Source organism: Gordonia sp. GN26 (assembly GCF_054823965.1).
The window spans coordinates 1-43,170 of sequence record NZ_JSYC01000082.1 but is presented as its reverse complement, the minus strand read 5'-3'; the positions used below and the strand labels follow the sequence as shown (position 1 = coordinate 43,170).

The 43,170-nt window shown below is 68.0% G+C and carries 30 protein-coding genes; 15 read left to right on the top strand and 15 right to left on the bottom strand.

What is annotated here, in order from left to right; translation table 11 throughout:
- Positions 1 to 150 precede the first annotated feature (150 nt).
- The 3 genes from OK17_RS16370 to OK17_RS16360 form a co-directional block, all read right to left on the bottom strand.
- The gene (locus OK17_RS16370; RefSeq protein WP_006866205.1) at positions 151 to 456 is read right to left on the bottom strand and encodes a DUF1416 domain-containing protein; all 306 of its coding nucleotides are present in this window, start codon (positions 454 to 456) and stop codon (positions 151 to 153) included.
- Positions 457 to 461: 5 nt separating this feature from the next.
- The gene (locus tag OK17_RS16365; RefSeq protein ID WP_461418082.1) at positions 462 to 1,301 is read right to left on the bottom strand and encodes a sulfurtransferase; all 840 of its coding nucleotides are present in this window, start codon (positions 1,299 to 1,301) and stop codon (positions 462 to 464) included.
- 412 nt (positions 1,302 to 1,713) lie between these two features.
- A complete protein-coding gene (locus tag OK17_RS16360) occupies positions 1,714 to 2,571 on the bottom strand; it encodes an LmeA family phospholipid-binding protein (RefSeq protein WP_461418081.1) in 858 nt (285 codons plus the stop codon).
- Between the two features lie 206 nt (positions 2,572 to 2,777).
- Between OK17_RS16360 and OK17_RS16355 the strand changes: the two genes are divergently transcribed.
- The 6 genes from OK17_RS16355 to pstB all read left to right on the top strand — a co-directional run bounded on the left by OK17_RS16355 (position 2,778) and on the right by pstB (position 8,593).
- Positions 2,778 to 3,581, top strand: a complete 804-nt coding sequence (locus OK17_RS16355) for a winged helix-turn-helix domain-containing protein (protein WP_232715898.1) — start codon at positions 2,778 to 2,780, stop codon at positions 3,579 to 3,581.
- On the top strand, positions 3,562 to 4,467 hold the full coding sequence (gene mshD / locus OK17_RS16350; protein WP_232715899.1) for a mycothiol synthase: 906 nt from the start codon (positions 3,562 to 3,564) through the stop codon (positions 4,465 to 4,467). The genes OK17_RS16355 and mshD overlap by 20 nt, the downstream gene beginning before the upstream one ends.
- Positions 4,468 to 4,626: 159 nt before the next feature.
- A complete protein-coding gene (gene pstS / locus OK17_RS16345; RefSeq protein ID WP_232715900.1) occupies positions 4,627 to 5,700 on the top strand; it encodes a phosphate ABC transporter substrate-binding protein PstS in 1,074 nt (357 codons plus the stop codon).
- Positions 5,701 to 5,856: 156 nt separating this feature from the next.
- The gene (gene pstC, locus OK17_RS16340) at positions 5,857 to 6,888 is read left to right on the top strand and encodes a phosphate ABC transporter permease subunit PstC (RefSeq protein ID WP_461418080.1); all 1,032 of its coding nucleotides are present in this window, start codon (positions 5,857 to 5,859) and stop codon (positions 6,886 to 6,888) included.
- A gap of 2 nt (positions 6,889 to 6,890) precedes the next feature.
- Positions 6,891 to 7,790: a phosphate ABC transporter permease PstA gene (gene pstA / locus OK17_RS16335; protein WP_232715902.1), complete on the top strand. Its 900-nt coding sequence runs from the start codon at positions 6,891 to 6,893 to the stop codon at positions 7,788 to 7,790.
- Positions 7,791 to 7,816: 26 nt separating this feature from the next.
- Entirely contained in the window at positions 7,817 to 8,593 is a 777-nt protein-coding gene (gene pstB, locus OK17_RS16330) for a phosphate ABC transporter ATP-binding protein PstB (protein WP_040535707.1), read from the top strand.
- A gap of 58 nt (positions 8,594 to 8,651) precedes the next feature.
- Here pstB and OK17_RS16325 read toward each other — a convergent pair whose 3' ends face one another.
- The 6 genes from OK17_RS16325 to OK17_RS16300 all read right to left on the bottom strand — a co-directional run bounded on the left by OK17_RS16325 (position 8,652) and on the right by OK17_RS16300 (position 15,321).
- The gene (locus OK17_RS16325; protein ID WP_164905310.1) at positions 8,652 to 8,801 is read right to left on the bottom strand and encodes a hypothetical protein; all 150 of its coding nucleotides are present in this window, start codon (positions 8,799 to 8,801) and stop codon (positions 8,652 to 8,654) included.
- A 167-nt stretch (positions 8,802 to 8,968) separates the two neighbouring features.
- Positions 8,969 to 9,631, bottom strand: coding sequence for a phosphate signaling complex protein PhoU (gene phoU, locus OK17_RS16320; RefSeq protein ID WP_042377541.1), 663 nt, complete (start codon positions 9,629 to 9,631; stop codon positions 8,969 to 8,971).
- A 106-nt stretch (positions 9,632 to 9,737) separates the two neighbouring features.
- A complete protein-coding gene (locus tag OK17_RS16315) occupies positions 9,738 to 11,990 on the bottom strand; it encodes an LCP family protein (protein WP_461418079.1) in 2,253 nt (750 codons plus the stop codon).
- Positions 11,991 to 12,165: 175 nt separating this feature from the next.
- Complete coding sequence (gene dusB, locus OK17_RS16310; RefSeq protein ID WP_269784647.1) at positions 12,166 to 13,299, bottom strand: tRNA dihydrouridine synthase DusB; 1,134 nt, start codon at positions 13,297 to 13,299, stop codon at positions 12,166 to 12,168.
- A gap of 140 nt (positions 13,300 to 13,439) precedes the next feature.
- Positions 13,440 to 14,432, bottom strand: a complete 993-nt coding sequence (locus OK17_RS16305) for an acyl-ACP desaturase (RefSeq protein WP_232715904.1) — start codon at positions 14,430 to 14,432, stop codon at positions 13,440 to 13,442.
- Positions 14,433 to 14,769: 337 nt separating this feature from the next.
- A complete protein-coding gene (locus OK17_RS16300; protein WP_232715905.1) occupies positions 14,770 to 15,321 on the bottom strand; it encodes a nuclear transport factor 2 family protein in 552 nt (183 codons plus the stop codon).
- Between the two features lie 119 nt (positions 15,322 to 15,440).
- Here OK17_RS16300 and OK17_RS16295 point away from each other — a divergent pair, with 119 nt between their 5' ends.
- The 3 genes from OK17_RS16295 (at position 15,441) to OK17_RS16285 (ending at position 19,686) form a co-directional block, all read left to right on the top strand.
- Complete coding sequence (locus tag OK17_RS16295) at positions 15,441 to 17,327, top strand: serine/threonine-protein kinase (RefSeq protein WP_232715906.1); 1,887 nt, start codon at positions 15,441 to 15,443, stop codon at positions 17,325 to 17,327.
- On the top strand, positions 17,327 to 18,163 hold the full coding sequence (locus OK17_RS16290; RefSeq protein ID WP_232715907.1) for a fibronectin type III domain-containing protein: 837 nt from the start codon (positions 17,327 to 17,329) through the stop codon (positions 18,161 to 18,163). Before OK17_RS16295 ends, OK17_RS16290 begins: the two co-directional genes overlap by 1 nt.
- Before the next feature lie 122 nt (positions 18,164 to 18,285).
- On the top strand, positions 18,286 to 19,686 hold the full coding sequence (locus tag OK17_RS16285; RefSeq protein WP_232715908.1) for a WS/DGAT/MGAT family O-acyltransferase: 1,401 nt from the start codon (positions 18,286 to 18,288) through the stop codon (positions 19,684 to 19,686).
- Between the two features lie 3 nt (positions 19,687 to 19,689).
- Here the strand turns inward: OK17_RS16285 and OK17_RS16280 are convergent, their stop codons facing one another.
- Genes OK17_RS16280 through OK17_RS16265 form a run of 4 tightly spaced genes read right to left on the bottom strand, consistent with a single transcriptional unit; the run spans position 19,690 to position 23,416 of the window.
- Positions 19,690 to 21,720: an NAD(+) synthase gene (locus OK17_RS16280; RefSeq protein ID WP_461418078.1), complete on the bottom strand. Its 2,031-nt coding sequence runs from the start codon at positions 21,718 to 21,720 to the stop codon at positions 19,690 to 19,692.
- 48 nt (positions 21,721 to 21,768) lie between these two features.
- Positions 21,769 to 22,593 (bottom strand): ammonia-dependent NAD(+) synthetase, encoded by an 825-nt coding sequence (gene nadE / locus OK17_RS16275; RefSeq protein ID WP_461418077.1) that lies wholly within the window; start codon positions 22,591 to 22,593, stop codon positions 21,769 to 21,771.
- 44 nt (positions 22,594 to 22,637) lie between these two features.
- Positions 22,638 to 23,132, bottom strand: coding sequence for a SixA phosphatase family protein (locus OK17_RS16270; RefSeq protein WP_461418076.1), 495 nt, complete (start codon positions 23,130 to 23,132; stop codon positions 22,638 to 22,640).
- Entirely contained in the window at positions 23,129 to 23,416 is a 288-nt protein-coding gene (locus tag OK17_RS16265) for a hypothetical protein (RefSeq protein ID WP_461418075.1), read from the bottom strand. The genes OK17_RS16270 and OK17_RS16265 overlap by 4 nt, the downstream gene beginning before the upstream one ends.
- A gap of 115 nt (positions 23,417 to 23,531) precedes the next feature.
- On the opposite strand from OK17_RS16265, the gene OK17_RS16260 reads away from it, so the two are divergent.
- Positions 23,532 to 24,404, top strand: a complete 873-nt coding sequence (locus OK17_RS16260) for a DMT family transporter (RefSeq protein WP_461418074.1) — start codon at positions 23,532 to 23,534, stop codon at positions 24,402 to 24,404.
- A 40-nt stretch (positions 24,405 to 24,444) separates the two neighbouring features.
- Here the strand turns inward: OK17_RS16260 and OK17_RS16255 are convergent, their stop codons facing one another.
- Entirely contained in the window at positions 24,445 to 24,888 is a 444-nt protein-coding gene (locus OK17_RS16255) for a flavodoxin domain-containing protein (RefSeq protein ID WP_232715914.1), read from the bottom strand.
- A gap of 261 nt (positions 24,889 to 25,149) precedes the next feature.
- On the opposite strand from OK17_RS16255, the gene OK17_RS16250 reads away from it, so the two are divergent.
- The 4 genes from OK17_RS16250 to OK17_RS16235 all read left to right on the top strand — a co-directional run bounded on the left by OK17_RS16250 (position 25,150) and on the right by OK17_RS16235 (position 29,803).
- Positions 25,150 to 26,682 carry a CoA-acylating methylmalonate-semialdehyde dehydrogenase gene (locus tag OK17_RS16250; protein WP_232715915.1) on the top strand — a complete coding sequence of 511 codons (1,533 nt, stop codon included), beginning with the start codon at positions 25,150 to 25,152 and terminating at the stop codon, positions 26,680 to 26,682.
- 14 nt (positions 26,683 to 26,696) lie between these two features.
- Positions 26,697 to 27,872, top strand: coding sequence for an acyl-CoA dehydrogenase family protein (locus OK17_RS16245; RefSeq protein WP_232715916.1), 1,176 nt, complete (start codon positions 26,697 to 26,699; stop codon positions 27,870 to 27,872).
- 58 nt (positions 27,873 to 27,930) lie between these two features.
- Positions 27,931 to 28,800 carry a 3-hydroxyisobutyrate dehydrogenase gene (mmsB, locus tag OK17_RS16240; protein ID WP_461418073.1) on the top strand — a complete coding sequence of 290 codons (870 nt, stop codon included), beginning with the start codon at positions 27,931 to 27,933 and terminating at the stop codon, positions 28,798 to 28,800.
- A gap of 130 nt (positions 28,801 to 28,930) precedes the next feature.
- On the top strand, positions 28,931 to 29,803 hold the full coding sequence (locus OK17_RS16235) for a DUF559 domain-containing protein (protein ID WP_461418072.1): 873 nt from the start codon (positions 28,931 to 28,933) through the stop codon (positions 29,801 to 29,803).
- A gap of 50 nt (positions 29,804 to 29,853) precedes the next feature.
- On the opposite strand, the gene OK17_RS16230 is transcribed toward OK17_RS16235, so the two are convergent.
- Positions 29,854 to 30,357, bottom strand: a complete 504-nt coding sequence (locus OK17_RS16230; RefSeq protein WP_005201490.1) for a MarR family transcriptional regulator — start codon at positions 30,355 to 30,357, stop codon at positions 29,854 to 29,856.
- An 882-nt stretch (positions 30,358 to 31,239) separates the two neighbouring features.
- Between OK17_RS16230 and OK17_RS16225 the strand changes: the two genes are divergently transcribed.
- Positions 31,240 to 43,170, top strand: an 11,931-nt coding sequence (locus tag OK17_RS16225; protein WP_461418071.1) for an amino acid adenylation domain-containing protein, incomplete at its 3' end; no start/stop codon positions are given.

Here is a 43,170-nt window from a genome sequence, read left to right as displayed (position 1 = left end):
GGAACGGGACGGTGCTCCAGCAGGCGCTCCTCAGGGACCGGATGGCTGGGCATTGACCCTTTCTCGGCCCCGGAACGACGAAACCCGGTCACCGCAGCGCGGTGACCGGGTCGCGTCGTGGGGTCTGAGACGCCCACGACCGGGACTACATCACTTGGAGACGACGATGTCCTGCTCGTGGATGCCGGGACCCTCGGGGCTGATCGACGCATCGCCGTTGCCCACCGAAGAGAGGGCGCGAACCGTCCAGGTTCCGGGAGCGGCGAAGAACCGGAAGTCGCCGGTGGGCGAGGCGACGACCTCGGCGGTGAATTCACCGGTCGAGTCGAGGAGACGCACGAAGGCGCCGGCGACGGGGTTACCCGAGCCGTCGGTGACCTGCCCGGTGAGGACGGTCTCCTTCTCCACGTCGACGCCCGCAGGCAGCTTCTGTCCCTGCTTGGGTGCAGCACACATAGTTATTACTTTCCTTCTCCGAGTTCGATCGGCGCACCGACCAGCGAGCCGTACTCGACCCAGCTTCCGTCGTAGTTCTTGACGTTCTTCTTGCCGAGCAGCTCGGTCAGCACGAACCAGGTGTGGCTCGAGCGCTCGCCGATGCGGCAGTACGCGATGGTCTCGCGGCTGTCGTCGAATCCCTTGTCCGCGTACAGAGCGGTGAGCTCCTCGTCGGACTTGAAGGTGCCGTCCTCGTTCGCGGTGGTCGACCACGGGATGTTGATGGCGCCGGGGACGTGGCCGCGCTGCTGCGCCTGCTCCTGCGGGAGGTGAGCCGGCGCGAGGATCTTGCCGGAGAACTCGTCAGGGCTGCGCACGTCGACCAGGTTCTTGGTGCCGATGGCGTCGATGACCTCGTCGCGGAAGGCGCGGATGCTGAGGTCGGGCGAGGAGGCCTTGTACTCGGTGGCCGGACGGGTGACCGCATCCGAGGACAGCGGACGACCGTCGAGCTCCCACTTCTTACGGCCGCCGTCGATCAGCTTGACGTCGTTGTGGCCGTACAGCTTGAAGTACCAGTAGGCGTAGGCGGCGAACCAGTTGTTGTTGCCGCCGTAGAGGATGACGGTGTCGTCGTTGGAGACGCCGCGCTCGGACAGCAGCTTGGAGAAGCGGTCGGCGTCGACGAAGTCGCGACGGATGCCGTCCTGCAGGTCCTGCTTCCAGTCGAGCTTGATCGCGCCCGGGATGTGGCCGCCATCGTAAGCCGAGGTGTCTTCGTCGACCTCGACGAAGACGGTGTTGTCGGCGTTGAGGTTCTGCTCAGCCCACTCGGTGCTGACCAGGACGTCGGAACGTGCCATGTCTGGTTCCTTTCGGATGGATAACTGGTGGTGGATGGATCTGGTGATGCGAAACAGCGGCGAGGCGCGGACAAGCGCCCGCGGCTCAGATCTGTGATGAACGAGGAGGCGCATGGAGAAGACACTCAGGCCTCGGGAGAATCGCACCCCGTCGTCATCGGCGGTGCGCATGGCGCGGCTGCGGGGCAGCGCTTGTCATGGCACACCGTCAGCGGTGCGTGCGACAGCAACAATCGGCGACGCGACAGAAGTCGATCGCCCGGCGACGTGTGAGCATGTACTCACGGCGCTGTTGCATGCCAACGAGGGTACAACAGTGCCGAACGGAGTCCGAAACCCCGGGTGGATTGCACTCTGACCTGCGCAAAAAGGTCACGAAAGGGAGGCGCGCGCTTCCGGTCGTGGCGTCGGGTCAGAACCGGTCCGGGCGCACGTCGGTGACGCCCGTTTCGGAGACCAGCTGGACGTCACCGCCGAAGCTCTCCGCGCGCTGGGCGACGAGCCCCCAGGCCATCGGGAGCCGGGGGAGGACCATGCTGAACCGGTCGAGTACGGCCGCGCGCATGTCCTGGGGGACCTCGGCGTCCACGTGACGTTCGGGTCCGGTGTAGAAGTCGGTGGCCCGGATCTCCAGCGCGCCGTCGGTCACCGAGAGGTCGACAGCGACGCTGACCCGAACCTTGGGGCCGGTGTAGGCCGACGCGGACGGCGGATCGTCGGCGTCGAGGCCGTCGTCGGGTGGCAGTGCCACCGTCCCGGTGAAGACGACTCCCTCCGACCGTGAGACGACCCCGTCCTGCGGGCCACCGCTGCCGGCCTTCCCATCGGGACCGGGCGTGCTGACGGTCAGGTCGGTGATGCGCAGATACCTCGCAAGGGTGACCGCATCGAGGCGGGTGTAGGCCGAGATCGCGTCGGTGTGCAGAACATCACTCGCGGAGAAATCGCCTCGTTCGGGACCCCGGAATCGGCCGAGTACGGCGCCGAGTTCGCCGCGACAGATGCCGCGTACGGGTTCACAACCCGGGAGTTCGACGCCGCGGGCGGCGATCGTCACGCCCGCGTAGTCGCCCGAACCGGCCTGGGTGAGGAATGGAAACCCGGCGAGGGTCACCTCGGGATCGGATGGGACGCGCGGTGATTCGGCGAGGGCCTCCGACAACCGGTGTTCGCCGCGGATGGCCGCGCCGACGTCGACGAGCAGTGTTGCCGCCGCCGCGACCACGACGACCACCGCCGCGATGACGAGGACTTTCCGGATGCCCGGCATGCTCGGAAGACCACCCTCTCCATCGTGTCCACCGACGGTTTCGACTCGCCTTGTTAACAGCGGGGGGCGTCGGTGGCGCTATTCTGTCACCTATCTCGCACACGTTGGTAAGGCAGCGTAAACAATCCTCGACGATGTGCGCGGAGGCGTTCACAGCGTGGTGAGCGGATTGGTTGGTCCGGAACCGAACGAGATCGGAGTGCTAGGTGGATCTCTTGTTGTTGACGGCCGATCCCAATCCGGAATCGGTCTTGCCGTCGCTGTCGCTGCTCGCCCACAACGTGCGAGTCGCCCCGACGGAGGTCTCCTCACTCATGGAGGCGGGCAATGCGGATGTGGCCCTCGTCGACGCCCGCGCGGATCTGGCGGCGGCACGAGGACTGTGCCGCCTGCTGGGTAGCACCGGATCGTCGGTGCCGGTGGCGGCTGTGCTGACCGAGGGTGGCTTGGTCGCGGTCAATGCCGACTGGGGCATCGACGAATTCCTGCTCCCGGGGACGGGTCCGGCAGAGCTCGACGCGCGGTTGCGATTGCTGGTGGTGCGCACTCGGGGGGTGGCCGCCGAGGAGACCTCGGGCAAGGTCACCCTGGGGGAACTGGTCATCGACGAGGGGACGTACACCGCGCGACTGCGTGGGCGTCCCCTCGATCTGACTTACAAGGAATTCGAACTGCTGAAGTACTTGGCGCAGAACGCAGGTCGCGTGTTCACGCGCGCCCAGCTGCTGCAGGAGGTGTGGGGTTACGACTTCTTCGGCGGCACGCGCACGGTCGACGTGCATGTCCGTCGACTCCGCGCCAAACTCGGCAGCGAACACGAATCGCTGATCGGCACGGTCCGCAACGTCGGATACAAGGCGGTGCGACCCACCCGTGGCCGGGCAGCTCAGGCCGAAGCCGAGGACGTGGCGGAAGATGGTGTGCCGGATATCGATCCGGCCGGTTTCGACGACACGGTCGACGGTCCGGATACCTTCGACGAGGAGTTCAGTGCCAGCGCCGGAAGCTGACGATTTCCAGGTACGACGCGGTGCCGCTCCGGCGGAGGTCGTCGCCGAGGCGCATCGTCTCGTACGTGCCGCGACGGCCGCCGACGGCGTCGCGCCGCTCTCCGACGATGCGGTGAAAGCAGTTGACGCCGAAGCGGATTCGCCGATCATCCACGTGTGGTCGACGGGCGCGTACGCCAACATCGTCCCCGGTCGCGACGGCGAACCGTCGATGATCGAAGCGGTTGTCGACCCGGAGCAGCGTCGCCAGGGCAAGGGGCGCCGACTGCTCGAGGCCGCGTTTGCCGCGGCCCGAGAGGACGGTCTCGAGGCTCGGGTGTGGGCGCATGGCGACCTCCCCGGTGCGGTGGCCCTCGCGTCGGCGATGGGACTGCAGAAGCGCCGCGAGCTGCTGCAGCTGCGACGCCCGGTCGGGGAGGGCCACGAACTCCCCGAACTCGCAGTCGATCCGGGACTCACGCTCCGGACCTACGCGGGGTCGGCGGACGATGCGGAGATCCTGCGCGTCAACAACGCCGCCTTCGACTGGCATCCCGAACAGGGCGGCTGGGAGCTCGATCAGATCACCGAGCGGGTCGCCGCCGACTGGTTTGACCCCGAAGGCCTCTTCCTGGCCTTCGACACCGAGGACCCCACGAGGCTTCTCGGGTTCCACTGGACCAAACTGCACGACGCCGAACTCGGCGAGGTGTACATCGTCGGGGTCGATCCGCAGGCTCAGGGCCGCGGGCTCGGCAAGCTGCTGACGCTCGCCGGACTCCATCACCTCGCACGGCGCGGCGTCGCCGAGATCAACCTCTACGTCGAGGGTGACAACACGGCCGCGCTGCGGACGTACGAACGCCTCGGGTTCACCAGGTTCGCCGTCGACGTCGCCTACGGCTGAGTCCACTCAGCCGGTCGTCGCGAGCCCGACGTGCCGGGTTCACCTTCCGTTCACCTTCTGTCGGGGATCAGGCCATCCGACGCGCTTACCTTTCTGTATCGAACACTCCGGACACCCGGGCCTCGGGACGGGGAACGACACGGAAAGGCAACACCTGCGGTGAGAATCAAGCGGAACGGCGCTCTGGCGGCGGTGTCGGCGATCGCGGCATTGACCCTGGTGACGGCGTGCGGTGGGGGAAACACTCCGACGGTGAGTGGCGAGGGTTCGACGGCCCAGCAGAAGGCCATGGAGCATTTCGGTCAGATCCTTTCCGACGATGACGACATCGTCCTCGACTACACCGGCAGCGGCTCCGGTGACGGCATCAAGAAGTTCATCGCCGGCGACGTCGACTTCGCGGGTTCCGACTCGGCGCTCAAGGCCGACGAGGTCACCGCGGCCAAGGAACGCTGCAACGGCAACGACCCCTGGCATCTGCCGCTGGTCGTCGGACCGGTTGCGATCGCCTACAACCTCGAGGGCGTCGACAACCTCAAGCTCGACTCCGCCGTGATCGCCAAGATCTTCAACGGCAAGATCACCAAGTGGAACGATCCGGCGATCGCCGCACTCAACCCGGGTGTGCAGCTGCCCGGTGGCGACATCGTCCCGGTCTACCGCTCCGACAGCTCGGGCACGACCGACAACTTCCAGCGGTTCCTTCAGAACTCGGCGCCGAACGACTGGCCGTATGAGCACAGCAAGGAGTTCGCTCCCAAGAACGTCGGTTCGGGTGCGTCCAAGTCGACCGGAGTCGGTGACACCGTCAAGAAGACCCCCGGCTCGATCACCTACGTCGAGTGGGGCTTCGCCACCGAGAACGACCTCGGCGTCGCCGACATCGACTTCGGAGCAGGTCCGGTGGAGCTGAACGCCGCCAGCGCCGGCAAAGCCCTCGACGAGCTGGCCTTCAAGAACCCGGACAGCAAGGACCTGGTCGTCGACACCGACGCGCTGTTCGCTTCGAAGGCCCCGGGTGCCTACCCGCTGCTGCTGACGCCGTACTCCATCGTCTGCTCGGCGGGCTACTCCGACGATGCGACCAGCACCACCCTCAAGGACGCGTTCACGAAGATCCTCGGCGACGGCCAGACCGGCCTCGAGGAGATCGGCTACGTGCCGGTGCCGCAGAATTTCAAGGCCAAGCTGCAGGGCAGCATCGACGCGCTCGCCGGCAGCGGCAACGCCTGACGTGACACAACAGGACAGCGCGCGCGGGGCCGCCACGGTTTGCGGCCCCGCACGCGCGGTTGACACACTGACACGACTCTTCGCGTGTCGCACGGACTGTGAGCGGTGGACCGGGAAGTGGCCCCAATGACCAGAGCGGAAGCACAAGAAGGACGCATGACGTCGCTGAGCAACGAGGGTGGCGCGGTCCCGCCGGATTCCGACGTAACGAGCCTCCCCGAGGCATCGCCAGACGGTTCGTCATCGGGCAGCCTGCACTCCGCGGCCCGCCACCGCGTGGCGGACCAGATCTTCCGCACGCTGGCCGTCGGCTCGGGATTCGTCGTCTCGCTCGTCATCGGGCTGATCGCGCTGTTCCTCGTCGCGCAGGCCGTCCCGTCGCTGCTGAAGAACGAGGAGAACTTCTTCACCTACACCGGTGACTGGGTCACCAGCGGCAACCAGCTCGCCTTCGGTATCCCGCAGCTGTTCTATGCGACGGTCGTCGTCTCGGTCATCGCACTCCTCATCGCGATGCCGGTGGCGCTCGGGATCTCGATCTTCCTCACCGAGTACGCGCCCAAGCGTCTCGTCGGGCCCATCACCTACACCGTCGACCTGCTCGCCGCGGTGCCCTCGATCGTCTACGGCCTCTGGGGCATCCTGGTGCTGGGTCCGGCGCTGGTGCCGGTCAACGAGTGGGTCGTCGGACACCTCGGTTTCCTGCCGTTCTTCCAGCAGCCCACCCAGGTCGCGAACATGTCCACCGGCGGCACGCTACTCACCGCGGGCATCGTGCTCGCCGTCATGATCCTGCCGATCATCACCGCGGTCACCCGCGAGGTCTTCATGCAGACCCCGAGGGGGCACCGCGAGGCGGCGCTCGCCCTGGGTGCCACGAAGTTCGAGGTCGTCAAACTCGCGGTCCTGCCGTTCGGCTTCTCCGGCTACATCTCCGGTTCGATGCTCGGCCTCGGCCGCGCGCTCGGCGAGACGATGGCGCTGCTGCTGATCATCTCCACCGCCGGGCCGATGAACTTCAACCTCATGGAGAGCGGTGAGACCTTCGCGACCAAGATCGCGAACAACGCCGCCGAGTTCGACTCGCCGGCCAAGACCGGCGCCTACATCTCCGCAGGCCTGACCCTCTTCGTCCTGACCTTCATCGTCAACGCCGCCGCTCGTGCGGTCGTCGCCGGAAAGAAGTGAGCATGACCCTCACCACCCCGTCGCCCACGGCCGACCCGGTCAAGAAGCCCTCGGGCTTCACCCCGCTGGCGAAGCGCCGACGCGTTACCGATCACGTGGTCCGCATCGCGGTCATCGCCGCACTCCTCGTCGCGCTGGTTCCGCTCGTGTGGCTGGTCGCCACCCTGGTCATCCGCGGCATCGAACCGCTGCTCGACATCGACTGGTGGACGTTGCCGGAACGCAAGGGCGGCGCCGCCAACGCCATCGTCGGCACGTTGATCCAGACCGCGCTGGCCGCCGTCATCTCGATCCCGCTCGGTATCTTCGTCGCGATCTACCTCGTCGAATACGCCGCCAAGAAGTCGGTGCTCGCCCGGGTCACCACCTTCATGGTCGACATTCTCTCCGGCGTCCCGTCGATCGTCGCGGCACTGTTCGTCTACGCGGTCTGGCGCACCACGCTCGGGTTCCCCCGGTCGGGTTTCGTCGTGGCGATCGCGCTGGTGTTGCTCATGGTCCCGCTGGTTGTCCGCGCGACCGAGGAGATGCTCAAGATCGTCCCGCAGGACCTGCGTGAGGCGTCCTATGCGCTGGGCATCCCGAAGTGGAAGACCATCGTGAAGATCGTGCTGCCGACGGCACTCTCCGGCATCGTGACAGGCGTGATGCTGGCCATCGCGCGTGTGATGGGTGAGTCGGCGCCCGTGCTCATCCTGGTCGGTTCGACCCGGGCGATGAACTGGAATCCCTTCGACGGCAATCAGCAGTCGCTGCCGCTGATGATGGTGCAGCAGTACAACAACGGGCCCGGCGCCTTCGACGACGTCTGGGGTGCGGCCCTCTGCCTGGTCATCCTGGTGGCCATCGTCTACTTCGGGGCCAAGGTGGTGTCGAAGATCTTCGCGCCCAAGACCTCCTGAAACATCTCTGTAGAAACGGAACAGTCATGGCAAAGCGCCTCGACATCAAAGACCTGAACATCTACTACGGCGACTTCCACGCGGTGAAGGACGTGACCCTCGAGGTGCCGCCGCGCTGCATCACCGCCTTCATCGGGCCGTCGGGCTGTGGCAAGTCGACGGTGCTGCGCACTCTGAACCGCATGCACGAGGTCACCCCGGGTGCCTACGCCGAGGGCAGCGTCCTGCTCGACGGTGAGGACATCTACGGGCGCAACGTCGATCCGGTCAGCGTGCGCGCCACGATCGGCATGGTGTTCCAGCGGCCCAACCCGTTCCCGACGATGTCGATCAAGGACAACGTCGTCGCCGGCCTGCGGCTGCAGGGCGTGCGCAACCGGGCCGAACTCGACGAGGTCGCCGAACGCAGCCTGCGCGGCGCGAACCTGTGGGACGAGGTCAAGGATCGCCTCGACAAGCCGGGCGGCGGCCTCTCCGGTGGTCAGCAGCAGCGGCTGTGCATCGCGCGGGCGATCGCGGTCTCGCCGGACGTGCTGCTGATGGACGAGCCGTGTTCGGCGCTCGATCCGATCTCGACGCTGGCGATCGAGGACCTGATGGGTGAGCTCAAGAAGGAGTACACGATCGTCATCGTGACCCACAACATGCAGCAGGCCGCCCGCGTGAGCGACCAGACCGCCTTCTTCAACCTGGAGGGCGTCGGTCAGCCCGGGCAGCTCGTAGAGATCAGCGACACCGAGACGATGTTCTCGAATCCCACGAAGAAGGAGACCGAGGACTACATCTCGGGCCGGTTCGGGTAGATCCGCGACAATCGCTCTGACAGGGTCCTTTCCACGACGGGAGGGGCCCTGTCTACGTTCACATGTTGATGAGAAGGATGACGAGCAGAGCGGCGAGCGAGGCGATGACACCGAGGTAGGTGATGATCTGCCGGCGGTGAGCGGCGGCTGCGGCGTCCTCGTCGGTCATCGCATTGAAGTCGGGTTCGATCGGCTGATGCTGGCCCATGCCCGCCACCATAACGGGGACCTGTGTGGCTGCGAAATCGTTTCCGGGCACAAACGGCCCCAGATGTTCACTGACATGAAGAGAGGCCGAGTTCAGTTCGTCGAACTGAATTCTCGGCCTCTCGAGATGTGTGCCCTCGCTCGCCCCGGGGAGGTGAGCGAGGAAGATCACCCGACGTTCTGGAACTGCTCGGGCGTCTTGCCGGTCGCGGTGAACACCACCCGGCGACCGATCAGCACGGCGTGATCGGCGAAGCGTTCGTAGTAACGGCCGAGCAGGGTCACATCGACGGCGGCGGCGACGCCGTGCTGCCATTCGCGGTCCATCAGGACGGTGAACAGGTGGCGGTGGAGGTCGTCCATCGCGTCGTCGTCCTCCTGCAGGCGCAGCGCGGCCTGGGGATCGCGGGTCTCGAGGACCTCGTGAGCGCTCTTCGCGAGGGTCACCGCGAGCCGGCCCATCTCCGCGAAGTAGCCGTTGACCTCCTCGGGGAGGGCTTTCGCGGGATGGCGTCGACGGGCGACCTTGGCGACGTGGAGGGCCAGCGCGCCCATCCGGTCGGCGTCGGCGACGATCTGGAAACCGCTGACGACGCCGCGGAGGTCCCCGGCGACGGGCGCCTGGAGTGCGAGAAGGGCGAAGGACTGCTCCTCGGCGCGGGCCGACAACTGCGTCATCCGCTCGGCGTCGCCGATGACCTCTTCGGCAACGGCGAGGTCGGCTTGCAGCAGTGCCTGGGTGGCTCGCGACATCGCGGTGCCCGCGAGTTCACACATCTCACCCAGGACGTGGGTCAGCGCCTCGAGTTGCTCTTGGTAGGCGGTACGCATGTCCCCAGGATACGTCGGGAATCGGTCCACTCCGCCCACAGCCGATGAACGCAGCGTGAACGCCCGGTGCAGAACCTTCGACGTCGGTTCGTCCGGACCGGCCGGACTAGGTGCAGGTGGTGTCGCCCGCGTTGGTGACGGCGAGGTCGTTGGGCAGGTCACCGGAGTTCTCGGCCGGCGCGAGCTGCTCGACGTTCACCGTGGCGCCGGCGTCGGGCACCGACCCCAGCTCGCCGGTGAAGTCGGACCCGAGGATGAGTTCGACACCCGACTTGACCGTCCGGTCGAGCTGGATCTCGGCGCCGGGGAACATCGCGGCCAGGGTGGCGGCCGCGTTCTGCTGTCCCGGGCCGTACCGCACGACGGTGTCGTCCCGGTTCTCCGAGGCATCGGCAACGCCGCGGACGTCGAAACCGTACGGGGTCAGCTGCTCGGAGACCTCCGCGGCCAGGCCGGTGGTGGAGGTGCCGTTGAGCACGCGGACACCGACGTTGCCGGGGTTCTGGGCGGTGGCATTGACCCGTCCCGGGGTCTCGGTCGAGTTCCGCGAACTCGGGGCCCGGGAGGGTGCCTTCGACGTCGGCTCCTTCTTCTCGGCCTTCTTCTCACCGGGCAGCGGGAGGTCGTCGATGATCGCATTGAAGATCGCGTCGATGTCGTCGGTGCGCGGGATCTCGTTGTTCTGACCGTCCTCGGAGGTACCCGAGGTGGGGATGGTCAGGAAGGAGACGCGGCCGGCCTCGATGCCCTGCATCGACTCGGCGAGCTGGATCAGCGACTGGGTGTCCACACCGTCGACGTAGCTGTACTCGATGAAGGTGTTGACGATGCTGTTGAGCTTGTTCGGGTTGGACAGCACGTTGCCCGACAGCGTCGACCGCAGCAGCGACGACATGAACAGCTGCTGGCGCTTGATGCGGCCGTAGTCACCGTTGCCCTCCGACGCGATGTTGCGGGCACGGACGTAGTTGAGCGCGCGGCGGCCGGTCAGCTTCTGCTTGCCGGGCTTACGGAGGATGTGGCCGATCTCGTAGTCGTAGAGCGGCGCTGTGGAACAGACCTCGACGCCGCCGATCGCGCGGACGACCTTCTCGAAACCGTAGAAGTCCATGCCGATGAAGTGGTTGATGTTGAGACCGCTCATCTGGGTGATCACACGGACAAGGCACTGCGGGCCGCCGTAGAAGTAGACGCTGTTGAGCTTGACCCCGTCCTCGGCGGGTAGCTCGGCGCCGTATTCGCCGGTCTCGTTGTCCCAGGAGTTGCACGCGGGACGATCGACTTGGAGGTCGCGGGGGAAGGACACCGCGACGACGCGCTCGCGGTTGGCCGGCACGTTGACCAGGATGACGGTGTCCGAGCGCGCACCCTCGGCGTCGGCGACGGTACCCGCGCCGACCTTGGAGTTGTTGCCGCCGCGAGTGTCGGTGCCGACGATCAGGTAGGTCTCGTCACCGTGCTGGGCGTCCTTGTTGCGGATGTTCTTGTCTTGGGCGTCGACGGCGGTGACGTTGCGCCAGTTGCCGTTCCACGACTGCAGGTAGTTCCAGACGAAACCGGTTCCGACCAGGGCGGTCACACAGGCGATGGCCACCAGGATGCGTCCGGTGGCGGTGGTCTTGCGGACGAGTGATCCGCGTCGGTCGCCGCCGCGGCCCGGGTGACGCCGGGGACCCTGACGGAGTTGCAGCGGACCGGTCAGATCGGGAGTGCGCTCGAGCGGTGCGCGCGGCGGGCTCGAGGCGACCGGCGGCACCATGGCGTCCTGGGCGCGCGACTCCTCGATGGCCCGCTTCGCGGTGGCCTGATCCGACAGGTCGGGTGCGGGAGCGTCGGGTTTGTCGCCGATCGTGGGGATCTTCTGGGTGACGTCGTTGCCGAAGTGATGGATCTCGGTGGGACGATCGTCTGCCGCCGGTTGGCCCTGATCGCTGCGGCCGAGCGGAGGACGCGGGGGCCGGGCCTGGTCGGGTTGCGCCGGGTCGAAGCGGCGCGACCGGCTGCGGGTCGTCGGCGGGATGTTCGTGGGGCGACCGGCCGGGGGTGCCTGGTCGGGGGAATCGGCGCGGAAGCGGCCGCGGCGCGGGGACTCGGTCGGAGGTGTCCGCGGTTCCTCCGCGTTCATCTGCTCCATGAGCTCGCGGACGGTCAGGCGCGTCCGCCCCCGCACGAAGCGATCGTTCGCCCGCGGTTCACGCAGACTGGGGTGTGCACCCGAGTCAGGGTTCTGGGCGCGGGGATCCGCCGGAGGACGGCGATCGTTCGCATCGTCCGGGCGCCCGGCACGACGGCCACGACGAGACCTGTTGGCCTCGTCGCCCGTCTCCGGTTCGTCCGGTCCCGATGTCCAACGACTCAATGCACGTTCCTCATGCCCCGAGGTCTACAAAGCGCCAACCGCGCGTCGGGGCTGGTCGACGCGGTGCGCAAGCACGTAGGGACCCGGCGGGCCGGGACCTTCGCGCCATACTACTGATCGCACCTGAGAAGCGGCCTCAGCCGGAGGTGCGTTGTGACGGTTTTCGCAGAATGTGTCAGCCGCCGGAGTGCATGATCTCCGCGCCGGCGGGCACGACGTCCTCGTCGGGATCGTCGAGCCAGCCGTCGGGCAGTGCGACCTTCGCCGGCGAACCCTGGCGACCGCGCGGACCGTGGCCGTCGCTGGGGAACGGCGCGTCGGCGGGCAGTTCGGACAGCAGTTCGCGGAGCTCGTCGACGCTTCCGACGAGTGCCATCCGCCGCCGGATCTCCGAGCCGGCCGGGAATCCCCGCAGGTACCACGCCACATGCTTGCGGATCTCGCGGCAGCCCTTCATCTCGCCGTGGTGGTCGACGAGGAGCTGACAGTGCCGGACCATGATCTCGGCGACCTCGCCCAGGTTGGGTGGAGTGGGGGCGTCGAAACCGTTGAGCTCGGCGGCGAGTTCGGCGAACAGCCACGGACGTCCGAGGCAGCCGCGGCCGACGACGACGCCGTCGCAGCCGGTCCGATTCATCATCGCCACGGCGTCGGCCGGTTCGAAGATGTCGCCGTTGCCCAGGACCGGTACCGAGGTGACGTGCTCCTTCAGGCGGGCGATCTCATCCCAGTCGGCCTCGCCGGAGTACCGCTGCGACGCGGTCCGGGCGTGCAGGGCGACCGCGGCGGCGCCTTCCTCGGCGGCGATGCGGCCGGCGTCGAGGTGCGTGCGGTGGTCGTCGTCGATGCCGATACGGAACTTGACGGTGACCGGGATGTCGGTGCCCTCCGTCGCCCGGACGGCGGCCGCGACGATCTTACGGAACAGGGTCCGCTTGTAGGGGATGGCCGAGCCACCGCCCTTACGCGTCACCTTGGGTACCGGGCAGCCGAAGTTCATGTCGATGTGGTCGGCGAGGTTCTCGTCGACGATCATCTTCGCGGCCTGGTACGTGTACTCCGGATCGACGGTGTAGAGCTGCATCGACCGCGGGTTCTCGTCGGGCCCGAAAGTGGTCATGTGCATCGTGACCGGGTGGCGTTCGACGAGTGCGCGGGCGGTCACCATCTCGCAGACGTACAGGCCCGAGACGGTGCCGGTGCGGGCGAGCTCGAGCTCGCGGCAGAGGGTCCGGAACGCGACATTGGTGACGCCGGCCATCGGGGCGAGCACGACGGGGCTCGCCAGCTCGATGGAACCGATGCGCAACTGGGCAGACGCCCCGGAACGGAGTTCCGCAGGCGACCCGGAACGGAGTTCCGCAGGCGACCCGGAACGGAGTTCCGCAGACGACGCAGAACCGGCGCCTTCGGAGGTCGAAGGCGCCGGGCTGGTGGAGAGGGTGGTGCTCAGGATGCCTGCTGCTCCCGCTTCTTGGCCTCGCGGGCGAGCGAACGATCGCGCATCTCCTCGAAGCGGATGGTGTCCTTCTCGAGCTGCTCGAGGAAGGCGGCCAGCTCCTCGCGGACCTTCTCGCCCTCGGCGGAGAAGTCGTCGCGCTCGAAGACGTTCCACTTGCGCAGAACCGGCATGACGACCTCTTCGAGGTGCTGGCGGAGGTCGTAGATGCCGTGCTTGGCCATCAGCACGCCGTGGCGACGGAAGTTGGGCATACCGGCGCCGGGCATCTGGAAGTTGGTCACGATGTCGGTGACCGCGCGCAGCGTCTGGTCGGGGGCGATGTCGAAGCCCGCGCCGCAGATGTTGCGGTAGAAGATCATGTGCAGGTTCTCGTCGGCCGCGATGCGCTGCAGCATCTTGTCGGCGATCGGGTCGTTGCAGGCCTTGCCGGTGTTGCGGTGGCTGACGCGGGTCGCGAGCTCCTGGAAGGTCACGTACGCGACCGAGTGCAGGAGGCCCAGCTCGTCGGCGTGCTCCTCGAGTTCGTTGACGCGACCGGCGGCCGCGAGCATCGGGTCGTAGCCGTTGGTCATGTGGATCATCCGGGCCTCTTCGAGGGCGACCGGATCGACACCGCGGGTGACGACGAGGTAGTCGCGCATGACGATGCCGTGGCGGTTCTCCTCGGCGGTCCAGCGACCGACCCAGTGGCCCCAGGCGGAGTCCATCGAGAAGTTGTCGGCGATGACCCGGTGGTACGAGGGCAGGTTGTCCTCGGTCAGCAGGTTGGTGATCATCGCGGCCTTGGCGACCTCGTCGAGCTGCGACTGCTCGGGGTCGTAGTCGACGCCGCCGAGGGCGGCGAAGTTGCGGCCCTCGTCCCACGGGACGTAGTCGTGCGGGTTCCAGTCCTTGGCGATCTTCAGGTGACGGTTGACGTTGTCCTCGGCAACCGGGGCGAGCTCCTTGAGAAGCTCGAGTTGCGTCAGCTCGCGTGCCATATAGATGTCCTCCGAAACGGTGTCCGCGTATGTCGTCGTACGTGTGTCGTCTTTGTCAGCCTCGCGGCGGTGCCACGAGTGTGATCGCGACGTCGTCGTGGGCGGGTCGCGCCCACCCGGGCGGACCTTGGGTGGTCTCGGACACGCGGCGCGCAGCCCTACCCCCACTGGTCAAAGCTCTAGCCTACGGCACTCGGGACCGCGTCCCAAGTCCGTCGGGAATGCTGTCGTGTCCTGACGGTGCCGACGTTACGGCCCTGCCCGGTGGTGTCGGTCACGGTCGTGCTGATGGGCGGCCCGGCCGCCCTTTCCCAGGTGAACCGGGCCTTCGCCGTGGTCAGTCCTTGCCGCGGGGCCGGGCGAAGAAGGCGCCGGTGGTCGTCATCCACTTCTCGGCCGCCTCGTCGAGGTTGCCGAATTCGCGGGCCTTCTCACACCACGTCATCGCCGCCCGGCCGAACTCCATCGGGTTGTAGACGTCCTCTTCCTTGCTCCACAGACCGTCGCCGGCGTAGGTCAGGATGGTGATGTTCGTGGCGGTGATCAGGCTCTGGTCGCCGGGGTCGCGCATCGGGTTGTCGACCTCGCAGATCACCCGGCTCGTCGGGGCGTCGACGACGTGCCACAGCGAGGGGAACGACGTCATGTGGCTGCCGGGGAAGGCCGTCATGGTGCGCCAGGCCCAGGCCCGGATCTCCTCGCGGCCGCGCATCGTCCCCAGCGCGTGCTCGACGAAGTCGGCGTCCTCGGTGAACAGGTCGGCGTAGCGGTCCCAGTCGCCACTGACCGCGACCTCGGCGACCGTGCGCTGGAAGCCGGCGAACGCCTCGTTCAGTTCGTCGACGCTGAACGTCCCGGTGGTGTCGGTGACTTTCTCGGTGGATTTCATCGACGCCGATCCTAGGGTTGCGACGGTGTCCTCCGGCCCCGTTTCGCGACACTCGGTAGCATTCGGTGCCAACGCATCCGCCCGAAGGCTCGGGTGCAAGGGGTATCGGTGAGGACGTCATGTACCAGGTAGGGGACCTGATCGCGGGGTACCGCGTCCTTGACGTGCTCGGACGGGGCGGTATGGGCGACGTCTACAAGGCGGCCCACCCCCGGCTCCCGCGGTCGGACGCGCTCAAGGTCCTGCGGTCGGGGCACGCCACCGACCCGGTGTTCCGTGCCCGGTTCGAGCGCGAGGCCGACATCGTTGCGCCACTGCACCATCCCAACGTCGTCACCGTCTACGACCGCGGCGTCTTCGACGGGCAGCTCTGGATCGCGATGGAGTATGTGCCCGGCATCGACGTCGCGCGAATGCTCGCGGCGGACTCGCCCCTCGACCCTCGGCTGGCGTGCACGATCGTCACCGGCGTGGCGGCCGGGCTCGACGCCGCCCACCGTCGCGGGATCATGCACCGCGACATCAAACCGGCCAACATCCTCGTCACCCCCGGGGCCGGAGGCGGTGCCGGCAACACCGGGTCCCTGCCGCCGGAGGCGGTGAAGGTCACCGACTTCGGTATCGCGCAGGTGCTCGACGAGGTCACGAACCTGACCGGCACCGGCATCACGATCGGGACGATGCACTACGCGTCACCCGAGCAGATCGAGGGCCGTCGCGTCGACGCCCGCAGCGACATCTACTCCCTCGGCGCGACCGCCTACGAACTGCTGACCGGCGCACCGCCTTTCGACTCCCCGTCGTTGCACGGCCTGATGACCGCGCACATGTACCACGAGCCGCCCGCGGCGAGCAGTCGAAACGGTGCGCTGCCGACTGCGGTCGACGCGGTGCTCGCACGGGCGATGGCCAAGAATCCCGACAATCGGTACCCGACCGCCGGCGAGTTCGCCGATGCCCTACGCGATTCCTTCGACACCCGCCAGACCCTCGTCGGGCCGGGGCCGCAACCGAATCCCGCCGGCCGGCAGCCTCCTTCGGGGCCCGCTTCCGCGATGCAGGCCACGGGACACCCGACATCGTATGCGGCGCATGATCAACCGACCGATCCGACGACCCGGGCGCGCCTGGGACTCCCGCCGATGGTCTCGGCGGAAACGCTGCACGGGTGGTCGCCCGCGCCGGCCGCGGAACCCGCCCGGCCCGCACGCCGGGGTCTCGCCACGATGGTCGCGATCGGGGTGGCGCTGGTGCTGATCGCCGGAATCCTCGGTGCCGGAGCCGCATTCGTGACCACGTCGGCCGGCAATCTGGAAACCCCCAATCCGCCCGATGCCGAGGTGACGACCACGACCGTCGAACTGTCCTGGGGTCATGTCGACGATGCGACGAGCTACGTCGTCACCCAGAACGACGAGGTGATCTACTCCGGGCCCGACACGAACTTCACCGCACCCCGCCCCATACCGGGGACCTACACCTATCAGGTCGCCGCGCAGGACGAGGACGGGAGGACCTCCGAGTTCTCCCGCAACTCCGAGGCCGTCGACGTGTTCATGACGTGGGGCGAACTGCAACCCATCGCCGACCTCTACCACGACCTGGTGCCGGCATCGCCGTTGAGCACCAACGGTTTCGACGGTATGCGGTGCTGGGGCGAGGACGGCGACCTCGCGTTCAAGTCCTCCAAGCACACGGTTTGGTGCACCCGCTACCTCGACGACGAGGCCAACGACGCCGACTACCAGGTGATCGTCGACGTGTACGACACCCCCGAGGAGGCGCGGGCCGCGGCGGACGTGACCGCGTACAACCTGCGCGGCACCGGTTACACGACGGCCCAGGGCCACACCGGGACGCTCTATCTCTCGGACAAGCAGCGCGATCAAGGGCAGGCCATCCTCGCCCACGACACCGGCGACCGTGCGAGAACCGTTGTCTGGGTTGTGGTTCCCGGCAAACCGGCCGCCGCCGCGGCCGATCTGCTGAAGAGGCTGCCGATCTGATGGCGCAACCGGTCACCACCCAACCCGCGGGCCCACCCACGACCCCGCCGCGCACGTCCACCCTCCGGCCGTGGACCATCGCGGTGATCGTGATGGCCGTGCTGCTGTTAACGGTCGGCTCGTTCTTCGCCGTTCGCGCGTTCACCAGCGTCGACGTGCCGGACACTCCCAACGGTCTGACACTCGACGCCGGGACGGGACGCCTCGTCGCGACGTGGGAACCGGTCCCGGGCGCGACGGGTTATCAGCTCGTCCGCGACGACGGATTCGTCGTGTACCGCGGTACCGACACCGAGGTCGTCGACGCCGCGGTGCCCGCAGGCGAGCACACCTACCGGGTGGCCGCACTGGACGGCGATGCCGTCTCGCCGCCGAGCCCGCCGCAGTCCGTGCGCACCGGCGCGAGCTGGGGTGTCTACGCGCCGCTCGTCGCGCAGTTCCCCGAACTGCTCCCGCAGACGCCGGACACCGCCGCGAAGTGGAACAACGCCGAGTGCGTCCGCCGATACGCCGGCGGCCGCGACGAGGTCGGACCGTCGGAGACCGGAAACGACAAGGTACGCACCGTGTTCGTGGTGCGTTGTGCCGCCGGGGCCGTCGACCGCCCGTTCGGCGTGTTCTGGTTCGCCTCCAAGGACGCGCTCAACGCCGAGTACTCGCGCTCGTCGGCGACGTCGCGTCCGGTGCGGTGGAAGCACGGCACCGGCCTGATCGACGAGAACGGCCGCGGCGTCTTCAAGATCACCGACGACCCGGCGCGAGAACTCGCGATGATCGTGGTGCTGCAGACCCCCGCCCAGAACGTCCTCGAGATGGTCGATTCGATGCCGATCTGAGTCCTGGCCAGGGGACCGGTGACAACCTGGACGAGCGACCGAGACGAACACACATCCCGAGTCTCCCGCGTGCGGCATGATGGCGTGGGGGCTCGAGGGGCCGGGAAAGAAAGGCTGGTGTCATGCAGCGGTTGAGTGGTTTGGATGCGTCGTTCCTCTACCTGGAGACCCGCAGCCAGCTGATGCACGTCATCGGTCTCGTGGAGATCGATCCGAGCACCATGCCGGGCGGGTACGACTTCGCCAAACTGCGCGCGGAGATGCAGCGTCGCGTCGCCGCGATCCCGGCCTTCCGTCGCAAGCTCGACAACTCCGTCTTCAACATCGACCACCCGGTGTGGATCGAGGACGAGGACTTCGACATCGAGCGCCACGTCCACCGGGTTGCCGTGCCCGCGCCGGGCGGTGCCGGTGAGGTCGCCGAACTGTGCGGACACCTCGCCGGTCAGACTCTCGACCGGGGCAAGCCGCTGTGGGAACTGTGGATCATCGAGGGCCTGTCCAACGGTCGCATCTGCGCGATGCTGCGGATGCACCACGCAAGCACCGACGGTGTCACCAGCGCCGAGATGCTCGCCAAGATGTGCTCGCTCACACCGGAACCGCCCGAACTCGACGCGGAGAAGGTCCGCGAGACGGCCGGCCCGCCGTCGCGTGCCACCATCGCCGCGACGGGTGCGATCAACTACTTCGTCCAGCGCCCGCTGGCGATGGCCAAACTGCTGCCGCGAACGGTCAGCGTCCCCGTCGGCTGGCTTCGCCGCGCGCAACAGCAATCGGCCATGCCCGCGCCCTTCATGGCGCCGCGGACCCGGTTCAACTCGGCGATCACGCCCCATCGCAGCATCGCCCTGAGTCAGCTCTCCCTCGACGACGTCAAGCGAGTGAAGAATCACTTCGGGGTGAAGATCAACGACGTCGTACTCGCGCTGGTCGGCGGCGCGATGCGCACCTACCTCATCGACCACGACGAGTTGCCGGAGAAGCCGCTCGTCGGGATGGTGCCGGTATCGGTGCACGGTGCCGACGAATCCGACCTGGTGGTCGAGGGGACCAACAAGGTGACCGGCATGTTCACCCTGCTCTCCACCGACGTCGACGACCCGGTGATCCGCCTCGAGAAGCAGGCGGAGTTCAGCCGGAAGTCGAAGGAACACCACGCCGAGATCGACGCCAACATCCTGCGTTCCTGGGCCCAGTTCGCGCCGGGGACAACACTGTCCACGGTGATGAAGGTGTACGGCGACCGGAAACTGGCGTCGGCGCATCCGCCGATCTTCAACGTCCTCGTGTCGAACGTCGCCGGCCCCGACTTCCCGATGTACTTCCTGGGTTGCCGGGTCACCGCGGTCTACCCGCTCGGCCCGATCTTCCACGGCCTCGGCCTAAACATCACGGTGTTCTCCGCCGACGGGAACCTCAACATCGGCATTCTGGCGTGCACCGATCAGACCCCCGACCCGTGGGAGATCGCCAACGCCTTCGACGATCAGCTCAAGCAGCTGCTCGCCGCCTGCGACTGAGCGTCAGTCCCGTCCGCCCGCGAGCTGGTCGAGCCACACCCGTGCCGACGCGTCGGACGGCGAGCGCCAGTCGCCGCGGGGCGACAGCGAACCGCCCGAACCGATCTTGGGGCCGTTGGGCATCGCGGTGCGCTTGAACTGGTTGCCCATGAAGCGCTTCAGGAAGATGCCGAGCCAGTGCTCGATGGTCGCGGTGTCGTATTCGTTGCGCTTGTCGTCGGCGAGCAGCTCCGACCACGGTCCGCGGGAGCGGTCACCCCAGGCCTGGCGGGCGAGATAGGCGACCTTCGTCGGCCGGTACCCGAAGCGGGTGACGTAGTAGAGGAAGAAGTCGTGGAGCTCGTACGGTCCGACGGTGTCCTCGGTGGACTGGATCTTGCCGTCCTCGCCGGCCGGGACGAGCTCGGGTGAGATGACGTCGTCGAGGATCTCGGCGAGCACCTCGGTGGTCTCCGCCGAGTGGTGGCTGTTGCTGACGATCCACCGGATCAGGTGCTGGATCAGGGTTTTCGGCACCGAGCCGTTGACGTTGTAGTGAGACATCTGGTCGCCGACGCCGTAGGTGCACCAGCCGAGCGCGAGTTCGGACAGGTCGCCGGTACCGAGCACGATCGCGCCGTGGTGATTCGCCAACCGGAACAGGTGCGACGTGCGCTCGCCCGCCTGCACGTTCTCGAACGTGACGTCGTAGACCTTCTCGCCACGCGAGTAGGGGTGGTCGAGGTCGGCGAGCATCTGCTCGCACGACGGCCGGATGTCGATCTCCTTGCCGCTCACGCCGAGTGAGTTCATCAGCACGTGCGAGCGGCGCAGCGTCGCACCACCGGTGGCGAAGCCGGGCATTGTGTAACCCAGGATGTTGGTGCGGGGCAGGCCGAGTCGGTCGAAGGTGTCGACCGCGACGAGCAGGGCGAGGGTCGAGTCGAGGCCGCCGGAGACGCCGATGACGATCTTGTCTATGCCGGTCGAACGCAGGCGCTGGGCGAGTCCCTGCACCTGGATGTGGCGGACCTCGGCACACCGTTCGTCGAGATCGGCGGAATCGGCCGGCACGTAGGGGAACCGCGGCACGACGCGGCGCAGCACATCGTCGTCTCCGCTCAGCTCGCCGAACGAGAAGCCGATGCGGCGCAGCGACTTCAGCCGATCGGAGTAGTCGCCGGCCTGATCGCGCAGGCTGATCATCCGCATCCGTTCCTGCCGGATCCGGTCGAGGTCGATGTCGGCGGAGATCATCTGATCGGTGGTCGCGAACTGTTCGCTACGTGCGAGGAGAGAACCGTTCTCGGTGATGAGGGCGTCACCGTCCCAGGCGAGATCGGTGGTCGACTCGCCGTAACCCGCCGCGACGTAGACGTGTGCGGAGATGGTGCGCGCGGAATGGCCGGTACACAGATTCTTCCGGTAGGACTCCTTGCCGACGGTGACCGGGCTGCCGGACAGATTGGCCAGCACGGTCGCGCCGCCGAGTGCGGCCCAGGTGCTCGGCGGGATCGCCACCCAGCCGTCCTCGCAGATCTCCACGTGCAGGACGAAACCCGGCAGATCGGCGGCCTCGAAGATGAGATCGGCCCCGAACGGGACGTCCTCGCCGTCGACGGTCACGGTGTCGGGCACCGCGTCGCGGGCCGCGGAGAAGAACCGCTGCTCGTAGAACTCGCGGTAGTTCGGCAGATACGACTTCGGGACGACGCCCAGCACCGCCCCGTCACGGATCACGGCCGCGCAGTTGAACAGTCCGTCGCCGACGACCATCGGCAGACCCACGACGATCAGCGGCTTCAGGCCCCGGCTGGCCGCGACGATCTCGGTCAGGGCGACGCGGCAACCGTCGATCAGTGCGTCCTGGTGGAACAGGTCGTCGATGCTGTAACCGCACAGCCCGAGTTCGGGGAAGACCACGAGCGCGGCGCCGTCGTCGGCGGCCTGCCGCATCAGCTCGATGGTGCGTGCGGCATTCGCGGCGGGTTCGGCGATCGTGAGGACGGGCACCGCACCCGCGACCCGAACGAAGCCGTTTGCGTAGACAGACACGTCGACAACATTAAACGGCCCGGTGTCCGGCGAGCGCGCTGTCTGTCGTCAGGCCCGCCACCAGGTGTCGTCGAGTTCGACCGGCGTCGTGCGCTTGTGACGATTACGGTGCCAGGCGGCCTCGATCTTCTCCGCCGCCTCGGTCGGTACCTCGCGGCCCTCGAGGTAGTCGTCGATGTGCTCGTAGGTCAGGCCCAGCTCGTCCTCGTCGGTCTGCCCCGCCTTCTCGTCGAGCAGGTCGGCGGTCGGGACCTTCTCCCACAGTTGCCGCGGCGCACCGAGGTGGCGCAGCAACGATCGGCCCTGCCGCTTGTTCAGACCCGACAGCGGCAGGATGTCCGCGGCGCCGTCGCCGTACTTGGTGAAGAAGCCGGTGACGTTCTCGGCGGCATGGTCGGCGCCGATGACCAGCATCCCGCGGTCGCCGGCCACGGCGTACTGCGCGACCATGCGGTGGCGGGCCTTCGCGTTTCCCTTGGTGAAGTCGGTGAGCGCGGCGCCAGTCGCCTCGGAGATCTCGTCGTTGAGCGCATCGACGCCGGGCGCGACGTTGACCGTGAAGACCTCGTCGGCCGCGACGAATTGGGCGGCGGCCGCGGCGTCGTCCTCGTCGTGCTGCACCCGGTAGGGCAGGCGCATGCCGACGAACACCGCGTCCCCGCCGTCGGCCCGGACCCGCTCCACCGCGATCTGGGCGAGGCGCCCGGCGAGGGTCGAGTCGACGCCGCCGGAGAGGCCGAGCACGTAGCCCGCGGCCCCGATCGTGCTCAGGTAGTCGGCGAGGAACTGCACCCGGCGCTCGACCTCCTCGGCGGGGTCGATCGAGGGTTTGACCCCCAGGGCGTCGATGATGGTCCGCTGGGTCTCACGCATTCGCGCTCCAATGTTCGCTCGAGGTCTCCGTCGAGCAGCCGAGGTCACTCCTCGCGGGGTATCCGGACGCCGACGAGGTGCGCGTCGGGGTCCGGGGTCATACCGAGGCGATCCCAGGGCTGCGACACGGTGAGTACCGCATAAGCCGATGTCGGAAACCGATCGATGAAACCGGAGGGGTCGAGCGTCAGTGCGGTCTGCGGCATCCCGGGTTCGTGACCGACGACGAGCAGCGTGGACGCGTCGGCCGGTGCGTGGATGCGGATGGCTTCCAGCACGTCGTCGGCGTCACCGCCGTAGATGTCGTCGACATAGGTGGCCGGGGCCCGGACGCCGGTCCGTTCGAGAGTTTGCCGGGTCCGGATCGACGTGGAGCACAGCACCGCGTCGACGCGGAGGCCCTCGTCGGACATCCAACGACCCGCAAGGGCGGCCTGGTGGTCACCGCGTTCGGCCAGTGGACGGTCGTGGTCGCGCGTCGCCGGGGGATAGCCGGACTTCCCGTGACGCATCAGGATCAGCGTGCGCGTGCCGCTCATGCGGTCCCGGTGCGCCGGGACTCGATCGGATAGGCCTCGGGGTCGGCGGCGATGGTGCGCAGCAGGCGGACGGTCGCGCGCCAGGCCGCGGCCTCCTGGCGGAGGAAGGCGGCGTGCTCGTGCTCGTCACAGGCCTCGGCCTCGTCGGCCAGTGCATCGAACTCGAGATGTTCATCGACGGCACACCCGATGAGTTCGTCCAGGGTCGTGCAATCGGCGCAGGCCCGCTCGATCGCGGCTGCGTCGAGGGTCGCGAGGCGTTCCAGATCCGACCGATACCGCATGGTTGTCGAATGTACGCCGTCGGCGCCGGCTGCCGATGTTGCGACACCGGGTGCGACGGCTCCGACCGGTGCCCGATTCGGGCGCGGGGTACGCGTCGCCTTTACCCTTGTGGACGTGCACACCTGGGTACCCGCGCTCCTGGCGGTGCTGGCGGCGTTGTTGATCGCGGCCGGCACCGTGCTGCGGCAGCGTGCCTCGCGGGTCAACGGGGCGATCACCGCCGGATGGTGGGTGGGTGCCGTCATCGCGCTCTGCGGCTTCGGCCTGCAGGCGTCGGCGCTGGGCCTCGGTTCGATCCTGCTGGTGCAGCCGCTCGTCGTGTTGGCGGTGCTGTTCGCGCTGCCGCTGGAGGCCTGGGCCGATCATCGGCATCCCGCGCGTATCGAATGGGCCTGGGGCGGGGTGCTGGTCGCCTGCGTCGCAACTTTCCTGCTCGTCTCCCGACCGGAGCCGTCACTCCGACGACCGGATGCGCTGCTGCTGTGGGGCACGGTCGGGGCCGTCATCGGGATCGTCGTCGGCCTGGTGTTGCTGGCACGGCGCTCCAGCCCGCACTACAAGGCGCTGTTCTACGGACTCGTCGCGGGCACGCTCTTCGGAGTGTCGGCGTTGCTGGTCAAAGCGGTGATCTACCAGGTCATGAACGAGTTCTGGCGCACCTTCCTCCAGCCGGAGATTTACCTCTTCGTGCTGGTCGTCGTGTGCGCGGTGATCGCCCAGCAGCTGGGCTTCGGTGCCGGCGACCTGCAGACGTCGTTCCCGTCGATGACGGTCGCCGAGCCGGCGGTCGCGATGGTGCTCGGCGTGCTGCTGCTCGGGGAGAACCTCAAGGTCTCGGTGCCCACCGCGATGTTCCTCGGCATCGTGCTCGCGATCATGATCCGCGCGGTGTGCGAGCTGGCGAAGCTGTCGGCCGTCCGGGGATACGAACAGGCGGTTGCCGCAGAAGCAGCGATGCCGCCGACCGCGGGGCGGTCGGCGGCATGATCGAGCCGTGAACAGGCGGTTCTGAGCTTGCCTGCTCGAGTCAGCCCTCGACCAGCTCCGCGATGCCCTCGGCCCATTCCTCGGCCTGCTTGGCGGGCTTGATCGACGACGAGTTGTCGTGGCGGGCGTGCTCGCCGACCTGGACCGCGCCACGCTTCGTCAGCATCTCGGCGACGATCTCGCCGCCACGGTTGAAGGTGTCGTAGATCGAGTCGCCGAGCCCGAACACGGCGAAGCGCAGTCCGCTCAGGTCGGGGTTGACGCTCTCGAGCTCGTCGGCGAACGGCTCGGCACCGGTGGGCAGCTCGCCCTCGCCGTAGGTCGAGCAGACGATCACCAGGAAGTCAGCGGGGTCGAGGTCCTCGACCGCGTACTCACTCATGTCGTAGATCGAGGGATCGTGCTGGTTGAGCGCGTCCGCGATCGCGTCCGCGACGAGCTCACCCGTTCCGGTCTCGGTTCCGTAGAGGATGACGACCGACATATGCAGAACTCCTCTCGACGTCGGCTTTTACGCCAGAGAGGCTAGCCTAACCCGCTCCCCGGGACTAAATCGCAGGTGGGCGGGGGGTTGGAAGAAATACTTGGATGTCCTACTATGTGGTGACAGAGGACATACCCCGGGCCGATCGTGTCGGGGTGCTCGATCTCGGCCCAGTCGCCGGCGACCAGTCCCCGACATCTCGAATACGCGCCACGACCCGAAGCCCCCAAACCCCCCGAGAAGAATCAAAGGTGATCTGAAGTGTCCGCTCCCGCAGTCCCGTCCATCCCGCACTTCCTGAACGGCAAGCGCGTCACCGCCGAGGGTGGCCGCTTCGCCGACGTCTTCAACCCCAGCACCGGTGCCGTGCAGGCCCAGGTGCCGCTCGCCTCGACCGACGAGGTCGCCGCGGCCGTGGCCACCGCCAAGGAAGCCCAGAAGGAATGGGCCGCCTGGAACCCGCAGCGTCGTGCGCGGGTCCTGATGCGCTTCGTCGACCTGGTCAACAAGAACGCCGACGAACTCGCGACCACCCTGTCGCTCGAGCACGGCAAGACCCACGCCGACGCCCTCGGTGACATCCAGCGCGGCATCGAGGTCATCGAATTCGCCATCGGCATCCCGCATCTCATCAAGGGTGAGTTCACCGAAGGTGCCGGCAGTGGCATCGACGTGCACTCGGTCCGTCAGCCGCTCGGCGTGGTCGCCGGCATCACCCCGTTCAACTTCCCGGCGATGATCCCGCTGTGGAAGGCCGGTCCTGCCCTCGCATGCGGCAACGCCTTCATCCTCAAGCCCAGCGAGCGCGACCCGTCGGTTCCCGTCCGCCTGGCTGAATTGTTCACCGAGGCAGGGCTTCCCGACGGTGTGTTCCAGGTCGTCCACGGCGACAAGGAGTCCGTCGACGCGCTGCTGACCCACCCGGATGTGAAGGCTCTCGGCTTCGTCGGCAGCTCGGACATCGCGCAGTACATCTACTCGACCGCAGCCGCACACGGTAAGCGTTCGCAGTGCTTCGGTGGCGCCAAGAACCACATGATCATCATGCCCGACGCCAACCTCGACCAGGTCGTCGATGCTCTGATCGGTGCCGGTTACGGCAGTGCCGGCGAGCGCTGCATGGCCATCTCGGTCGCGGTTCCGGTCGGTGAGGAGACCGCAGATCGTCTGCGCGCCAAGCTGATCGATCGCGTCAACGCACTGCGCGTCGGCCACAGCCTCGACCCCAAGGCCGACTACGGCCCGCTGGTCACCGCTGCGGCCCTCGAGCGTGTCCGCGGCTACATCACCAAGGGCGTCGAAGAGGGTGCCGAGCTGGTCATCGACGGCCGGGAGCGCACCAGCGACGAGCAGACCTTCGGCGACGAGGACATCTCGAAGGGCTTCTTCATCGGACCCACCCTGTTCGACCATGTCACCAAGGACATGACCTCGTACCAGGAAGAGATCTTCGGTCCGGTGCTGCAGATCGTTCGCGCAGCCGACTACGAGGAAGCCCTCGCGCTGGCCACCGATCACCAGTACGGAAATGGCACCGCTATCTTCACCCAGGACGGCGACGCGGCCCGCGACTTCGCCGCACGCGTCGACGTCGGCATGGTCGGCGTCAACGTGCCGATCCCGGTCCCGGTGGCGTACTACACCTTTGGTGGCTGGAAGCGCTCGGGATTCGGCGACCTCAACCAGCATGGTCCGGCATCGATCCAGTTCTACACCAAGACCAAGACCATCACGACGCGCTGGCCGTCCGGCATCAAGGACGGCGCCGAGTTCGTCATCCCGACGATGGACTGAGTGCGGCCACAGATATGACCACACTTGCCGAGGCCGCAGTCGCGCGGCTCGACGGTGACGAGCGCGTCATCGTCGAGACCGCCGCGGCTTTCGCGGCCAAGAAACTGGCGCCCTACGCGCTGGAATGGGATGCGTCCAACCACTTCCCGGTTGCCGAGCTCCGCGAGGCGGCCGAGCTGGGGATGGGTGCCATCTACTGTTCCGAGGATGCCGGGGGCAGCGGACTCCGCCGTCTCGACGGCGTGCGGATCTTCGAGCAGCTTGCCTACGCCGACCCGGCCGTCGCGTCGTTCCTGTCCATCCACAACATGTGCGCCTGGATGATCGACCACTACGGCACCGACGAGCAGCGCAACAAGTGGGTGCCGCGGCTGGCGACGATGGAGACCATCGCGAGCTACTGCCTGACCGAGCCGGGTGCCGGCTCCGATGCGGCCGCATTGTCGACCCGCGCCGAACGTCAGGGTGACGAGTACGTCCTCACCGGCGTCAAGCAGTTCATCTCCGGTGCCGGGTCGTCGGACCTGTACGTGGTGATGGCCCGCACCGGCGACGCGGGCCCCAAGGGCATCTCCACCTTCCTGGTCGAGAAGGACACTCCGGGACTGAGTTTCGGTGCGCAGGAACACAAGATGGGTTGGCATGCTCAGCCCACCGCGCAGGTCATCCTCGACGAGGTGCGGGTCCCGGCGTCGAACCTGCTCGCCGAGACCGAGGGCATCGGCTTCGGCATCGCGATGAACGGCCTCAACGGTGGCCGGCTCAACATCGCGGCGTCGTCGCTCGGTGGCGCCCAGGCGGCCTTCGACAAGGCGGCCGCTTATGTCTCGAGCCGTCGTGCGTTCGGCAACTCGCTGCTCGACGAGCCGACGATCCGGTTCACGCTCGCCGACATGGCGACCTCGCTGCAGACTTCACGGCTCATGCTGTGGCATGCGGCGAGCGCCCTCGACGACGCTGCTCCGGACAAGGTGGAGCAGTGTGCGATGGCCAAGCGGTTCGTCACCGACAGCTGCTACGACGTCGCCGACAAGGCGCTGCAGCTGCACGGCGGCTACGGATATCTGTCCGAGTACGGAATCGAGAAAATCGTCCGCGACCTCCGTGTACACCGCATCCTGGAAGGGACCAACGAGATCATGCGGGTCGTCCTCGGCCGTTCGATCGCGTCCCGCTACCGGGAGAGCTGACGCGAACTCGCTGCAACGCAATGGTTTTCGCAGGCAAACACTTTAGGGAGCAATGACAATGACGACGATCGCTTTCCTCGGCCTCGGCAACATGGGTGGCCCGATGGCCGCCAACCTGGTCAAGGCCGGCCACACCGTCCGCGGATTCGACCTGTCCCCCGAGGCGATCGAGACCGCCAAGTCCAACGGGATCGAGACGTTCCCCGCGGCCATCGAGGCGGTGTCCGGGTCGGAGGTCGTGATCACCATGCTGCCCAACGACGGCATCGTGAAGAAGGTCTACGACGAGGTCCTGCCGGCCGCCCAGACCGGTGCGCTCTTCATCGATTCGTCGACCATCTCGGTCGACGATGCGCGGGAGATCCACCGCCGGGCCGTCGATCACGGTTTCGCCCAGGTCGACGCCCCCGTCTCGGGCGGCGTCAAGGGCGCGACCGCGGGCACGCTGGCCTTCATGGTCGGCGGCGAGGACGAGGCCTTCGCCGCGGCGCGGGGAACCCTCGACCCGATGGCAGGCAAGATCATCCACTGCGGTGCGGCGGGCGCCGGCCAGGCGGCGAAGGTGTGCAACAACATGCTCCTCGCCGTCCAGCAGATCGCCGTCGGCGAGGCCTTCGTCCTGGCCCAGAAGCTGGGTCTCGACGAGCAGGCGCTCTACGACGTCGTCACCGGCGCCACCGGCAACTGCTGGGCCATCGAGACCAACTGCCCGGTCCCGGGCCCGGTCCCGACCTCGCCGGCGAACAACGACTTCAAGCCGGGGTTCGCCACCGCACTGATGAACAAGGACCTCGGCCTCGCGATGGACGCCGTCGCCAGCACCGGTTCCCGCGCCCCGCTCGGTTCCCACGCCGCACAGCTGTACCGCGGCTTCGCCGAGCAGCACGGAGACCTCGATTTCAGCGCGATCATCACCTCGCTGCATTAGGTCGCAGTACCTGCCGTACGGCTCCTGAGATCCCGTTGCGTTCTGTCCCGGTTTGCGGGACAAAACGCAACGGGATCTTTCTGCGTCCGGACGGATGGAACCGTGATGGTGGGCGCTGCGTCGAACTCTCGTGATCGATCTCAACGAGCTCATCATCCGACAGGACGGCGTGCTGACGACGTCGCAGGCGCAGGCTGTTGGGTTGAGCCGGTCCGCCGTCAGCCGACGCAGGGCCTCTGGGGAGTGGACCGCGGTCGCTCCTTCTGTCTACCTGGTGTCAGGGCACCTTCGTTCGGCACGGGCGCAGGCCCGGATCGCGGTGCTCTCGGTCGGAGAGGACGCGGTGCTCGGCGGCGTCGCGGCGTGCTGGTGGCACCGACTGCATCTCAAGGAGCCCGCCAAGCACCATGTGTTCACCGGACGTCACGGTCGGCATGCGAGATCCTCGGCGACCGCTGTCGTCCGACACCGCGATCTCGCCGACGAAGACGTGACCGTGGTCGACGACCTCCGCATCACCACGCCCGCACTGTCCGTTCTGGACGCGGCAGGTGTTCTCGGCATCGGCGTCCTCGATTCAGCGCTGCTCTCCAAGGACCTGACGCTCGCGGACCTCCGGTCCGCACATGAGCGGTACCCAAACCGACGGGGAGCGGGGCCGGTGTCCCGGTATCTGGATCAACTCGAGGACGGAACGAGATCCGAGGCAGAACGGCGAACCGCACTGCTGTTTCGCGACGCGGACATCGACGGCTGGACGGCCAATGTCCCGGTGTGCGGGTACCTGCTCGACTTCGTGTTCCTCCGGTCCAGGCTCGCCGTCGAGATCGACGGCTTCGCCTTCCACCGCGACGCCGACACATTCCAGCGGGACCGGACCAAGCGCAATGCGCTCGTGGCCGACGGGTGGACAGTCCTGAACTTCACATGGGCGGACCTGACCGAACGGCCAGAGCACGTCGTCGAGGCGGTTCGGAGTGCTCTACTGCGAGCCGCGTCGTGACGACGTTGCGTTTTGTCCCGCTTTCCGCGACAAACCGCAACGGATCGGACTCAGAAGTCGCCGTTGTGCTTCCGCAGTGACTGGATGGCCCCGACGAGGCCGGCCATCTCGTCGTCGGTCATGCCGACGTCGGCGAAGACCTTCTCGTTGAGGGTCTTGGTGGCGTCTTCGACGGTGGAGCGGCCTAGGTCGGTGATCTCGACGAGGGTGGTGCGACCGTCGGTGGGGTGGGGGACGCGGCGGACGAGGCCGCCCTCCTCGAGGCGACGGATCGCGTGGGTGACGCTGGTGACGTGGACCTGGAGTCGGTCGCTCGCCTTGGTGATCGGGAGTGCGCCCTGGCGCGAGAACGCGAGCAGCCGGAGAAGTTCGAATCGGGAGAAGCTCAGATCGAAGGGGCGCAACGTGGCCTCGACGCGGGCCAGCAGGATCTGATGGGCACGCATCACCGAGGTCACCGCGACCATGCCGTCGGCGACGTCGCCCCACCCGGCCTCGGTCCAGTTGTCCCGTGCCTCGGCGATGGGATCGAAGTCCATGCTGCGCCCTGCCATGAACACACCCTAATCGGGTTGTCGCGTCACCGATCGACGGCGCGCCAGCCATCACCGCCCGCGGGTGATGCCGTCCGGACCGGTCCCGGCGGGGCAGGAGAAGGACGGTCCGCGGAACCGATCCGACGACGACGCGGGCGGAATCCGCGCCGGCGGAATCAACTCGACGCGCAGTGGTGCCCGTGACCAACGTCCCCTTCCGAGTGACAAAGGTCCCTACGAAAGTGACAAATGGCCTCCGCGGCAACGAAACAATGTGTTTGCCATCTCGAGAGGATCTCTTGATGCTTTGTCGTTTCCTGGAACGACAACCCCCGAATCGAGACCATCTGGGCCGTTCGGGAATGAAGGTGTAGCTCGAATCTCGAAAAGGTCACGGCGCCGTTAGCTGGATTCTCCATACCCATTAGCTACTCAATCTAATTAAATCGCGGTTTGGGTACTATGGGCGATTTGAGAGACTTATCCTGGTTCGTGAATGTACCGAAAAGTGTACCGGTGCATACAGATTCGGCACCATACCGGGGCGGATGTGAATCTGGATCCGAATCTGCTTCGGTAGCACGCGAGATGCAGAGATATTCGGGAAAAACACTCGGTCCGACGAATGTCATCCGATCGGACCAATTGCCGAATGTCATCATTCCGAGACCTTTCTCTCCGGGGTCGTACGACTGATCTAGCTTCTCGGAAATCGTTGTGGCGGAAAGTTTCGCGAGAGTACGGTCAGTTCTTGTCGGCGGGGCGACAACTATCCAGGGGGGCTGCATTGCCCATTCTCGCTTCAGGCGCGAGACGAGCAATTTGTGGTCTGACGATTCCGTCCGGGTTATGCCCCCAGGCCCGGTGGACGCAGTCGATGAGGACGCATGGGGAGGCCGCGTGACCATCTCAGAGAGAAATTTCGAGTCAACCTTCGACGACCAGTCGGGTTCTCGGTCACGGGTCGGCACGTTGCCGCTGTCCGCGGCGCAGCGGGGCATCTGGTTCGCGCAGCACGTGGCAGGTGACCTGCCGATCTCGGTGGCGCAGTATGTCGAGATCGAGGGCGACCTCGACACCGACGTGCTCGAGGACGCCGCACGGGCGACCGGAAGAGAGTTCGGTTCCGGATACCTGCGGCTGATCGAGGTCGACGGCGAGCCGCGGCAGTACGTCGACGAGGCGTACGGCGCCCCGGTGTACACCGTGGACCTGCGTGAGGATCCCGACCCGATCGGGACCGCGCATCGCCTGATGACCGAGGACTATTCGCGGCCGCTGGACCTTCTCGTCGACCACCTCATGACGAGCGTCGTCTATCGGGTCGGGACGAACCACTACCTCTGGTATCTGCGCGCCCACCACATCGCGCTCGACGGATTCGGTGCGGTCACGATGGTCCGGCGGATCACCGAGCGGTACAACGCCGGAATCCGCGGTGAAGAGCCACCACCCTGCAAGGCAAGCGATCTCGCCGACATCATCGAGCAGGACGCGTCCTACCCCGGGTCGACCCGCTACGAGAACGACCGGAAGTACTGGAGCGAACACCTCGAAGGCGCCCCTCCGGTGGTCAGTCTCGCCGGCCGGCTCGGCAAGCCCACGCTGCACCCGACGCTCGTGTCCACGCCGCTGCCGGAGGAGACCGCGCGTCTGCTCGACGACGCGTCGCACGACGGCGGTGTCACCCCGGTGATCGTCGCGGCCTTCGCCGTCTACCTCGCCCGGATGACCGGGAGCCCGGAAGTCCTCCTGAGCCTGCCGGTCTCGGGCCGGCACTCGGCAGTTCTGCGCCGCTCCGGCGGCATGGTGGCGAACGTCGTGCCGCTGCGCGTCCCGGTCGCGGGCCGCACGCTCGACGAGGTCGTCACCGCGGTGAAGGGTGAGCTGTTGAGTGCCCTCCGGCGGCAGCGCTACCGCCAGGAGGACATCTTCCGCGACATGGGGATCGCGCGCGACGAGGCGTCGTCGTTCGGTCCGGCCGTGAACCTGATGATGATCGACAGCGAGGTCGTGTTCGGCGACGTGGCGGGTCGCCTGCACGTGCTGACATCCGGCCCGACCTCCGACCTGTTCGTCAACATCTATCCCGGTGCGGGACACGACAGCACGCACATCGACTTCCAGGGCAACCCGAACGTCTACACGCCCGCCGAGCTCGCCGATCATCACCGTCGGTTCCTGATGTTCCTGCACGAGTTCCTGGTAGGCGGCTCGGACGATCAGGTGGGTCTGCTCGAGCTGCTCGACGAGGACGAGCGGAGGGCTCTCCTGCCCGTACACGGTTCGGAAGGTGTTGCGCCGCGACTTCTCCCGGACATCCTCGCCGACAGTGTGGCCCGTCATGGCGACCGCGTCGCGATCTCGTCGGCCGGTCGCCGGCTGACGTACCGGGAACTCGACGGCGTCTCGTCGCGGATGGCACGCCGCCTGATCGACATGGGCTGCGGGCCCGACACGTCGGTCGCGATTCTTCTCAGACGGTCCGCCGAGTCCGTCACCGCCGCGTGGGCGGTTGCGAAGTCCGGGGCTGCCATCGTCCAGGTGGACCCGGACTACCCACGCAAGCGTATCGAGCACATCGTCGCCGACAGCGGCGCCGACGTGGCGATCACAGCCGACGAGTTCACCGACCGACTCCCGGAGTCGATGCCCACGGTGCTCGTCGACGGCGAGGGCGGTCTCGGGGAGGGGGCCGCCCTCGCCCCGGACGAGGTGATCACCGACCGCGACCGCATCCGCCCGCTGCGTGCGGACAACGTCGCGTACATGACCTACACCTCGGGTTCGACCGGTGTCCCGAAGGGCGTCCAGGTCACGCACAACGGGCTCGCGAACCTCATCTCCGATCGGTCCGAGGTCTATGGTCTCGACTCGGGATCACGGGTGTCCTACGCTCTTTCACCGAGCTTCGATGCGTCGATGGAACAGCTGCTGACCTGCTTCGCGAACGGTTCCGCACTGATCGTCGTGCCGCCGGACGTGATCGGCGGGGAGCGGCTCACCCGATTGCTGGCCGACGAGGGTGTCACCCACCTGACGCTGACACCGGCGATGCTGGCGACCGTCGAGCCGGAAGCCCTGACCGACCTGCGGGCGGTCATGGTCGGCGGTGACAAGACCGCGCCGCGCATCGTCGAACGCTGGACGCGGTGTGCGCGGATGATCAACGAGTACGGACCCACCGAGGCGACAATCACCGCGGCCAGCGGTGTCATCGACCCCGCCGAGGACCTGACCGTCGGCCGGCCGGTACGCGGTGCGTCGATGATGATCCTCGACCCTGCACTGCAGCCGGTCCCGATCGGTACCGCGGGGGAGCTGTATCTGGCGGGGCCGGGTCTCGCACGCGGTTACGCGAACCTGTTCGGCCAGACCGCCGGCCGGTTCGTCGCCAACCCCCACGGTGAACCCGGTGAGCGGATGTACCGCACCGGCGATCTCGCGCGCTGGGTGGGGAAGCCCTCCGCACTGTCGCTGGAACTGCTGGGTCGCACCGACTTCCAGCTGAAGATCCGTGGCTACCGGATCGAGCCCGGCGAGATCGACGCGGCTCTCATCGGCCACCCCGACGTCGAGGCGTCGATCACGGTGCCGGTCCGCAACAACGCCGGCGCGACCGTTCTCGCCTCCTACGTGTCGCCGGTCCGCGACCATCGGATCGATGTGCCCGAGCTGGGCCGGTTCGCCCGCGAATCGCTCCCGCCGCACATGGTCCCGGCGGTGATCACCACGCTCGACGCGTTGCCGCTCAACGCGTTCGGCAAGGTCGACCGCAAGGCGTTGCCCGCTCCGGTCTTCGCGGCCGCCCGCACCGGACGGCCGCCGTCGACGCCCGCGGAATACCGGCTGGCGCAGCTGTTCTCCGAGGTCCTCGGTGTCGACGAGGTCGGTGCCGACGACAGCTTCTTCGTCCTCGGCGGCGACAGCATCTCCTCGATCGAACTCGTGGGCCGGGCCAAGGCCGCCGGACTGGCGTTCTCGACCCAGGACGTGTTCGAGTGCAAGACCGTCGCGGCTCTCGCGGTCCGGGCGACCGAGGCGTCGACCGACGACACGCTGCACGAGCTCCCCGGCGCCGGCGTGGGTTCGTTCCCGCTGGCGCCGATCATGCACGCGATGCTCGAGCGGGGCCACATCGACCGCTTCGCGCAGGCCGCGCTGATCGAGCTCCCCGACGACCTCCGCCGCGCCGACCTCGTGCGCGCCCTGGGCGCGCTCGTCGACCGCCACGACATCCTGCGCGCGGTCCTGCGCGACGACCACGCGGGCGAGGGCTTCGTCGAGGTCCGGGAGCACGGTTCGGTCGACGTCGAGGAGACGTTGACCGAGGTGTGGCTCGAACGTCGCGACGCCGACGAGATCGATCAGCAACTGCAGGCGGCCGCCGATCTGCTGGACCCGCGCTCCGGGCTGCTCACGCGCTTCGTCTGGCTGCGGGACCGCAATGGCACGAAGCCGGATCTGCTGTGGCTGGTCATCCACCACCTCGCCGTCGACGGCGTGTCCTGGCGCATCCTGCTGAGTGACCTCGCGGTCGCCCACGGTCAGATCGCCGCCGGCGGTGACCCGCAGCTCAGCACGCCCACGACCTCCGTGCGCCGCTGGGTCCACGGCCTGGTCGAGCGGTCCTCCGGCCGTACCGCCGCCGAGCTCGACCTCTGGTCGAACACCCTCGCAGCCGGCGACCGTCCGCTCGGCACACGTGCACTCGACCCCGACCGGGACATCACCGCCACCGCGGGACGCGTGCGCATGCGCATCCCCGCCGACGTCACCGAGACCATCGTCACGACCATCCCCGGCCGGTTCCACGGCAGCCCCAACGACCCGCTGCTCGCGGCCCTGGGACTCGCGCTCGCCCGCTGGCGGTCGCTCCACGGCGAGGCTCCGGGCGGCGAACTGATCGCGCTCGAAGGACACGGCCGCGAGGAGTCGGCCGTCCCCGGCGCCGATCTGACCGCCACGGTCGGCTGGTTCACCTCTCGGTTCCCCGTCCGGCTGGACCTCGACGACATCGACCTCGACGACGCCTTCGCCGGCGGGGCGGCCGCCGGTACGGCGATCAAGCGGGTCAAGGAGTTCCTGCGCGCGGTGCCCGACAACGGCATCGGCTACGGCATGGTCCGGCACCTGGACCCGGTCGGCTGCAACGAACTCCAGAACCGTCCCGAACCGCAGATCAGCTTCAACTACCTGGGCCGCGCGGGTACCCGCGACGTCTTCGGACCGTGGACGCCGTCGCGTGAGTTCGACGCGCTGGCCGGCACCGCCGACCCGTGGATGGCCCTCCCGGCCGTCCTGGACATCAACGCGATCGCCGAGCCGGGTCCGGACGGACTCGAACTCGACGCGGTGTGGGAGTTCGCCTCGCTGGTGCTCGACAGCGGCGAGGTCGAAGAACTGTCGCAGCTGTGGGTGCAGGCCCTCGAGGCGCTCGCCCGCCATGCCCGGGCCGACGACGCCGGCGGGTACACCCCGTCGGACTTCCCGCTCGTGCAGACCACGCAGGACGAGATCGACGGTTGGCTGCGCGATCACCCGTCGATGGTCGACGTCTGGCCGCTGACGGCACTGCAGGCCGGACTCCTGTTCCACGCCACCTACGACGGCATCGACACCAACGCCGCGGGCGGTGTCAGCGGCGCCGACGGCTACGTCGTGCAGGCCGAACTGACCCTCGGCGGATCGCTGCGAGCGGAGCGGATGCGGCGCGCCGCACAGGCGCTCATCGACCGTCACGACAGCCTGCGGGTCGCGTTCGTGGAGACCGCGGCCGGTCCGCGTCAGCTCTTGCTGCGTGACGTGGCCGTCGACTGGACGGACTCCGACCTGACCGGCATCGCCGATCCCGAGGAGCGGCACCGCGAGTTGCGCCGGCTGATCACCGAGTCGGCGACCCCCTTCGACCTGACGCGGCCGCCGCTGATGCGGTTCCACCTCATCCGCGTCGACGACGACGAGTTCATGCTCCTGCTGACCAACCACCACATCGTGCTCGACGGCTGGTCGATGCCGCTGGTCGTCCAGGAGCTGCTGGCGCTCTACATCACCGACTCGACGGACGGCGCCGCGGCCGGGCTGCCCACACCGCGGTCCTTCCGGGACTACCTGCAGTGGCTGGATTCCCAGGACCACGACGCGACGGTCGAGGCCTGGGAGGAGATGCTGGCCGACATCGAGAGCCCGACCCGGCTCACCGGCAACCCGGAGCGGGTCGCCACCGCCGAGGTCGCACAGGTCGACCTCGATCTCGACGCCGCGACCACCGACGCGGTCCTCGGACTCGGTCGCGCCCACGGCGTCACCCCCAACACCGCCATCCAGGTGGCCTGGGCGCTGCTGCTCTCCACCATGACCGGCCGGTCGGACGTGGTGTTCGGCAACACGGTCTCCGATCGCCCGGCGCACATCGCGGGGATCGAGCGGATGATCGGTCTGTTCATCAACACCCTGCCGGTGCGGGTCCGGCTCGATCCCGACGAGACCGTCACCGAGCTGCTCACGCGGGCACAGGCGGAGCAGGCCGCCATGCTCGACCACCGCAACATCGGTCTCGCCGAACTCCAGCGGGCCGCGAGGATGGCCGACATCTTCGACACCGCAACGGTTCTGGAGTCCTATCCCATCGACGCGGAGGGTGTGGCGGGTGCGCTCGCGGATGCCGGGCTGCAGTGGAAGGGCATCGTCGCCCACGATGCGACGCCGTATCCGGTCAGCCTTCAGGTCACGCCGCCGCGGCCCTCGCGGGCCGGAAGCGAGCCGGGACACTACGAGCTGATCCTGAAGTACGCCTCCGATCGTCTCGACGCTCAGTCCGCCGGACTGCTGCTCGAGCGCTTCGCGATGCTGCTGGGTCAGATCGCGGCGGACCCGGGCCGGAAGGTCGCGACGGTCGCCCCGTGCTGGGACACCGAATGGGCGGAACTGGCTCGCGTCGAGGGTCCGCCGGCCATGACACCGCGGACGCTCCGGGGCATCCTGTCCGACACCGCACGCCGGTATCCGGACGCCCCCGCCGTGCGGTCGGGCGGGGACACCCTGACCTTCCGTGAGCTCGACGAACGGGCCGATCGTGTCGCCGGTGAACTCGTCCGTCGTGGCGCCGGTCCCGAGCGCTTCGTCGCGCTGGCCGTCCCGCGGTCGGTCGAACTCATCGTCGCGATGTGGGCGATCGCGAAGTCGGGTGCGGCATTCGTCGCCCTCGATCCGGGCAACCCCGCCTACCGGCTGGCCGAGCTGCTGGCCGACTCGCGGTGCGCGCTCGGGGTGACGGTCGAGGAGGTCACGAAGAACCTGCCGGATTCCGTCGACTGGCTCGTCCTCGACGCCGCCGGCCGGTCGGATGACGAAGGGGCGACGGCGGACCGGCCGACGACCCCGGTGGAGGCCGACAGCAGTGCGTACCTGATCTTCACCTCCGGGTCGACCGGACGGCCGAAGGCGGTCCACATCGCCCATCGGGGGCTGCGAGACCGGGTCACCGCACTGGCCGAGTACTTCGGTGTGCAGTCGGGTTCGGCAGTCCTGCAGGTGGCCTCCCCGGGCTTCGACGCCTGTGTCTCCGAGGTCCTGCTCGCCCATGGCAACGGGGCCTGCCTCGTGGTCGCCCCCCAGGATGTCTACGGTGGCGTCGACCTCGAGGAACTGGTTCGCGCGGAACAGGTTTCGCACGCGATCATCACGCCGACCGCGCTCAACACGATGGACCCCGCACGGGTGCCGTCGCTGGCGACGATCGCGGTGGTCGGCGAGGCCACCGGCGCGGACATCGTGAACCGCTGGGCACCCGGCCGCCGGTTGATGAACCACTACGGACCCACCGAGACCACCATCTGGGGCACCGCGGCCGACGACCTGCAGCCCGGGGAGCCGGTGACCATCGGCGAACCGGTCCGCGGAGTGTCCGCGGTGGTGCTCGACGCGTGGCTGCGTCCGGTCCCGGTCGGCGTGGCCGGCGAACTCTACCTGGGCGGACCGGGTCTGGCCCGCGGGTACTTCGACCGGCCCGGCCTCACCGCCTCCCGGTTCGTCGCCGACCCGCGGTCGGCGAGCGGTGAACGCATCTACCGCACCGGTGATCAGGTGCGATGGATTCGCGGACGCGACGGACTCGAACTGGACTACCTGGGACGCAACGACCAGCAGGTCAAGATCCACGGTCTGCGGATCGAGACCGGGGACATCGACGCCCACCTCGCACGGCACGACGCCGTGGCGCAGGCCGTCACCCTGGTCCAGCCGGGACCGACCGGACAGCCGGTCATCGTGTCCTACGTCGTCGGCACGCCGGGGGAGCAGCTCGACGTCTCCGCGCTACGGGCCGATCTCGCGGAATCGCTGCCGCGCTACATGGTTCCGACCGCCATTCTCGAGCTGCCGGCGATGCCGGTGACCCGCACCGGCAAGGTCGACCGGAAGGCACTCCCCGCGTGGGACTTCCGCGCCGAGAGTGCCGGCGGTCGCGCGCCCTCGACACCGACCGAGAAGCTCATCGCGCAACTGTTCGCCGAGGCCCTGAACCTCGAGACGGTGACCGCCGACGACAACTTCTTCGCCCTCGGCGGCGACTCCATCGTCTCGATGCAACTGGTGGCCCTGGCCAAGGCGGCCGGACTGAACATCACCGGTCGTCAGGTCTTCGAGGCGAAGACGGTCGCCGCGCTGGCAGCTCTCGTGGATCCGGACGGCGCCGGGCACGACGACGTCGTCCGGCCGGGCGCTGCGGTCGAGTCCCGCCTCGACGATCACGAGGTGCTCTCCGCCGACGACTTCGCCGACGTGTGCGACTCCGATGCGGAGAACCTCCGTCATCGATACCCGGAGCTGACCGAGATCTGGCCGCTGTCGCCGACGCAGTCCGGCATCCACTTCCACTCCACGCTCGACCCCGACACGGCGGACAACTACACCGTGCAGTCGACGATCCGGTTGTCCGGACATCTCGACGGGGCACGGCTGCGTCGTGCCGCGCAGGCGCTGGTCGATCGGCACGACATCCTGCGTACAGGTTTCGTCGAGACCTCTCGTGGCCCGCGCCAGGTCGTGGTCGGCCACGCCGAGGTCGCCTTCCGCGAGATCGACCTGTCCGAGCGGGACGCCGACCGCGCCCGGGAGGACGCCGAGCGCATCGCGGTCCAGGACGCGGAGGCAGGCTTCGACCTCAGCATCCCGTCGCTCATCCGGTTCACCCTCATCCGCCTCGCCGCCGATGCATTTGAACTGCACATCACCAACCACCACGTCATCCTCGACGGCTGGTCGATGCCGCTGCTCATCGGCGAACTCCTCGAGTTCTACGGCGAACCGGAGCGGATCGAGCACGCCGGGTCCGCACCGTCGTACCGCGACTACCTGCGCTGGCTGGCGCAGCAGGACCAGGAGGCGTCCCTCGCCGCATGGACACGGGCCTACGCCGACGTCGACGGGGCCACCCGCGTCAGCCGGCGTGATCCGGCGATGTCGGGCGACCTGGCCGGTGAGGTCGGTGCAGAGCTGCCGGCCCAGGAGTATCTGCGGTTGCGTTCCGTCGCAGCCGATTCCGCGGTCACCGTCGGCACCGCGGTGTCGACGGCATGGGCACTCGTCCTGCGCGTGCTCACCGGCGAGACCGACGTGATCCTCGGCTCGGCCGTCGCCGGGCGACCGCCGGAACTGCCGGGTGTCGAGCGCGCCCTCGGGATGTTCCTGAACACCGTCCCGGTCCGGGTCCGCCTCGATCCCACGGCGTCACTGCGCGACCTGCTGATCGGTGCGCAGGACAGCAACGCCGAACTGCTCGACCATCACTACGTGGGCCTCCCGGCCATCCACCGGGCGGTGGGTCTGTCGGAGATGTTCGACACCGCGCTGGCCTTCCAGTCCTTCCCGCTGCGCGAGTCGACCCTCCAGGAGCTCGTGTCCTCGGCGGGACTCCGCGTCGACGGGATCACCGGCGTCGATGCCACGCCGTATCCGCTGAGTCTCGTCGTCGCACCGAAGAACGATGTCGGAGACGGAGAACCAGGGCTGTCGATCACGTTGCGCTTCCGCCGCGGCGACTTCGACCCCACCCGGGCACGGGAGATCCTCGACCTCTTCGTCGAGTGCCTGGCCCGGATCGCCGACGACCCGGACACCCGGGTGGGCGTGCTCGCGCACGGCGGCGGCGAACTGGATCTGCCCGCGTCACCGCGGACCCTCCGGCCCGCGACACTGCCCGACATCCTCGCCGCTTCCGTTGCCCGCCACCCGAACGCCATCGCGGTGACGTGCGGCGCGTCGGTGTCGTACCGCTGGCTCGACGAGCGGTCGAACCGAATGGCCAGACTCCTCCTGCGCCGGGGAGTCGGATCACAAGATGTGGTCGCCTGTGTGTTGCCGAGATCGCTCGACGCGGTCGTCGCCATCTGGGCGGTGGCCAAGACGGGCGCGGCATTCCTGCCGGTGGACCCGACCCTGCCTGCTGAACGGATCGGATACCTGCTCTCCGATGCCGATGTCAGGCTGGGTCTCACGCACGCCGGGACCGCTACCCTGGACGGTCCCGGCGTGCCCCCCGGCATCGAGTGGCTCGAACTCGACGACGAACGGCACCCGTGCCTGCTCGACGCCGAATCGGACGCACCGATCACCGACGCCGAGCGCGGTGGTCCGATCCGGATCGGTCAGACGGCCTACGTCATCTACACGTCCGGTTCGACCGGCATGCCCAAGGGCGTGATCGTGAGCCACCGCGGCCTCGCGCGTCTCGTCGAGGCGCAGCACCGCGTCCTCTTCGCCGACGACACCGCGAGCGTTCTCCAGGTGGCCTCGCCGAGCTTCGACGCCTCGGTGTTCGAGCTCCTGATGGCCCATGGTGCAGGCGGCCGCCTGGTGGTCTCACCACCCGACGTCTACGGCGGTCCCGAACTGGCCGAACTGATCCGACGCGAACACGTGACGCACGCGGTGGTGACCCCGTCGGCACTGTCGACCGTGCCGGAGGCGGATCTCGACACGCTGCGCGTGCTCGCTCCCGCCGGTGAGGCCGTCGGCCCGGAGCTGGTCGCGCGGTGGGCGCCGGGACGCAAGATGATCAACATCTACGGCCCCACCGAGATCACCGTCTGGGCCACCGCGAGCGAACCGCTCGATCCGCACGGCCCGGTGACCATCGGCCGCACGATCGGACCGGTCGCCGGAGTCGTGCTCGACACGTGGATGCGCCCGGTGCCCCAGGGCGTCGTCGGCGAGCTCTACCTCTTCGGGCCCGGACTGGCCGACGGCTACGTCGGGAAGCCGACGACGACCGCGGCCCGGTTCGTTCCGTGCCCGTTCGGCGACGCCGGTGAGCGGATGTACCGCACCGGCGACCTGGTCCGGCGGGCCGCCGACAATCAACTGGAGTATCTGGGACGCAACGACTTCCAGGTCAAGATCCGCGGCACCCGCATCGAGATCGGGGAGATCGACGCGGCCCTCGGTGGCCGGTCCGACATCGCCTACGCGGTCACCATCGCCCGCAGTGACAACGGGATGCCGCAGATGCTGGTGTCCTATGTGGTGGCCGCGCCGGGCGAGGAACTGTCCGGCAACGAACTGCGGGATTTCCTCTCGCAGAGCCTGCCCGCATACATGGTCCCGGCCGCGGTCGTCGTCCTCGACGAGGTCCCGCGGACCCCGACCGGCAAGCTGGACCGGGGCCGGTTGCCCGAACCGGTGTTCGCGGCAACGGAATTCCGCGCACCGTCGACCCCCGCGGAGTCCGCGGTGGCCACCGCCTTCGAAGAGGTCCTGGAGATCGACCGGGTCGGCGCCGACGACGACTTCTTCGCCCTCGGTGGCGATTCGCTGAGTGCTTCGGTGGTGGCGGCGCGGGTCGGTTCGGCGCTGGGAGTGCGTGTCCCGGTCCGTGCCCTGTTCGAGGCGCCCACCGTCTCAGCCCTGGCCGGCCTCGCCGGATCGCTGCAGGAAGGGCAACGCGCACCGCTCGTCGCCGGCCCACGACCGGAGCGGATTCCGCTGTCGCTCGCACAGCAGCGCATGTGGTTCCTCAACCGCATGGAGCCGGAGTCGCCCGCCTACAACATCCCGGTCCTGCTGAAGCTGACCGGACGCCTCGACATCGCGGCACTCGAGGACGCGCTCGCCGACGTGATCGGCCGGCACGAGGTGTTGCGGACGATCTACCCCGACGACGCCGGTGAACCGCATCAGGTGGTGCTGGACCACGTCGCGGCCGCCGTCGAGGTGCGGTACGTGCCCGAGAGCGCGGTCGAAGAGGTGGTGACCGAGTTCGTCCGACGCGGTTTCGACGTGACCACCAGGGTGCCGATTCGCGTTGGCCTGCTGCGCATCGACGAGCCCGGCAAGCCGGCCGGCGGTCGGTTGGACCAGGCCGGAGAATTCCTGCTGGTCCTCGTCGTCCACCACATCGCGGGTGACGGGCAGTCCATGGCGCCGCTGGCCCGCGATGTCATGATCGCCTACGCAGCCCGGCTGGAAGGACAGGAACCCGCCTGGGAGCCGCTCGAGGTCCAGTACGCCGACTACGCCCTGTGGCAGCGGCGGGTCCTCGGCGAGCCTGACGATCCGCAGTCCCTCATGCACGCCCAGCTGGACTACTGGCGGTCGACGCTGGCAGAGATCCCGGATGTCCTGGATCTGCCCACCGACCGTCCGCGCCCCGCGGTCGCGAGCCTGTCCGGCGGCCACGTCCCGGTAGAGATCGGCGCGCAGTTGCACGACCGCCTCATGGAACTCGCACGCTCGCGGAACGCATCGTTGTTCATGGTCCTGCATGCCGCGCTCGCAACGCTTCTCGGCCGCCTCAGCGGTGGCGACGACATCGTCGTCGGCACCCCGGTCGCC

Excerpts from the sequence above, each read along its gene's own strand:
- OK17_RS16370 (WP_006866205.1), bottom strand. The coding sequence starts at position 456 with ATGTGTGCTGCACCCAAGCAGGGACAGAAGCTGCCTGCGGGCGTCGAC.
- OK17_RS16365 (WP_461418082.1), bottom strand. The coding sequence starts at position 1,301 with ATGGCACGTTCCGACGTCCTGGTCAGCACCGAGTGGGCTGAGCAGAAC.
- OK17_RS16360 (WP_461418081.1), bottom strand. The coding sequence starts at position 2,571 with ATGCCGGGCATCCGGAAAGTCCTCGTCATCGCGGCGGTGGTCGTCGTG.
- pstC (WP_461418080.1), top strand. The coding sequence starts at position 5,857 with ATGACGTCGCTGAGCAACGAGGGTGGCGCGGTCCCGCCGGATTCCGAC.
- pstA (WP_232715902.1), top strand. The coding sequence starts at position 6,891 with ATGACCCTCACCACCCCGTCGCCCACGGCCGACCCGGTCAAGAAGCCC.
- pstB (WP_040535707.1), top strand. The coding sequence starts at position 7,817 with ATGGCAAAGCGCCTCGACATCAAAGACCTGAACATCTACTACGGCGAC.
- OK17_RS16325 (WP_164905310.1), bottom strand. The coding sequence starts at position 8,801 with ATGGGCCAGCATCAGCCGATCGAACCCGACTTCAATGCGATGACCGAC.
- phoU (WP_042377541.1), bottom strand. The coding sequence starts at position 9,631 with ATGCGTACCGCCTACCAAGAGCAACTCGAGGCGCTGACCCACGTCCTG.
- OK17_RS16305 (WP_232715904.1), bottom strand. The coding sequence starts at position 14,432 with ATGGCACGCGAGCTGACGCAACTCGAGCTTCTCAAGGAGCTCGCCCCG.
- OK17_RS16300 (WP_232715905.1), bottom strand. The coding sequence starts at position 15,321 with ATGAAATCCACCGAGAAAGTCACCGACACCACCGGGACGTTCAGCGTC.
- OK17_RS16295 (WP_232715906.1), top strand. The coding sequence starts at position 15,441 with ATGTACCAGGTAGGGGACCTGATCGCGGGGTACCGCGTCCTTGACGTG.
- OK17_RS16290 (WP_232715907.1), top strand. The coding sequence starts at position 17,327 with ATGGCGCAACCGGTCACCACCCAACCCGCGGGCCCACCCACGACCCCG.
- OK17_RS16285 (WP_232715908.1), top strand. The coding sequence starts at position 18,286 with ATGCAGCGGTTGAGTGGTTTGGATGCGTCGTTCCTCTACCTGGAGACC.
- nadE (WP_461418077.1), bottom strand. The coding sequence starts at position 22,593 with ATGCGTGAGACCCAGCGGACCATCATCGACGCCCTGGGGGTCAAACCC.
- OK17_RS16270 (WP_461418076.1), bottom strand. The coding sequence starts at position 23,132 with ATGAGCGGCACGCGCACGCTGATCCTGATGCGTCACGGGAAGTCCGGC.
- OK17_RS16265 (WP_461418075.1), bottom strand. The coding sequence starts at position 23,416 with ATGCGGTATCGGTCGGATCTGGAACGCCTCGCGACCCTCGACGCAGCC.
- OK17_RS16255 (WP_232715914.1), bottom strand. The coding sequence starts at position 24,888 with ATGTCGGTCGTCATCCTCTACGGAACCGAGACCGGAACGGGTGAGCTC.
- OK17_RS16245 (WP_232715916.1), top strand. The coding sequence starts at position 26,697 with ATGACCACACTTGCCGAGGCCGCAGTCGCGCGGCTCGACGGTGACGAG.
- mmsB (WP_461418073.1), top strand. The coding sequence starts at position 27,931 with ATGACGACGATCGCTTTCCTCGGCCTCGGCAACATGGGTGGCCCGATG.
- OK17_RS16230 (WP_005201490.1), bottom strand. The coding sequence starts at position 30,357 with ATGGCAGGGCGCAGCATGGACTTCGATCCCATCGCCGAGGCACGGGAC.